Consider the following 43909-nt stretch of genomic DNA (forward strand, 5'->3'; position numbering starts at 1 on the left):
TTAGGATAAGAGGAAATGATACGATCTAATCCAATAATTATGGATTGCGAATTTATTTTTAACTTTTTTAAAATAAAGTGGATTATATTTTCTTCAATTTTTAAGATAGATTTTAAAATATGTGCATTTTCAATAGATTGTTGACTATTTTTTAATGCAATATGTTGTGCTTCTTGTATAACTTCCTGTGATTTAATCGTAAACTTATTATAATTCATATAAATGTAAAAATGAAGTTCATATTTTATAATATAAAAAAAATTTGTGATCAGCATAGTTGTAAAAACTAATTATCTCAAAATATTTATTTTCGCAATATGACAAAAAAAGAAGAGATACAATCTATTTCAGAAAGAATTCATAAAGTTTATGATATTTTAAAAATTGATAAAATAAAGGAATATATAACAAAAGAACAAGAAAATATATCAAATCCTAATTTTTGGAAAAATTCCAAAAAATCTAAAAATTTTATAAAATACATACATGATATGAAAAAATGCATAAAAGATTTTACGGAATTAAAAAACGCTTTTGAAGAATTAGAAATAATATTTTCTTTTTCAAAAGAAGAAAATATAGAAAAAGAATTTGAAATTCAATTATATAAAACTAAAAAATTACTTTCAAATATAGAATTCAAAAATATTCTTTCAGAAAAAGAAGATACTTTTAATGCTATATTACAAATCTCATCTGGAGCAGGAGGAACTGAAAGTTGTGATTGGACTTCCATGTTAATGAGAATGTATTACATGTGGGCTGAAAAAAAGAATTTTTCAGTGAAAAGAATTCATCATATATCTGGAGATATTACTGGGATTAAATCTGTTACTTTAGAGATCGATGGACTTTATGCTTTCGGATATTTGAAAGGAGAAAACGGAGTACATAGATTGATCCGTATATCTCCGTTTGATAGTAATTCAAAACGTCATACTTCTTTTTCTTCTGTATATGTTTATCCTATGATCAATGATCATATTAATGTAGATATTAAAATGTCGGATATACAATGGGAAACTTTTCGTTCTAGTGGAGCAGGAGGACAAAATGTCAATAAAGTAGAAACAGGAGTAAGATTACGTCATAATCCTACAGGAATTACTATAGAAAATACAGAATTTCGTTCTCAAACACAAAACAGGAAAAAAGCTATACAATTATTGAAATCTAGATTATTTGAAATAGAGATCATTAAAAAAAATGATAAAAAAGAAAGAATAGAATCCCAAAAAAAAAAAATAGAATGGGGTTCTCAAATTCGAAATTATATTATGCATCCTTACAAATTAGTAAAAGATTTAAGAACTGGTTATGAAACTACACAAATTCAATCTGTCATGGACGGAGAAATAGATATTTTTTTAAAACAATTTTTATATAATACAGGAAATAAAAATACAAATTAATTTTTTATATTTTATTTCAATGAAAATCCGTTATTCTGATCTTATAGATCAAACTTTTAATTTTCCCACTGAGGAATTTTCTATAAAAAATAATTTATTGGAATTTCACGGAATTCCATTAATGGATCTTATAAAAAAATATGGAACACCATTAAAATTTACATATTTACCAAAAATATCTCAAAATATACGAAAAGCCAGAAAATGGTTTGAAAAAGCTATTCATTCTAATCAGTATAATAACAAATATACTTATTGTTATTGTACAAAAAGCTCTCATTTTTCTTTTGTATTAGAAGAAGCTTTGAAAAATAATATTAGTATTGAAACTTCATATGCTTATGACATAGAAATTGTTAAAAATCTTTATAAAAAAGGAATTATTAATAAAAATACTGAAGTTGTATGTAATGGATTTAAAACAAAAAATTATATTGAAAATATATCAGAACTTATTAATAACGGTTTTTATAATACAATTCCAATATTAGATAATTCTGATGAATTAGAAAAACTGAGTTTAGTTATTAATTATCCTTTTAAATTAGGTATACGTATAGCATCGGAAGAAGAACCCAAATTTGAATTTTATACTTCTAGATTAGGAATAGGATATAAAGATATTATTATTTTTTATTTAAATAAAATAAAAAATAATCCGAAAGTAGAATTAAAAATGCTACATTTTTTTATTAATACAGGAATAAAAGATACTGCTTATTATTGGAATGAACTTTTCAAATGTTTGCATATCTATGCTAGATTAAAAAAAATAGCCCCAGAATTAGAAATTTTAAATATAGGAGGAGGGTTTCCCATTAAAACATCCATGTATTTTAAGTACGATTATGAATATATGACTAACGAAATTGTTTATCAAATAAAAAAATTTTGCAAAAAAGAAAATATTTCAGAACCCCATATTTACACAGAATTTGGGGCTTATACAGTAGGAGAAAGTGGAGGTATTTTATATCAAATACTTAATCAAAAACGTCAAAATGATAGAGAAAAATGGAACATGATAGACAGCTCCTTTATGACTACACTTCCTGATACTTGGGCAATAAGTCGTAGATTTATTATGATGGCAGTTAATCGTTGGAATGATTGTTATGAAAGAGTTTTTTTAGGAGGATTGACATGTGATAGTGATGATTATTATAATTCAGAGCAACATATGAATGCCATATATCTTCCTTGTTTTCATCAAAAAATTCCGCTTTATATTGGATTTTTCAATACTGGAGCTTATCAAGATACAATTAGTGGATATGGGGGTGTCCATCATTGTTTAATTCCCCAACCGATTCATATATTGATAGATCATGATGAAAAAGATAATTTTGTATATAAAATATTTCGTAAATCACAAAGGCCAGAAGAAGTTTTAAAAATATTAGGGTATTGAAATTAAGTTACAAAACTTTTGCGGGAATCCCGCAAAAATACGCAACACTTGATAAATCTAAAACGGTGCTTATCCCAGTCCCATATGATTATACTCAAACATGGAAAAAGGGATCTAAAAAAGGACCAAAAGCTTTTTTATCTGCATCAAAATATATAGAATTATATGATATAGAAACAAATTCTGAAGTCTATAGAAAAGGAATTTTTATTGTTCCCTCTATTATAAATTCTTCAATTTCTACAAAAAAAATGATTCAAAAAGTATATAATGAAACAAAAAAATATCTTTTTAAAGAAAAATTCATAACATTTATAGGAGGGGATCATTCTATATCAATAGGGAGTATTAGAGCTTTTGGAGAAAAATATCCCAATTTAAGTATTCTTCATATGGATGCACATACAGATTTACGTCCTATATATAAAGGGACTCCTTATAATCATGCTTGTTCTATGTATGAAGTATCCAGAAAACATCCTTTAATACAAATAGGTATACGTAGTATGGATATAGTTGAAAAAAAATATCTTCAAAAAGGAAATGTATTTTATATGCATGAAATTTATAAAAATAATTTATGGATGCAAAATGCGCTTCATAAATTATCTAATGATGTATTTATTAGTATAGACATAGATGTTTTTGATCCTAGCATAGCGCCTTCAACAGGGACTCCAGAACCCGGTGGTTTATCATGGTATACAACTTTAAAATTTTTGAAAAAAGTTTTTAAAAATAAAAATGTAATAGGATTTGATATTGTTGAACTTTTACCTAATAAAAATGAATCTTCTACAGATTTTCTAGCTGTAAAACTTTATTATAAATTACTATCATATAAACATATAAATATGAGTTAATTAATATGAATCGAAAAATTATTATAGCTATAGATGGATTTTCTTCATCTGGAAAAAGTACTTTAGCAAAAGCTATTTCTAAAAAACTAAAATATAAATATATAGATAGTGGTGCTATGTATAGAAGTGTGGCTTTATTAGCCATTCAAAAAAAAATTTTTGATAGTGATTTATGGAATACACGAAATTTTATTCCTATTTTAAAAGAGATAAGTTTAAAATTAAAATGGAATAAAAAATATAATCAAACAGATATTTTTTTAAATAAAGAAAATATTAGATCTAAAATTAGATCAGAAAAAGTAACAACGAAAGTAAGTTTAATCGCTCAAATTCCAGAAATTAGAGAAAAATTAACTCTTATGCAAAGAAATATTGGAAGAAATAAAGGAATTGTTATAGATGGAAGAGACGTAGGAAATTACGTATTTCCTAAATCAGAATTAAAAATATTTATGAAAGGATCTATAGAAATTCGTTCTTACAGAAGATATCAAGACTTAAAAAAAAAAGGAGAAGAAGTCTCTTATGAAGAAGTAAAAAAAAATCTGATTTATAGAGATATGATGGATACTTCTAGAAAGATTTCTCCACTAACAAAATCTATAGATTCTATAGAAATAGACAACACATTTATGAGCATAGAAGAACAATTAAATCTTATCTTTCAGTTAATTAATAAAAGAAAAAAATAACCATATTATCATATGAAATTATTAAATGGAAAAATAGCTATAATTACAGGAGGTTCAGGAGACATAGGACAATCTATCGTAAAAACTTTTGTAAAACATGGAGCTAATGTTATTTTTACATTTTTTTCATCAAAAAAAGAAGCAAAAAAATTAGAATTTGAATTTAAAAATTTAGTTGAAGCATATAAAATCGATCTTTCTAATTTTAATTCATCAGAAGATTTAGTACAAAAAGTGATAAAAAAATATGGGAGTATAGATATATTAGTGAACAATGCAGGGATTATAAAAGATAATTTTTTGCTTAAAATTTCTAAAAAAGACTGGGATTATGTTATTAAAACTAATTTATATTCTATATTCAATTTAACTAAACATGCTATTTATCCTATGATGAAACAAAAAAAAGGAAGTATTATTAATATGAGTTCTGTTGTAGGGATAACAGGAAATATTGGACAATCTAATTATGCAGCATCTAAAGCAGGAATTATTGGATTTACAAAATCTATAGCCAGAGAGTTAGGAAGAAAAAATATACGTTGTAATGTCATAGCTCCTGGATATATAATAACAAAAATGAATTCTCACTTTAAATCTAAAATAAAAGAAAATTGGATAAAAAACATTCCATTAAAAAGACCAGGAACACCTCAAGATATCGCTAATTCTACTTTATTTCTTGCTTCAGATTTATCAAACTATATTACCGGGACAGTATTAAATGTAAATGGAGGATTAATTTAAAATGTATTCAAGTAAAAAAATTGTACAAAGCTTAGGTGAAATTTTAAAAGCAAAATCTATATTTAATATAATTATATCTCCAGGATCTAGAAATGCCCCAATCATTATCCATTTTACTCAACATAAAAATTTTAATACTTACAGTATTGTAGATGAAAGATGTGCAGGTTTTTTTGCTTTAGGAATAGCTCAACAAATAAAAAAACCAGTGGTCATTAGTTGTACTTCTGGCTCTGCTGTTGTCAATTTATATCCTGCAATTACAGAGGCATTTTATCAGAAAATTCCACTTATTTTAGTAACTGCAGACAGACCAAAAGAAATTATCGATGTATTTGAAGGACAATCTATTTATCAGGATAATATTTTTCAAAAACATGTAGAAACTTCTATTCAATTAACAGAAGATGAATCTAAATTAGGTATATGGTATAATGACCGATTAATGAATGAATCTATAAATAAGTGTATTATTAAAAATAAGCCTGTACATATGAATATTCCATTTTCAGAACCACTTTATAATACTACAAATCATTTACAAGTAAAACCTAAAATAATAAAAATTATACCTGTTAAAAATTATATCGAAACATATAATTATAAAAAAGAACAGAATATGTGGATAAAATATGAAAAAAAAATGATCCTGTTAGGATTATATTATCCGGAAAAAAACATGGAAAAAATTTTAAGAAAACTAAGTTTAGATCCTTCTATCGTTATTTTCACAGAAACTACATCTCATGTATATGGAAAATTTTTTTTTTCAAATATAGATCAACTTATTTTTAATATGAAACCTACAAAATGGAGAAGTTTTAAACCTCATATCTTATTAACCATTGGAGTAAATATTATATCCAAAAAAATAAAATTTTTTTTAAGAAAATACCCTCCAATATATCACTGGCATATAGGTGAACATTATAAAAATTATCCAGATACTTATTATAAATTGACTACTTATTGGCCTATAAATCCAGAATCATTTTTTAAAATTTTTAATAATATATCTACTCCTACTTCAGATTATAGAAAAAAATGGGAACAATTGAGAAAAGATAGAGTGAAAAAACAAAAATTTTTTTTTAAAAAAGAAAAAAGTTTTTCAGATTTAAAAGTTCTATTTCATGTTTTCAAATCCATCCCTAATAATACTATCCTACAATTAGGTAATAGTATGATTATCAGATATTATCAACTTTTTGATAAAAAAAAATATTCTATTAAATCTTATTGTAATCGTGGAACTTCAGGAATAGATGGATGTGTTTCAACGGCTATCGGTTCTGCTATAATTATAAAAAAAACTGTAACATTAATTATTGGGGACATAAGTTTTTTTTATGATAGCAATGCTTTGTGGAATAATTATATTCCAAAAAACTTTCGTATTATACTTATTAATAATGGAGGAGGAAATATTTTTAGATTTATTTCAGAAAAAAAACTTTCCAAAAAAATATTTAATTTTTTTGAAACAAAACATATTTTTTCTGCAGAAAAAATATGCGAAATGTATCACTTAAAATATGAAAAAGTATCCGATCAATATGCTTTAAAAAATAGTTTATCATATTTTTGGAAAAAATCAAATAAACCTTTCTTATTAGAAATAAACACTCAAAAATCTAACAATGCTAAAATTTTAAAAAAATATTTATCTTATCTCTTCTAGTTTTATTTATTAGAAGATAAAATAACATCCCACAAAGCTTTAATTCTTGCAAAAACTTCTCTAAGTTGTATTTTACTATCAAAAGTAAGACTTTTAGCATTAAAACCAATAACATCTAATCCTAAACAATTTCCAATAAAAATAGCTCTCTCATTATGAAATTTTTGAGATATAATTGTAAATTTTTTTTGGTGAAAAATTTTATGAACCCTAACAATAGAATGTATTGTACTAACCCCATAGAAATCTTCATATATACAATGAGAAGGAATGCCTTTTTTAATTAATTCCTTTTTCATCATTTTTGGTTCATTATAGTTTCTTTCTCTATTATCTCCACTTACAATAATATAACGTATTTTTTTGTTATGAAAAAGAAAACAAGCCGCATCTATTCTATGCTTAAAATAAGCATTAATTCCTCCTCCATGCAAATATTTAGAAGTTCCCAAAACTACACCAAATGTATTATATGGAATATAATTAATAGAGTCATAACTCTTTCTTATTGACCACAAACTTATTCCAAGATAACAGAATATAATATAATAAATGAAATAATAAGAGAAAAGATACGTTTTATTTTTAATTAACACAATCTAAAAAGAATCATCCTCTATGACCCATTTACCTTTTTCTAAAAAAAACTCTATCTGTTTAAATTTAATATTTTTAGTTTCACCCGTAATTAAATGACGAATATTAATTCGATTGTTTCTTCCTAATTTTTTTCTATCTTTTCCTTTCATAAAAAGATTTGTTTTAAAATTATTTTTTTTTTTTGGAAAACACAAAACATCTCCTATTATAATAACGGATTTTAGTAAAAAAGAAATAATTTTTTTATTTATATCATAAACTTTTTCTTGAAACAAGTTAAAAGCGTTTTGTTTATAAACAATAAGAGGATCTTTTTGTTCAAAAACAGCATTTTGTACAGAATATCGTAAACTATCCATTTCACGTAAATGTTCTTTCCATTTTTCATCCATAAAACATAATATAGTTTTTTTTTCAAACATGGATAATAAAGATTTTCCTTTTGTATAATGGAACTCTTTTAAATCGGACACAGAAACTATATTTTGATATCCATCTGTTAAAACAATTCGTATATGATAAAATTCATGATTTTTATCTACAATATTAGATATAATAGGTTTTATATCTTGATCAATCATTTTAACCTTCTTTTTTTCATAAAAACTCATAACTTCATCATGAAGTTTATTAAGACAATCATGTTCTTTATAAGATAAAAATACATTTTCTTGTATAGGTAATTCCATACCAAAAATTTGAATAAATTCATACTCAAAATTTTTGAAATCATTGAGATATTTATTTACAGTAATCAAACCTTCTAATAAAAAATAGATCATGTTCGAAATATCTAAACTTAATTCATTTCCACATAATGCATTTCTTCGTTTTTTATAAATAAATTCTCTTTGTTTGTTAATAACATCATCATAATCTAACAAACGTTTTCGTATACTGAAATTATTATCTTCTATTTTTTTTTGTGCTTTTTCTATAGATTTTGTCAATAAAGAATGTTGTATGATATCTCCTTCTTTATGTCCAAATCTATCCATCAATTTAGAAAGTCTTTCAGAATCAATAAATAAACGAATTAAATTATCTTCTAAAGAAACATAAAATTGAGAATCCCCTGGATCTCCTTGCCGTCCTGATCTTCCTCTTAATTGATTGTCTACTCTTCTAGAGTCATGTCTTTCAGTTCCTAAAACAGCCAATCCTCCATTTTTAACAACTTCTTTTGAAAGTTTAATATCAGTTCCACGACCTGCCATATTAGTTGCTATAGTAACAGAACCAGGAAATCCTGCTTTCGCTATGATTTCCGCTTCTTTTTCATGTAATTTTGCGTTTAACACATTGTGTGGAATTTTCATAAATTTCAAAGCTCTACTTAGAAATTCTGAAACTTCAACTGAAGTAGTTCCTACAAGAATGGGACGTTTTTCATTTTTAGATAAAAAAATAATTTTTTCTATAACAGCATTATACTTTTCTCTTTTAGTTTTAAAAACAAGATCTTGCAAATCTTTTCTTTGTATTTTTTTATGAGTGGGAATTACTACTACATCTAATTTATAGATATGCCAAAATTCTCCTGATTCTGTTTCGGCTGTTCCTGTCATTCCAGATATTTTTCTATACATTCTGAAATAATTTTGTAAAGTGATTGTAGCAAAAGTTTGACTTGAAGATTCTACTTGAACATCCTCTTTTGCTTCTATAGCTTGATGTAATCCTTCAGAATAACGCCTACCTTCCATTATACGTCCAGTTTGTTCATCAACTATTTTCACTTTTCCTTCCAAAACAACATAATCCACATCTTTTTCAAATAAAGTAAAAGCTTTAAGTAATTGATTTATAGTATGAATTCTTTGTGATTTGACAGAGAAATTTTTTAAAATTTTTTCCTTTTCCTTTGTTTCTTTTTCTTTAGACAAATTTTTTTTCTCTATATCAGTTAGTTCCAGATTAACATCTGGTAAAACAAAAAAACCTATATCTTCTACATTTTGTGATAAAAATTCAATTCCTTTATCTGTTAATTCTACAGTATTATTCTTTTCATCAATAACAAAATAAAGATCTTTATCTACTTTATACATTTCTCTTCCATAATCTTTATAATATTGACTTTCAGTTTTTTGTAAAATCAAACGAATATTATTTTCACCTAAAAATTTTATTAAAGATTTTTTTTTGGGTAATCCACGATGTGCTTGAAATAATTTTAACCCACCTAATTTTTTTTCTCCTTTCTTAATCAAATTCTTTGCTACATGTAAAAAATTATTAACTATTATGTTTTGCTCTTTTACTAAAGTTTTTACTTTCCCTTTAAATAATTCAAATTCCTCTTTATTATCTTTTTTAGGATCTACAGGACCCGATATTATCAAAGGAGTACGTGCTTCATCTATCAATACAGAATCTATTTCATCTATAATAGCATAATTTAATTCTCTCTGAACTAACTCTTCTTTAGAAGAAGCCATATTATCACGTAAATAATCAAAACCAAATTCATTGTTTGTTCCATAAGTAATATCAGCTTGATAAGCTTTTTTACGCATAGACACATCAGAAGATGAATAATTATCAATACAATCAACTTTTAATCCATGAAATTCCATTAAAGGAGCCATCCAGCCTGTATCTCTTCTAGATAAATAATTGTTTACTGTAACAATATGTACCCCCCTTCCAGATAGAGAATTTAAATAAGCAGATAAAGTTGCTACAAAAGTTTTTCCTTCCCCAGTAGCCATTTCAGCTATTTTTCCCTGATGTAATACGACCCCTCCCATGAGTTGAACATCATAATGAACCATATCCCAAATTATTTTTTTTCCATATGCATCCCACTCATTTTTCCAAACGGCTTGATTCCCATTTAAATGTACATAAGACTTTATTTTTGCTAATTCTTTATCAAAAGAAGAAGATATTACGATAAGTTGTTTTTTTTCTTTGAAACGTTTAGCTGTTTCTTTAATTATAGCAAAAGCTTGAGGTAAAATATCTATTAATATGTTTTGTTCTATTTTATAACATTCTTCTTGAAGCCTTTCTATATTTGAGTATAGTTTTTCTAAAATGTTGATAGAACAAAATTTTTCTTGTATAATTCTCAATAATTTTTTTTTCTCATCATGAAATTGCTTTGTAGATCCTTGTATAAAATTTTTTAAATATTGAGTTTTATTTCTCAATCCATCATCAGATAATAAAAACACCTTTTTCTCTTCTTTTTTGATTTTCACCAAAAATTTATTAACCTCTTTAAGGTCTTTATCATTTTTATTTACTAATAATTTATTTAAAATATTTCTGATAAAACTCATTATATTAAAAAATATATATCAATCAATCATATACACAAAAAATAAACAATTTAAAGTTCATATTCGTCTCTATTCCAATAAAAATCTTCGTCATCACGTGGATAATCTGCCCATATGTCTTCTATAGATTCAAAAACTTCTCCTTCTCCATTTTCTAATTGTTGAAGATTTTCAACTACTTCTAAAGGAGCACCAGTACGAATAGCAAAATCAATCAATTCTTCCTTTGTCGCTGGCCAAGGTGCATCTTCTAAATGAGAAGCTAATTCTAAAGTCCAATACATATATTGATATTTTTAATTATTAAAAAATCAAAAAAAATAATATTTTATTTTATATATTTGATTTTCAAAAATCAATGAACTTTTTCATAAAAATTACAAGATAAAATTAGAGAATTTAAATTACAAATAAATTGCATGAAAAAGTTTCCAAAAATTGTATTTATAGGTTCAAACCATTTTTCTCTTTATGCTTTAAAAAAATTATATATAAAACAATACAATATTGTAGGAATAATTACAAGCCCTGACAATAAATTTTTTAAAAATAAAGGAAAAAAAGCATTTACTCCTGTAAAAATATACGCATTAGAAAATAATATACCCTTTTTACAACCTAAAAATCTTACAAGTTATTCTTTTTTAGAGAATCTAAAAATATGGAATGCAGATATACAAATTGTTGTTTCTTTTAGAATTTTACCTAAAGAAGTATGGAATTTTCCTAAAATGGGGTCTTTTAATTTACATGCATCTCTTCTTCCACAATATAGAGGAGCTGCTCCTATTCATTGGGCAATTATTAATGGAGAAAAAAAAACTGGATTGACAACTTTTTTCATAGAAGAAAAAATAGATTCTGGAAAAATTATTTTACAAAAAAAAATAAAAATAAGAAAAAAAGAAACAGCAGGAGAATTAGAAAAAAAATTAAAAAGAATGAGTGGTCCTATAGTAATTCAAACTTTAGAAAATATTGTGACAAACAAAATGAAACCTATTTCTCAAAATCATATTGATTCTTATTTATTAAAAAATGCTCCAAAAATATCGACAGAAGACTGTAGAATACAATGGGGTAATCCTTCTATAGAATCTATATACAATAAAATAAGAGGATTAAGTCCTTATCCTACAGCGTGGACTTTATTATTTTTCAATAATAAAAAATTTGTTAGATTTAAAATCTTTTTTGTAAAAAAAATACGGAATATCCATACTTTTCCAACTGGATCTATATTCATTATTTCATCCAATGAAATGAAAATATCTGTTAAAGAGGGGTTTATCTCTATTATCGAAGGACAAATAGAGGGAAAAAAAAGAATGTATATAAAAAATTTAATTAACGGATTGAAAATAAGAGAAAATCTCTTCGTTCGATAAAAAATTTTAATCATTTATTCTTTATATATAATATATATTTGCTGTTGCTTTAATTATAAGATTATTTTTATAGTTAACTAAAATTAAATTAATTATTCATGAATAAAACAGAATTGGTTAATTCAATAGCTGAAAAAACTGGAATAACAAAAATAAAAGCTAAAAACGTGACAGATGCATTTATAGAAACAGTAATCGAATCTCTAAAAAAAGGAGAGAAGGTTACTTTAGTCGGATTTGGGACCTTTTCTGTGGTAGAAAGACATCCCAGAAATGGAGTTAACCCTAGAACAGGAAAAAAAATACATATTCCAGGAAAAAAAGTAGCTAAATTTAAAATAGGAGCAGAATTGACAAAATTCTGACTTTAAAGAGATAAAGTTTAAAAACTTTATCTCTTTATTTTATATTATGGAGATAATCTATATAAGATCCATTTTTTTTCTTTCCCTAAAAGATAAACAAGTCTATCATGAAGTCTGTTAGGTTGCCCCTGCCAAAATTCCATTTTGTAAGGTTTTACGACATATCCTCCCCAATAAAAAGGACGTTTTATAATTTTTCTATGAAAAAAATTTTTCCATTTTTTATATTGTTTTAATAAATATTCTTTAGATGAAATTATCATGCTTTGTCTAGAAACCCAACTTCCAATTTGATTTCCTCTAGGTCTATTATGAAAATATTCATCTGATTTTTTTCTTTGAATTTTTGATGTTATTCCTTTAATAATGATTTGTCTTTCCATATTTTTCCAATAAAAAGAAATACATACTTTTGGTATATTTTGAATTGCTCTTCCTTTAATACTATAATAATTTGTATAAAAAATAAATCCGTTTTCTGAATATTCTTTTAGTAAAACTACTCTTGTTTCTGGGCCTCCATCCTCTCCTATAGTAGAAATAAACATTGCGTTGATTTCTTCATTATCTTTTTCTTTATAATAGGATTTTTCCTCTTGAAACCAATCATCAAATAACTGAAAAGGATCTCTTGGGACTTCAGATTCCAATAAAGAATCTTTTGCATAATTTTTTCTAAAATTACTCAAATCAATAGTCATAATCTTATAATATGAATATAATTAATATAAAATAAAAATATATTAACTTTATCTATTGTGATATAGATAATCTTATTATATTAAATACTAATATTGGCGTGATAGCTCAGTTGGTTAGAGCGTTGGATTCATAACCCAGAGGTCGGGGGTTCAAATCCCCCTCACGCTACTAAAAATGTATTTTCATTGTTTTCTCAATAATATAAAATAACATTATAAAAATATGTATTTTTCTGTTTTTAGTTCCTCTCTATTAAGAAAATTGCATACTTTATATAAAATTATAAATATTAATAATTTATCGAATTCAATTACTTTTGTAGTTTCGAAAAAAAATAAATTAAAAATTATATGGGGATTAGATTCAAAAAACCTAATATATACATATATTAAAATATATATTAAAAAATATACAAATGAAAAAGTGACTGTATCTATTAAATTTATGATAGATATTTTGACTACATTTTATAATGAAAAACTTCTTATAAAAAAGAAAAAAAATACACTGAATATCTATTCCAAACAAGGAATTTATGAAATCCCTATTTATTATGATTCAAATCATAGTAACATCCTTATATTTAAATCTTATTTTTTAAGAATTTCTTTATTTTCAAATATTCTTTTAAAAATATTAAAAAAAACTTTATTTGCTACTGGAGACGAAGATTTAAAACCTATATTCAATGGAGTTTTTTTTCAATTTTTTACCAATGAAGCGAATTTTGTGGCAACAGATACTTATAAATTAGTAAAATATACTATAAAAAATTTTAAAACAGATAAAAATATACAATTTATTGTTTCTCGAAAATATCTTAATATAGTTAAGGATATTCTAACATATGAGAAAAAAAATAAGATAATTTTTCTTATAATATTCAATACTAATATTATTTTTCATTTTAAAAATCATATTTTTTCATGTCAACTAATAAATGAAAAATATCCAAATTATCATTCTTTTATTCCTCATCAAAAATGTCATATCTCTCTTATTATTAATAAATTTTTATTATTAAATACTATTAAAAGAATTTCTATTTTTTCTAAAAAAAATTTTTTTATTGATTTTCATTTTAATCATAAAAAATTAAAAGTTTGTGATCAAAATACGATTGATCTTAATAATTCTATTTATGAAATAGAATGTAAAGTAATTTTTAACTATTTGAAAAATATGAAAATAGGTTTTAATTCTAAATTTTTGATTGAAACTTTGTCTTCTTTAAATGAAGATTTTGTTTATTTTGAATTATATCAGAAAATGGGAATTATAAAACCTTTATATAATAAAAAAAAAGAAGAATCTATTTTTATATTGATTATGTCTACAATAAAAATATGAAAATATCATTGAATTGGATTAAAAAATATGTATTTCCTCTTAATATAGATGAAAATGAGATATCCAAGATATTATCTGATATTGGATTAACAGTAAAAGGAATTCATAATATGGATAATGATTTTGTTTTAGACCTGGAAATTACACCTAATCGGACAGATGCGATGAGTCATTACGGAATTGCACGTGATTTATACGCGGTTTTGAAATTTCGTGGATATAAAGTCAATTTGTTAAAACCAGAAATAAATAAACAAATTATTAATTTTGGTAATAAATCCCATATTCAAATTTGTATAAAAATACATAAAAAATGTATAAGATATTCCGGTATATTAATTTCTAAAATTAAAATAGAACCGTCTCCATATTGGTTGATTTCTATATTAGAATCTATAGGAATTAAATCTGTCAATAATATAATAGATACAATACATTTTGTTATGTATGAATTAGGACAACCCATACATATTTTTGATATGGATCAAATAGAAGATGGAAAAATTATAATAAAAAATGCGGAAAAAAATACATATTTCCAATCTTCAGATAAAAAAATAATAAAACTTGATGAAGAAGATTTAGTAATTTATGATACTGTAAAACCATTATCTATAGCCGGAATAATCAATAATGTAAAATCAAATATACATATTAAAAGCAAAAATATTTTTATTGGAAGTGCTTGTTTTGATCCCATTATTATCCGGAATATTAGAAAAAAGCATTGTATAAAAACAGAAATGTCCCATTTTTTTGAAAAAGATATTGATCCTAATCAAACTGTGTATACTTTACAAAGAGTAGCTTTTCTTATAAAAGAAATAATAAAAAATAAAATAATATGCTCAGATATAATCGATTTTTATCCTAATCCTATATCTTTTTACAAAATAAAACTTCGTTATAGTAAAATACTAAATGTTATAGGAAGAAAAATATCGATAAAAAAAATTAAAAAAATTTTATCATTATTAGAAATTTTGATTCATTTTGAAAATGATAAACATTTATTGATTAGTATTCCTTCTTATAGAACAGATGTTCAAAGAGAAATAGACGTAATTGAAGAAATATTACGCATTTATGGAATTCATAAAATTCCAATATACAATAAAACAAAAATTTATACACTTCCTAAAGTTTTTTATAAAACAGAATATGAAATACAAAAAATACTTTTTGAACAATTAGTTTCTTATGGATTTCAAGAGATTATTTCTTCCACTATGATTAATGAAGAGGAATATTCTTCTTTACTCAATTCTTTTTTTTATAGAAAAAAAATTAAAGTGATTAATCCCGTGAACCAAAGTTATAAATTTATGCGCTCCAGTTTATTATTCAGTATGATAAATTGTATAGAATATAATTATAAAAATAATCGAATCGACTCCAATATTAAATTTTTTGAATTAGGAAAAATATATTTTCAACAAAATAATAAATTTTTAGAAAAAACCTACCTTGGAATAGCTATATCGAAAAAAGAAAAAACTAAATCTAAAAATTATTATTTTTTGTATTTAAAAGGAATTATTGAACAAATTTTTCAAAAAAGTGGAATATTTAATTATGTTCAAACACTTTCTAAACATCCATTGTTGGAAAATGGCGTTACTATACTATACAATCAGAAAAATTTAGTCGAATTAGGAAAATTTAAAAAAAATATTTTAAAAAAAAATGAAATATTTTATGCAGAAATTGATTGGAAATATTTAGTATCTCTTATTCAAAAACAAAAAATGATTTACATTCCATTTTCAAAATATCCTACTTCAAAAAGAGATTTATCTATATTAGTGGACAAAAGTATTTCATTTGAAAAAATAAATCAATTAATTAAAAAAAAAGAAAATCATATAATTAAAAAAATTAAAATATATGATTTATATGAAGGGATAAATTTTCCAAATTCAAAAAAATCCTACACTGTAAGTTTCCTTTTTGAAAGCCAAAAGGAAACATTGACTGATAAAATTATTAATAATTCAATGAAAGAGATTGAATTATTTTTAAAAAAACAATTAAAAGCTGAAATTAGAGAAAAATAAAATTATATCAAATAAGATAATTTTTTTAAAATTTTTTTTAATCCAGTTTCTTGTTCTATAATTTTTGATATTTCTTTTATGTAAATTCTTTTTTGTTTCATACTATCTCTCTCTCTCATGGTCACTGTATTTGTTTTTATAGTATCGTAATCTACAGTAAAACAAAATGGAGTTCCTATAGCATCTTGTCTTCGATACAATTTTCCAATGGATTCTTTTTCATCGTAAATTAATCTATAATGAATTTTTATATCATTAAATATTTTTTTTGCTATTTCTGGTAATCCATCTTTTCTAACTAATGGAAATATGGCAGCTTGAATTGGGGATAAATAATAGGGTAATTTTAATACTATACGCATTTTTCCGTTTTTTAATTTTTCCTTTTTTAAGGAAGAAGAAAATATAGCCAAAAAAAGACGATCTAATCCTAAAGATGTTTCTATAACATAAGGAATATAATTCCTTTTTGATTCAAAAATTCTTAGTTTTTTTTTTGAACATAATTCGTGGTTTTTTAAATCAAAATCCCTACGAGAATGAATTCCTTCTATTTCTTGAAATCCAAAAGGAAAATGAAATTCTATATCTGATCCATAAGTCGCATAATGAGCTAAATGATCATGATCACACAATTTATAAGATTTTTTATTATTTTCTAAATTTAATTCTAAATGCCATTTTAATCTATTTTTTTTCCAATATTCATACCATTTTATTTCTTCTTCGGGAAGAATAAAAAATTGCATCTCCATTTGTTCAAATTCCCGCATTCTAAATATAAATTTTCTTGCAATAATTTCATTTCTAAAGGATTTTCCTATTTGAGCAATTCCAAACGGAATCTTCATTCTATTAGATTTTATAACATTATGAAAATTAGAAAATATTCCTTGAGCTGTTTCAGGACGAAGATATAAATCTTTTTCATTTTTAATTTTAAACATCATATTGAAATGACGAATTTTTGTCCAATTTTTTTTTTTAAAAACGGGATCACAGATGGATAATTCATCCATTAAAACTTTGATATCTACAAAATTTTTTGTTTTCAAAGATTGATATAAACGAGATAATGTTTCATCTTTTTTTTTAGGATTATTTAAAAAATTTTTTTCTACATATTCCTGAATTAAAATTTCAGGACGATATCTTTTTTTAGAATCTTTATTATCAATTAATAATTGGTTAAATTGATCAACATGACCAGATGCATGCCAAACATCAGAATGCATAAAAATAGAAGAATCAACTCCCACTATATTTTCATGAAGTTGAGTCATTGATTTCCACCAAAATTTTTTGATATTATTTTTTAATTCCACTCCATGTGGACCATAATCATAAACTGCATTTAATCCTCCATAAATTTCACTAGAAGGAAAAATAAAACCATAAATTTTTGCGTGAGAAATTAAAAAATCAAAAAAATGATTAGATTTTTTCATATTCTTCACATAAAGATAAATACTTTTCCAAATCTAATGCAGCCATACATCCAGTACCAGCAGAAGTAATAGCTTGACGATAAATAGGATCTTGTACGTCTCCAGCAGCAAATACTCCAGGTTTACTAGTTCTAGTTTCTCCTTTTTGTACAATAATATATCCTCTTTCATCCAAATCTAATTTAGATTTAAAAATTTCTGTATTAGGAACATGACCTATTGCAAGAAATAAACCACTAATTAAAATTGTTCTATTCATTTTATTTTTTTGATTAAAAATTTTAATCCCTTCCAAAAAATTATATCCAATAATTTCTGTAACATTAGAATAAAATAAAATATCAATATTATTTTTTTTTAAAATACGCTCTTGCAGAGCTTTAGATGCTTTAAAATAACCTTTTCTTACGATTATATATACTTTTTGGCAAATTTTAGCTAAATAATTCGCTTCTTCTAAAGCCGTATCTCCACCTCCTATCACTGCTACATTTTTTTCTTTATGAAAAAAACCATCACAAGTAGCACAAGAAGAAATTCCTAATCCCATAAATTTTTTTTCTTTATTAATTCCTAAAAATTTTGGACGAGAACCTGTAGCGACAATTAATCCTCTACTTTCTAGATATTTTTTTTTATCCAAAAAAACACGATGTATCCCTCCTTTTTTATTGGATAAAATAACATGGATCACTGATTGATTTATTATTTTAGTATTAAAACGTTCTGCTTGCTTTTTACAATTATTCATTAAATCATTTCCATTAACTCCTTCATAAAATCCAAGATAATTATCCACACTAGTTGTAGTAGTCAATTGTCCTCCAGGTTGGGATCCAGTAAAAAGAATAGGATTCATATCAGCTCTTGCCGCATACACAGCAGAAGAATAACCAGCAGGACCAGATCCAATAATAATACAATCTTGTATTTTTTTTTTGAATAACATAAGAATATTTATTTTTTTAACAAAAAATTCTATACAATAAATAATATTTTAATTTTTATCATTTAATAATAATAAATTATGCATAATTTAAATTTATTTATAATAAAATATTTACATTTAAAAAAAATAAGAAATAGAATTCATATATTTTGCGTTATTAGAAAAAAATTTTATCTTTTTTCTCAAGAAGAAGTGATACGTCAATATATCATTTTTTTGTTAAAACAAGCAAAAAAGTATAAAAATTCCAACATATGGGTGGAATATCCTTTTAGGATAAATAAATTAAATAAACGATTAGATATTTTAGTTCAGTTTAACCAAAAACCGCACATATTGATTGAATGTAAACCCCCTAAAATTTCTATTACACAAAAAACTTTTGATCAAATATCCATATATAATCAAACTATCAAAGCTCCATTTTTAATGGTAAGTAATGGAATAAAAAATTTTATTTTCAAAGTTGATAAGTACAAAAAAAAATTTTTTTTTATAAAATATATTCCATAATTTATATCTACAAATTATAATGATAAAGAATGCATATAATCAATAAGATCTAATAATTTTGTAGAATAACCAACTTCATTATCGTACCACGATACTATTTTCAAAAAATTTGAATTTAACATAATGCTAGAATTTGCATCAAAAATAGAAATTCTTTGATCTCCTATAAAATCAGATGAAACAACAGCGTCTTCTGTATATCCCAATATACCTTTTAATTTAGTTTTAGAAGCATCTTTCATGCATAATTTAATTCTCTCAAAATTGGTATCTTTTTTAAGATTAACAGTAAAATCCAAAACGGAAACATTTGCCACAGGAACTCTAAAAGCCATTCCTGTTAATTTTCCATTTAAACTAGGGATAATTTTTCCTACTGCATTAGCCGCACCTGTTGATGATGGAATAATATTAACCAATGAAGATCTTCCTCCTCTCCAATCTTTATTAGAAATAGAATCAACAACTTTTTGAGTTGCAGTAGAGGCATGTATAGTTGTCATCAATCCTTGATATATTCCAAAATTATCATTTAAAACTTTAACAATTGGAGATAGACAATTTGTAGTACAGGATGCATTAGATACAATATTTTGATCTTGTCTCATATTTTCATGATTGACTCCCATAACAAACATAGGAATATCATCTTTAGGAGGAGCAGATAAAATTACTTTTTTAGCTCCTGATTTTAAATGAGCTTTAGCCAGATTTTTTGTCAAAAAAAGACCAGTAGATTCAACAACATATTCTACATTTAAATTTCCCCAATTTAGTTTTTCAGGGTCTTTTTCATTAGTAACTTTTACCCGCTTTCCATTCAATATTAGATAATTTTTATCTTCAATATGAACATTTTTTTTAAAAATACCATGAATGGAATCATATTTTAACATATAAGCTAAATACTCTATAGAGACTAAATCATTTATAGATACCACTTTCACATTATTCCTATTTAAAGCAGATAATAAAACCAGTTTTCCTATTCTTCCAATTCCATTAATTCCTATTTTTATAGACATATTTTAATAATTTTTATTATTGTCAAATTAATTTTTAACCTTCAAAAAAGTAATAAAAGTAGATGATGGAATTTCTACTTTTCCTATTTGTCGCATTTTTTTCTTTCCTTTTTTTTGTTTTTCTAAAAGTTTTCTTTTTCTAGAAATATCACCTCCATAACATTTATCCGTCACATTTTTTCTTAAAGCTTTAATAGTTTCTCTTGCTATAATTCGTCCAGATATAGAAACTTGAATAGGAATACTAAATTGATGTTTTGGAATTAAAACAGATAATTCTTGACATATTTGTTTTGCTAAAAAAAAAGCTTTTGTTTTATGAACTAAAAGAGATAAAGGTTCTATTTTTTCATGATTAATCAATACAGTAATTTTTTTTAAATCCGAATTTCTATAACCAATAAAATTATAATCAAAAGAAGCGTATCCATTAGAAATAGTTTTTAATTTATCATAAAAATCAAATACAATCTCTGATAAAGGCATTTCAAACATAATTTTAATTCTTTTTGAAGTCATATAATTATAATGACCAATCATAATTCCTCTTTTTTCAATGCATAATGATATTACATTTCCTATATAAAAATCTTTAGTTATAATAGAAACTGAAACATATGGTTCCTCTATTTTTTTTAATTTTTCTGTTTCTGGAAAATCTGAAGGATTATTGATTAAAATCTTTTGATTATTTTTCATATAAACCCTATAAGATACATTAGGAATAGTAAGTATTACGGAAATGTCATATTCACGCTCTAAACGATCTTTCACAATTTCCATATGAAGAAATCCTAAAAATCCACAATGAAAACCAAATCCTAATGCTGGAGAAGACTCAGGAATAAAAGAAAGTGCAGCATCATTTAATTGCAATTTTTCTATAGATGAACGTAATTCTTCATATTTTTCAGAATGAGTTGGATAAATGCTAGCAAAAACCATAGGTTTAAATTCTTTGAATTTTTGTATAGCTTTTTCAGCTGGTTTATGAGCATCTGTTATGGTATCTCCTACTTTTACTTCACTCGTATTTTTTATACCTGATACAACATATCCAACATCTCCTGTATTGATTTTATTCTTTGAAATACGTTTTAGCTTTAAAATCCCTATCTCATAAGCAGAATAAACTTTTCCTGTGGACATAAATCGTAATTTTTGTCCTTTTCGTATACAACCATTTTTTATTCTAAATAAGGCTTCAATTCCTCTAAATGGATTGTATAAAGAATCAAAAATAATAGCTTGTAATGGAGCTTGTGGATCTCCTTTTGGTGCAGGAATACGTGTAACTATTTGATTCAAAACATTATTAATACCTAATCCATTTTTTGCACTAACAGGAATAATATCTTCCATTTTACATCCTACCAATTCCATAATTTCTTTCATTACGTCTTCAGATATAGATTCTAATAAATCAATTTTGTTTAAAACTGGAATAATGGACAGATGATTTTTTAACGCTAAAGAAAGATTAGATATTGTTTGTGCTTGTACACTTTTCGTACAATCAACTACAAGTAAAGCTCCTTCACAAGCTGCAATAGAACGCGATACTTCATATGAAAAATCAACATGACCAGGGGTATCTATCAGATTAAGAATGTATATTTGATTATTATATTTATATTCCATTTGAACAGCGTGACTCTTGATAGTTATTCCACGTTCTTTTTCCAAATCCATATCATCCAATAGTTGATTACCTTTTCTTTCTGAAACTGTTTTTGTAAATTCCAACAAACGATCAGCTAATGTACTTTTTCCGTGATCTATATGCGCGATAATACAAAAATTACGAATATAATGAATCATGATTGATTAAGTTTTAAAATAATAAATAACCTTGAAGGGAATCGAACCCATACCATAGGAATCGGAATCCTATATTCTATCCTATTAAACTACAAGGCCATCATTACTTACTAATTAAGTATAACGATTGAACATGTTCATCGTTTTCTGTAGGCCATTTATTATAAATGAAAATATTATTTCTATACCTATATCTAATCTGGAAAAGAGATAATTCATTTCTTCCTTTTTCCAATTTCCTAATACATAAGAATCTACTTTTTTATAAAAATGATTTTTTTTAATACCAAAACGAAGACGTGTATAATGAGATGTTCCGATTTCTTTTTCTATATTTTTCAACCCATTATGTCCTCCACTTCCTCCTTTTTTTCTTAAACGAAAACTACCAAAATTTAAATAAATATCATCAGATATTACAAGAATATTTTTTAATAAAATTTTTTCTTTTATCATCCAATATTTTACAGAAATCCCGCTATTATTCATATAAGTGGTAGGTTTTAAAAAAAAAAGTAATTTTCCATTATATATGAATTTATAAATAAAACCAAATTTCTTTTTTGAAAAAGAAAAAAAATATTTTTTCGATATTTGATCTAAAATCATAAATCCTAGATTATGTCTAGTTTTTTTATATAAACATCCTGGATTTCCTAATCCAATTATCAAGAATTTTTCTATATTCTTACAATTGTATAAGTGTGAAGAACTCATCCCAATTAATGAAGGACTTCATATACGGCACTTCCTATATTATCCGGAGATTTAACGATATATATACCACTTTTTTCCATAATTTTCATTTTTTCCTGCGCAGTCTCTATTTTTTTTTCTATAATAGCTCCAGCATGCCCCATCGTTCTACCTTTTGGAGCAGTTTGTCCAGCTATAAAACCTATCACTGGTTTTTTTTTATCTATTTTTGTAATCCATTCAGAAGCCTCAATTTCTAATATACCTCCTATCTCTCCGATCATAACAATACATTCTGTTTCTGAATCATGTAAAAATAATTTCATAATTTCTTTTATACTCATTCCTACAATAGGATCTCCTCCTATACCAATAGCTGTGGAAATTCCATAACCAAATTTTACAATTTGATCTGCTGCTTCATAAGTTAGAGTTCCTGATCTAGAAATTATCCCTACATTTCCTTTTTTTTTAAATACTGAATTTGGCATTATTCCTACTTTTGACTCTTCTGGAGAAATAATACCAGGACAATTTGGCCCTATTAAATGAGATTTTTTATTCTTCAAAAAATACTTTACTTTAACCATATCTGAAACTGGAATTCCTTCTGTGATACATACAATAACTTGTATTTTCATATAAATAGATTCTAAAATAGCATCATAAGCAAAAGTTGCAGGAACAAAAATAATGCTAACATTTCCTCCTGTATGATTCACTGCTTCTTCAATAGTATTAAAAATAGGAATACCTAAATACGTTTTACCTCCTTTTCCTGGAGTGACTCCTCCGACTATAATAGTTCCATAATTTATCATTTGTTCAGTATGAAATAATCCTTCTTTCCCAGTTAATCCTTGTACAAGGACTTTAATATTTTTATCTATCAAAATACTCATAATTCTTAATTAATTATTTTATTTTCTAACTCTCTCTATATAAGATCTATTTTTAGTATTTATCTTAATAAGATCTCCGATATAGATAAAAGAAGGGACCAATAATTTAGTACCTGTTTCTAAAATAACAGTTTTATTGGTCTTATTAATAGTATCTCCTTTTTTTATATATTCTGTTTTTTTCACTTTTAAAATCACTGTAGAAGGTATTTTTAAAAATAAAAAAATTTTTTCTTTTTCACTTTTTATATGAAAAAAAATGGATATTTTCATCCCTTCTTTTAAAAATCCTATATTTATGTTTTTTATTAATTTTTCTTCTATCTGTATTTGATCATAATTATTATCATTAATAAAATGAAAAATATTTCTTTTTTTATATAAATACCTATATAAATAAGATTCTATTTGAACCTTTTTTAATTTATATTTTGCTGAAAAATTATTTTCTACAATATGTCCTGTTACTAAATTTTTTAATTTAGTCCTAATAAAGGCATATCCTTTTCCTGGTTTCACATGAAGAAAATCAATAATTTTGAATATTTCATTATTCCATTGTATATATAAACCTTTTTTTAAATTCATTGAATTTTAAAAATTTTCATAGTTTTTAACTATTTTTGCTACAACTTCTGCTTCTACTACAAGTTTATTATTCACATAACCTTTTCCTTGCATGTGAACAATGCCTCTTCTCATAGATTCTAACAAATAAACTTGAAAAATAATTATATCTCCAGGAACGATTTTGTGTTTAAATTTTACTTTATCTATTTTTAAAAAATAAGTAGAATATAATTCAGGATGACTTAATTTATTTAACACAAGTATCCCTCCAACTTGTGCAATGGCTTCTATTTGTAATACTCCTGGCATAATTGGTTCTCTGGGAAAATGTCCTATAAAAAAAGATTCATTCATTGTTACATTTTTAACTCCTACAATACTTTTTTCTGTTAAGTCTATGACTTTATCTACTAAAAGAAATGGAGGTTTATGAGGTAGAATTTTCATAATACTTTTTATATCCAAAAGAGGTTTCTTTTTTAAATTGAATTCTGGAATATCATTTTTTTTAAATGTTTGAATTTTGTTCATTAACTCCTTTAAAAATTGCATAATAATATAATTATCTGGATTATAAAAAATTAATCTACCTTTCAATTTGGTCTCCATTAAAGTTAGAAGTCCTATAATATCTAAAAGAAAATGTTTAGCTATTTCATTCAATGCTTTATTTTTATAATAAAATGTGCTACAAAAAAAATAATTCATTATTTTTTTTTGTTTTTTTTTTTCATGAAGAATACAAAACATTTTTGAATTTGCAATTTTATGGAATTGATATAGATCTTTTAAAAGAGCATTTTGTGTATAACATTTAGAATCAAAATCTATAACGGTCATAATTTCAAATTCTTTAGACGGTAAAGCTAAAATTACTCCTCCTGTTTTTTTATTTTCATAAGAAATAATTTTCGTAATTGAAAAATATTTTCTTCTTTCGTTCTGTTCTATAATTCCTACTTTTTGAATTGCTTCTACAAAAAATTTAGAAGACCCATCCATAATGGGAATTTCAATATTATCTAATTCTATGATCACATTATCTAAATCCATACCTGTTAAAGCCGCTAAAATATGTTCAACAGTATAAATTTTGAATCCATTATTCTCTAAAATAATACCTTTATCTATGCTTTCCTTTATAAAAAAAGAATAATGAGCTTTAATACAAGGTTTTTCTTTTATATCTGTTCTAATAAAAATAAATCCTGTATAAATTGGAGCTGGTTTGAATGTAATAGTTACTTTTTTTTCAGTATATAAACCAACCCCTTGTAAAGAAATTTTTCCTGCAATAGTTTTTTGCTTTTCAAGCATATAATAATAATATATATTAAAACTTCATTCCTTTTAAATTAAATGAAAAACCATATTGTTCATAAATTTTACAAAAAAATACCAGAAAAATAAAAACTTTATGTAATTTCTATTAACAAATGTGTGATTTTTATTATATCATGAGTTTTTCAAGACGTATGATTTTATTTTTTACAGGTTTTATTATTGGTATTTTAATATTACTTTTTTTTTTCTATTCCTTTCAAAAAAGATTATTGAATATAAAAAAGAAAAAAATAATAGAAAATCAAGACAAAAAATATTTTTCTGATATGAAAAAAACAAACAATTTATTTATTATAAATAAAACAATATGAAAAGAACTTATCAACCTTCGAATAGAAAAAAAGTCAATGTTCATGGATTCATGAAAAGAATGAATTCAAAAACAGGTCGTATGATTATATCTAGAAGAAGGAAAAAAGGAAGAAAAAGACTAGCAGTCTATAATTTTAAAAAATGAAATTTTTTTACAAAATTTTAAAATATTCTATATTCCCAATTTCAGGAAAACTTTTCCCCTTTTCTCCATAAAATTTTTTACCTGTAACAATAAATTCTTCATAAGAAAAAAAATTTGATAAATCTCCTATATCTACTATTTTAGTGAAAAAAGTAAGATTTTTCTTCATTAAATCAATTTTTTCAAAATTCATTAAACCTATGTCGACTAAAAATTTATTTTTATTTTTTTGTATTTGTACTTTTCTATATATTTTATCTAACAAGATATTTTTATTTTCTGGAATGGAAAAATAAGATTTATAATTTCTTTCAAGATCTTCTACTTTATTATAAGAAATAAAATAAATTCCCGCAATAATAGATAACGTACTATATTTTCTAATAATTTTTTTTTGAAAGTCTTTGGGATAATTCCCTGATTCTATTAGAATACAAGGATAGCCTAATTGTTGTAACCGATCCCCAATTGCTGTAGGATACAATTTATCAGAAAATCGACCTATTGATCCTATATCAGGTAAAATTTTATAAAGTTCTTTTGTAATAAAATTTATAATTCCCATAGATTTTTTTCTGCTTTTAGAATAAACATTTTTATTCATAGATATAGAAGGAGATAAAAAAGATAAAATAGCAGGATTAAAATTTTGATATCCAACATTATAAATGCTTCTTTGATCATGTAAATTAAATAAAATATTAGGTTTGTTTTTTTCTATTTCTTTAAATAGAATTTGTATTTCTGGAGATTGTAAACGAATAGCATCTCTATTTAAATCTACATTTATAGCATTTCTTCTTTTAAAGATTTCAGATCCATCAGGATTTAACATCGGAATAAATAAAATAGTTAAACTTTTTTTTAAAAATTGAACTAAATTACAATTGTGCTCCTTTAAAAAAAAATTAAAAATATCAAACATAGATTTTGTTCCCGTAGTTTCATTTCCATGCATTTGAGACCAAATAAGTATTTTTATTTTTCCTATCCCCCATTTAATTTTGAAAATTTTCCTTTTTTCTATAGATAATCCTATAGGAACAATAGAACATATATTTTTATACTTATTCATAACTTTCAATAAGTCAGAATATCTGAAAATTTTTGAATTACCTATCCTACTTTCTTTAAAAAATTCATAACTATGAAAGAGAGATATAATATCGAAAAAAAACATTAAAATTTAAATTTTTTTTAAAAATTATACTATTTATGATTATGATTAATAACAAAATTGTTATTATCTTTCAAAAAAATAAAAAACTTTTACTAAGTTAAAAGTTTTTTATAAAAAAATATGAAATAGAACATGTTGGAAACAACAACAAAATCATATAAGAAAAATAAAGACGAATTTTTAACATATGAAGAATTATTTTAAAATAAATTACACCGAATCGATTTTATTAATAGTAGGATTTACTGCTTTAAATTTTTTCAACATAATTCTCAGAAAATTATTGATTTCTATTAATTTACCTGAAAGCATGATATTTTCAATATCATATACTCTCCCTTTCATTTTTTTATTTTTTTTCATATCTCATCAAGCTCAAAAGAAAAATCTATTCATAGATTTATCCATGAAATTATCTCCATGGTATATTTATTTTATTATTTTTTGTATGATGTTTTGTATGATAATTATGAATGAATATATTTCTTCACTCGTTCCAAGAGAAGGGCCTATATTAGGAAATATGTATAAAGAAATTGAAGAATTTCTAAAAGAAGAAGTTAAAAATCCAATTCCCTTTTTTTCTACTACAGTATTGTTAGCACCTATATGTGAAGAAGTTCTTTTTAGAGGTATTATTTTAAATGGAATGTTAAAAAATAAGATACATCCTATTAAGGCTATTTTATTTTCTTCATTTTTATTTGGATTAACTCATATGAACCCATGGCAATTTGTAGGAGGCATCATCATTGGTAGTTTTATAGGATTTATTTATTTTATAACTTCTTCTATTATAGACTGTATATTATTACATATATTTAATAATGCTTTCGCTATATTCACTATGTTTTTTGTTATGAAAAATGAAGATACTATTCTTTCAAAAGAAGAATATATAAATATTGGATACATCTTAATAATTGCTTTAATTATAATAATTAGTGGTAGTATTTTTCTTTTAAAAAGAAAGGAAAGTATAAAAAATAAAAAAATTTAATTTTTTCTTAAAAAATATAGATCATATATATGAATTAGAAAAATTATTAAAAAATTTTTCATAATGAAAAAGTCTTCACTAACTATTTTGGGATGTCATTCTTCCATCCCTACAAATAAGTTTCATCCCACTTCTCAAGTATTGGAAATGAAAGGTTTTTTTTTCCTTATTGATTGTGGAGAGGGAACACAAGTTCAATTAAGAAAAGCAAAAATAAAATTTAATAAAATAATACACATATTCATATCTCATTTACATGGAGATCATTTTTTCGGCCTTATTGGGTTATTATCTACTTTTCATCTATTAGGAAGAGAAAAATCAGTAAGTATTTATGCTCCAAAAGGATTAAAAGAAATCATTGATGTTCATTTTAAATGGTCTTATACTAAACTTAAATATTGTATAGATCATATAGAATTATCATCAAAAAAATTAGAAAAAATAATGGAAAATGAAAAAATAGAAATTTTTTCCATTCCATTGAAACATAGAATTTACGCAAATGGGTTTCTTTTTAGAGAAAAACCTAGTAATAGAAAATTAAATATAAAAGAAATTAAAAAAATACCTGATATTCAAATAGGAGATTATCCTAATTTGAAATTAGGAAAAGATTTTAAAACAAATAATGGAAGAGTGATTCCTAATTTTCAATTAACATTTGATCCCCCAAAAATATTATCTTACGCTTTTTGTTCAGATACCTCCTTTTACTTACCTATAATTGAATACATAAAATATGTAGATTTATTATATCATGAATCAACCTTTCTAAAAACAGAAGAAAATAGAGCTATGAAGACAGGACATTCTACAGCAAATCAGGCAGCATATATAGCTAAAAGAGCTAAAGTTAAAAAATTATTGTTAGGGCACTATTCAAACCGATTTCCTAATATTAAAGAATTTGAAAAAGAAGCAAAAGAAATCTTTTTTAATGTAGAAGCATCTGAACCTCTAAAAACATATTATTTATAATATGATATCATGTTATTAATTCTTTTTAAAGAAAAAAAAGATATAATAGATCCTATTATTAAAATAATACATATAACAATAAAAAAATCTTCTATTTTCACTTTAACAGGAAAAGGTATTTTTTTTTCTATTTTAAATATTTGATATTTTTCTTGTACAAAAAAAATAATATAAGATATTAATAATCCAATGAAACAACCAAAAATAGTAATCATTAATCCCATATAAAAAAATATTACCTTAATTCTATACAAAGAAAACCCCATACTCCATAATGTAAACAGTTCTTTAATTTTATCTAATTGTAAAATACAAATAGCACTAAACAAATTAAATCCAGTAATTAGTGTTATTAATACAAATAAAAAATATACAAATATTTTTTCTGTGTTCATAACTTTATATAAAATTTTCTCTCTTTCTGTACGTGTTATTATATCAAATTTTGATCCTAATTTTTGAACTAAAATGTTTTTCATATCATGAAGATTTACTTTATCATGAACCTTAATTTCTAATGCATGAAAAACTTTTTTTTTTATTATCTTTTGAAGTTCATATAAATTACAAAATAAATATTTATTATCCATTTTATGACTAAAATAAAAAATTCCTTTTACAGAAATTTTTATTTTCATAAATAATGAAACAGAAGTATTTTTTGGATTATCAAAAATAAATATTTGTAAAGGCATATTTATTATATGATATAATAATATTGGAAAATATGAAAGTATGGAATCCCATCCTACATATATATTTAAATAATCAAATTTATTATTTTTTAAATTAATTATTTTAAATTTATCCATAACTTTTTTATATTCAGTATCCACTCCTTTTAAAAAAAAAAAATATTCATGATTCTTATAATACAAGAAAATTTTTTTTTCCATTGTCTTAGAACAAGCTATAATTCCTTGTATAGATTTTATTTTATTGATAACAGAATCATCAATAAAATAATTTTTTTCATTTGAATAGGAAATAATTATATCAGGATAATGATTTTGATAAAATTTTTTATTTAAATCTTCCAATCCAGAAAAAACAAATAAAATTGCAGACAAAGAAAATGTGGAGATACAAATAGATAAAATTGATAGAATAACAATAATATTAACAAGATTAATTTTTTTTTTAGAAAAAAAATAACGTATAGATATATAAAAAGAAGTATTCAAAATACTATTAAAATTTTATACAGCTGCACAAAAATCCAATTTAGGAATTTTTTTTACACGATATCTCAATTTTATTGAAAGTAACTTTCTATAGAAAAAAGATTTAGAACGAATATATTTCAATATTTTTTTGTCCAAAAAAGGATAAATGCTAATATATACTTTTATTAAGTTCATATCATGGGTAATACATATTTTAATCAAAGTGACTAAAAATTTATTTTGACTTTGATTAAAATAGATTTCTTTATTAAGAATTTCTGCTATTTCTATAAAAAATATTGAAGATAATTTCTCATTTTTAATCAAGTTCATTTTTTTCATAACTTCGTCAATTGAATTAAAAACTTTTTTTCTATTTAATAATATTAAATAAAAAAATTATTTAAAAATTTGTAATAGGGGAAATAATGTTGTAAACTTGTACAGTTTTCATTCTATTCTTTTTTAGGTCTCATAGCTCAGTTGGTTAGAGCACCTGACTCATAATCAGGGAGTCGCTGGTTCAAATCCAGCTGGGACCATTTGTTTTTATATTTGTAACCGGGGAGGGATTCGAACCCACAACTTACAGTTTAGGAAACTGTTGTTCTATCCTAATTGAACTACCCAGTCTTAGTATCTATAATAGAAACAATCGATTTATTTTTTCTCCCTTTTTTAAAAGAAACATAACCATTTTTTGTAGCGTATAAAGTATGATCTTTCCCCATTCCTACATTTATTCCAGGATGATGTTTCGTTCCTCGTTGACGAACTATAATATTCCCAGAATTTACATATTGATTTCCATATATTTTAATACCCAATCTTCTCCCTACTGAATCTCTACCATTTCTAGAACTTCCAGAACCTTTTTTATGAGCCATATTATTTTAATGTTTTTTTTCTAAAAAAGAAATTATTTTTATTTTTGAAAATAAAGGTCTAAATCCATTTTTTACTTTATATCCTTTTCTTCTTCGTTTTTTTAAAATAATTATTTTTTTTCCTTTTATATGTTGTAAAATTTCTATTTGGACACTTATTTTTTCTAAAAAAGGATTTCCTAAAAGAAGTTCTCCTTCTTTAAAAAATAAAAAAACTTGATTTAATAATATTTTTTTTCCTACATTTTCAGAAATGTGAGGAACATAAATATATTTATTTTCAATAAGTTTAAATTGTTTATCTTTTATATTAACAATTGCGTATATCATAAATAATTTTAATACTTTACTTTAGTAATATTTTTTTTGCTTTTAAAAGACTTTCAAATAAATAATTTATTTCTTGAAAAGTATTATATATAGAAAAACTGACACGAATCATCCCTGAAACTTTAAAAAAGTTCATAAGAGGTTGTGCACATAAATGCCCTGTTCTAACCGCAATTCCTAAACGATCTAAAATACTCCCTACATCAAAACAATGTAATTCATCTAAATTAAAGGAAATAATACCAGATTTTACTGAAATATCTATAGAATTTCCATACAATTGAATTCCATCTATTGAACTTAAACGTTTTACAGCATATATTAAAAGCTCTTTTTTGTAATATTGAATATTTGATATCCCTATTTCTTTTACAAAATCTATAGCTGCTCCCCACACGATGATCCCTTCTATATTTGGGGTCCCGGCCTCAAATTTAAACGGTAGATCTGAATAAGTCGTTTTATCAAAACTTACATTTTTAATCATTTCACCTCCAAATTGATAAGGATTTAACTTTTCTAATATTTTCTCTTTTCCATACAATATCCCAATTCCAGTAGGCCCATACATTTTATGGGCGGAAAAAACATAAAAATCAACATTTAAATCTTGTACATCTAAATCTAAATTAGATGGAACTTGAGCTCCATCGACTAAAACTAAAGCACCATATTTATGAGCCTTATCAATAATATATTTCACAGGATTAACAATCCCTAAAACATTAGATATATGACTAATAGATACTATTTTTGTTTTTTCTGAAATAAAAAATTCAAAATCTGTTAATTTTAAAAAACCATTTTCATAAATAGATATTATTTTTAATATGGCTCCTTTTTTTTTACAAAGGATTTGCCATGGAACAATATTTGAATGATGTTCAATACAAGAAATAATAATTTCATCTCCTTTTTTTACAAAAGACTCCATACTAGAAGCTATCAAATTAATTGATTCTGTAGCCCCTTTTGTAAATATAATTTCCGAAGAATGTCTTGCATGAATAAATTTTCTAATTTTATTTCTTACATTTTCTACACATAAAGTAGCTTTATGACTAAGATAATGCAATCCTCTATGAATGTTAGAATTCATAGTAGAATAATAATTTTGAGACGCTTGAATTACCTTAACTGGCTTTTGAGTTGTTGCTGCATTATCCATATAAATCAAAGGATAAGAATATATTTTTTCTTTCAAAATAGGAAATTGATTTCTAATTTCTTGTATTTTTTTTTCTGAAAACATATATTTTATTATAAATATTTATATAATTTTTCCTTCATTTTTTTGTATATAAATTTTTTTAATTCAAAAATATGAACAGAAATTAACATTTCCTCTAAAAAAGACAATAACAATAACATTTTAGCTTTTTTTTTAGGGATCCCTCTTGATTGAAGATAAAATAATTCAGATTCTTGTATATTATCTACGGTACAACCATGTGAACATTTTACATATTCGGAATAAATTTCTAATTGAGGTTTAGCATATATACACGCTTCATCAGAAAGAATCACATTCTGATTTTTTTGGAAAGCATTTATTTCTTTTATAAATTTATTTATAATTATTCTTCCATTAAAAATTCCTTTAGATTTTTCACATAAAATATTTTTGTATAATTGAAAACTATAAGCATCTGAACATAAATGATTCATCAAAGTATGATGATCTACAAATTGTTTTCCTGATAAAAGAGAAATTCCATATAAATAAGAATAAGTTTTTTCTCCGCTAGAATAAAATTTTAGGTTATTTCTTATAAAATTTCCTTGAAAAGAAAAAGTATAAACGGTACATTTACTATTCTTATTTTGTTTAAAAAATGTATTATCTATTGTAGAAGTTTCTATTAAATCATTTTGTATTTTATAGTAGTCAATTATGCTATGATTCATAGCATAAATTTCACTTACAGAATTTATAAATACTAAATGTTTCCTCAAACATTTATAATGTTCTATAATTTTAACATAGGAATGTTCTCCTACTATAATTAAGTTTCTATTATTCAACATAATTTTAGATTCTATCCCTGTAGAAATATGTAATATTTCAATAGGATTTTCTAAAATGACATTATTAGGAATATAAATGCACGCTCCATCTTTTAATAAGATTGTATTTAAAGTATAAAATGCATCATATTGATATGATAGTCTTCCATAAAAATCTTTAATTTCATTTTCTTTAAGTGATACTATGTTTGATAACATAATATTTTCTGTTTGAGCAGAAGACAGATAAGGATCATATTTCCCATCTATAAAAATTAAAACAAAAGATTTTTCTTTTTTAAGAAAAGTTAATTCTTTTATTTTTTTATATTCTGTATTTTTTATTTTTTCATGTTTAAAAATAACATTATAGTCCTGGTTAATAATTGAGTCAATATCCGTATTTTTCCATTCCTCATTCTTTACAGAAGAAGGAAATCCTTTTTTTTGGAAAAAATCAGAATGTTTTCGTTTTAAAAAAGACATATAAGAATCTACTTTTCTTTCATCAGAAGAAAATTTATTAATTAATAATGTTATTTTTTCTCTTAACTGCATTTAATTTTAAAGTTAAACAATTCTTTTATACTTTATTTTTCACTATCCAATCATATCCTTCTTGTTCTAATTTTTCAGCTAATTTTTGATTTCCTGACTGTATAATTTTTCCATTATATAGAATATGAATGATATAATCTGAAAAAATGTAATTTAACAATCTTTTATAATGAGTAATAATTAAAACAGAATTTTTATCATTTCTAAAAGCGTTAATTCCTTGAGCAACTATACGTAAAGCATCTATATCTAAACCGGAATCAACTTCATCTAAAATAGATAATAAAGGATCTAACATCATCATTTGAAATATTTCGTTACGTTTTTTTTCTCCTCCCGAAAACCCTTCATTTAAAGAACGATAGAAGAAGTTTTTTTCAATATTTAATAAAGAAGATTTTTCTTTGATCTTTAATAAAATATTTTTAGAAGACATTTTTTTTATATTCCGTCCCTCACGAATAGAATTTAATGCGGTTTTAATAAAATTAACGATTGAGACTCCTGGTATTTCTATTGGATGTTGAAAAGAAAGAAAAATTCCTAAGTGAGCCCGTTCTTCTGGGGAAAAATTTTTTAAATTTTTATTCAAAAAATAAATATTCCCTTTAGTTATTTTATATTTTTTATTTCCTGCAATTATAGAAGCAAGAGTACTTTTTCCAGAACCATTAGGTCCCATAATAACATGACTCTCTCCTGTATTGATTTTTAAACTCACTCCTCTAAGAACCTTTTGATTTTCTATAGAAGCATGTAGATTTTCTATATTTAACATAATTTTTATTATTATCCGACAGATCCTTCCAAAGAAATTTCCAAAAGTTTTTGAGCTTCTACTGCAAATTCCATAGGAAGTTTTTTTAAAACCTCATTACTAAAACCATGTACTATTAAAGAAATAGCTTTTTCTGTATCTATTCCTCTTTGTTTACAATAGAAAATTTGATCTTCTCCAATTTTTGAAGTTGTGGCTTCATGTTCGACTTTAGAAGTCGAATTATATACATGAATATATGGAAAAGTATGAGCTCCACATTTATTTCCAATTAATAAAGAATCACATTGTGAAAAATTTCGAGAATGAATTGCTTGAGAAGAAATTTTAACCAATCCTCTATAATTGTTTTGAGCTTTTCCAGCGGATATTCCTTTTGAAATAATAACACTTTTAGTATGTTTTCCTATGTGTATCATTTTAGTTCCCGTATCTGCTTGTTGAAAGTCTTTAGTTAAAGCCAAAGAATAAAATTGTCCCATAGAAAAATCTCCTTTTAGAATACAAGATGGATATTTCCAAGTAATTGAAGAACCTGTCTCTACTTGTATCCAAGATATTTTAGCTCCTTTTTCACACAAACCACGTTTTGTGACAAAATTAAAAACCCCTCCTTCCCCTTTTTTATTTCCAGGAAACCAATTTTGAACAGTTGAATATTTAATTTCAGCATTTTCTAAGGCTATAATTTCTACTACAGCAGCATGTAATTGATTTTCCTTTCTTTGTGGAGCAGTGCATCCTTCCAAATAACTAACATAGGAATCTTTATCTGCAATAATTAAGGTCCTTTCAAACTGACCTGTTTTATTTTCATTAATGCGGAAATATGTAGATAATTCCATAGGACAACGAACTCCTTTTGGGATATAACAGAAAGAACCATCTGAAAATACAGCTGAATTGAGAGCTGCATAAAAATTATCTTGTTTTGGAACAACTGACCCTAAATATTTTTTTACAATATTTGGATATTTTTTCAAAGCATCGTTCATAGAACAAAATATAATGCCTTGATCTTTTAATTTATTTTTAAATGTAGTGGCTAAAGAAACGGAATCTAGTACGATATCAGTTGCTACACCTGAAAGAGTTTTTTGTTCTTCTATAGGAATTCCTAATTTTTTAAACGTATCTATTAATTCCGGATCCACTTCTTCCAAATTATTTAAATTTATTTTTTTTTTGATAGCAGAATAATAACATATATTTTGAAAATCTGGAACCTTGTATTTTATATTTGCCCATTTTGGGGAATCCATTTTTTTCCATATATAAAAAGATTCCAATCTCCAATCCAACATCCATGTAGGTTCCTTTTTTTTTTCTGTTATTTTTCGAATAACGTCCTCATTTAAACCTACTGGAATTTTATATGATTCTATTGGAGTATAAAATCCATATTTGTATTCAGATTTAGACAAATTTTCTAGTATTTTATTATTTTTTTTCATTATGATGAAAAACTTTTTCCACAACCACAAGTATGTTTAGCATTAGGATTTTTAAAATAAAAACCTTTCCCATCCAATCCATCTGAATATTCTAAAGTTATTCCTTCTAAATAAGGAATACTATTTTTATCTACCAATATTTTCATTTCTTGGTCTTTAAAAAATTTATCTCCTTCTTGTTTTTTTTGATCAAAAGTTAATTCATAAGACATACCTGAACATCCTCCAGTTTTGACTCCAAATCTTACGAAAGAAATATCCTTAGATAGGCCTTCTTTTTTCATAAGAGAAATTAGTTTATTTTTAGCTTTTTCAGATATAAAAACCATAATATTAATATTTATAATTTTGTATCTTTCACAAGATAAAGATATTTTTTTCACAATTAACTATTCCAAATAATTTTTGTAACTCCTTTTTTTATTCCCCATTTGTTCGACATCCCAGCATTAATTTCCAAAATATATTTTATATTTATGGGAGAAGTAAAATTTCTTATTTCTATATCCTTCATAGGACTTACGTATTCATCAACAAAAACAACAGTATCAAATTGATTAATATATACAATATCTAAAGGAATTCGTAAATCTTTCATGTTTATTTGTTTATATTCTTCTTGGCTTTTCAATAAGAATAACATTCCTCTATCTTCTTTAAGAAAAGATCTATATTTTAATCCGTTTCTTTTTTCTGTATCTCTATGTGCTAATTCTACATCTATTTTTTTTATGATATAATTATTATTTTTCAAATACAGTTCTCCATCTTTAAGAAATTCTATTTCAAGTATGTTTCCAATATCTAACAATATATCAGAGGGAAAATCAATTCTTTCAGAAGATTCTATAAATAAACATAAAATCAATAAATAAAAAAAAATATTATTTTTTTTCATAATGAAAAAAAACATTTTTTAATTTTTGACCAATTAAGAAGAAAAAATCCAAACATAATAAAAGGAATGCTAAGCCATTGTCCTGTATTTATATATAAAAAGTGAATCAATTCTTCTCCTTGTGGTTCTTTCATAAATTCTAGTAAAAAACGAATAGACCAAAGTAAAATAAAAAAGATACCGGATAAAAATCCATTACAATTTTTTTTTCCGATTCTATAAAAATAGCAAAGTAATAAAAAAGTGAATAGATAACCGATAGATTCATAGATTTGTGTAGGATGTCTGGGAATTATTTCTCCATATTCTGTATCCATTTGAATAAATTTTACTGCCCATGGCAATTTTTCATTACATGGTTTTCCTATAATTTCAGAATTATAAAAATTTCCTATTCTGATGAAAACAGCAGATATAGATACGGGAATACATAATCTATCACATAACCAAATAAAAGATTTTTTCTTTAGGATTTTTTTACTATAAAATAGATTGGATAAAATAATTCCTATAGTTGCACCATGACTAGATAAACCTCTATAACCAACAAATTCATAACCTTTTATAAATCCTAATAAAAAATTATGTTTATTTTCTTTTATAGGAAGGAAGGCTTCAATCCAATGATCTGAAAAATATGAAAAATCATAAAATAAAACCTCACCAAATCTCGCTCCTATAATAGTTCCAAAAAAAGTACATATAAATAAAGGGTCCAAATATTTTTTATGTATATTATCATTTTGATAAATATATTTCATAATATACCATCCTAATGAAAAAGAAATAACAAACATTAGACTATAAATATGAATAAAAAAACCTTTCCACAAATTAAATTTGTGAATTGGATCCCAATTAATATATTCTAATGTTTTCATGATTATAAAATTTACTTAATTAATAGGATCATAACCCGATGCCCCCCAAGGATTACATTTTACAAATCTTTTTGCACTTATAAGAATAGCTTTAAAAAAATGGAATTTTTTTAATGATAAAATCATATAATTTGAACAAGTAGGTATATATCTACAATTATTTCCTATACATGGAGATATCCCTATTTGGTATAATCTGATAATTTTTATAAAAAAAATTCTTATAATTTTCATGTTGTATATATTTTATTGGTTTTTAATAAAATTTAAAGATGAACCAAATTTAAACCATTGAATTTGGTTTTCATTATAAGAATGATGAACTATTATTTCTTCTTTATATCCATTTTTATGAATTAATTCTATTTTAACATTTTTATTAGGACATATATTTTTTATATAAAAATGCAATATATCTTCTTCTTGAATTTTGTAATAGTCATCAGGATTTAAAAAAGTTAAAGCTAAAACTCCTTGTTTTTTCAGATTAGTTTCATGTATTCTGGAAAAAGATTTAACCATAACTATACGAACTCCTAAAAAACGAGGTTCCATAGCCGCATGCTCTCTTGAAGAACCTTCTCCATAATTATCCTCTCCTACAATCAAGGAGGGAATATTTTTCGACTTGTAAAATTTAGCAACATTATAAACTGTATTATAACTTCCTGTTATAATATTTTTTATTTTATTTTTTTCATGATTGAAAGTATTTATAGCCCCCATTAATAAATTTTCAGAAATTTTTTCAAGATGTCCTCTATATTTTAACCAGGGCCCAGCCATTGAAATATGATCCGTTGTACATTTTCCTTCAATTTTAATTAAAAGTCTAACATTTAAAAAATTATTTCCATCCCATGCTAAAAAAGGGGATAAAGGCTGTAACCTACTAGAATTTTTTTTTATGATCACAGATAAATTTTTTCTTTTTTCTTTTTTTGAAAAATTTTCATATCCTAATTCTTTTATATTAAAATTTTTTGTAGGAATTTCCATTGATTTAGGTTCTTCAAATTTTACATCCTCCCCTATTTCATTTTTCAATGTATCTTTTCTAGGATCAAATGTTAAATCACCAGAAAAAATTAAGGCAGTGACAATTTCTGGAGAAGCTATAAAAGCATGTGTTTTTGGATTTCCATCATTACGAGATGAAAAATTTCGATTAAAGGTATGGATGATTGTATTTTTTACGTTTTTTTTATTTTCATTTCTAATCCATTGTCCAATACAAGGACCACAAGCATTAGAAAAAATTTTAGCTCCAATATCTTTAAAACTAGATAAAAATCCTTTTTCATACATAAGAGAAAAAACTTTTTTTGAGCCTGGTGATATCATATATTCTGAATGAATTTTCAATTTTTTCTTTTTTGCTTGTTGAATTATTGATATTGCCTTTGATAAATCTTCATAAGAAGAATTTGTGCAAGACCCAATTAATCCTACCTCAATTTTAGTTGGCCAATTATTTTTAGCTGCTTCTTTCTTCATTTTAGAAATAGGAGTAGCTTTTTCTGGAGTAAAAGGACCATTAATATGTGGTTCTAAAACATTTAAATCTATTTTGATAACTTTATCATAGTAATTATATGGTTTTTTATATATTTCTGGATCCGCTTTCAAAAAATCTTTTATTTTTTCAGACATGATAGATACCTCATTTCTTCCATTTTTATTCAAAAAATCTTTCATGTTATCATCATAAGGAAATAAGGATGCTGTAGCACCTATTTCTGCTCCCATATTACATATAGTAGCTTTTCCAACACAAGAAATACTCTCAATTCCATCTCCAAAATATTCAATAATATGATTTGTTGCTCCTGAAACTCCAATTATACCAGACAATTTTAATATCACATCCTTAGGAGAAGTCCACCCATTAATTTTCCCTATTAAATTTACTCCAATGATTTTAGGAAATTTCAATTCTAAAAATGATCCTGACATAACTTCAGCAGCTTCAGATCCTCCAATTCCTACTCCTAACATCCCTAATCCTCCAGCATTAGGAGTATGAGAATCTGTTCCGATAATAAAACCTCCAGGAAATGCATAATTCTCTAGAATAACCTGATGTATAATACCGGATCCAGGCCCCCAAAAATCTATGCCATATTTATGAGATGCAGATCTCAAAAAATTATATACTTCTTCATTTCTTTCTATAGCATTTTTTAAATCTAAATATGATCCATCTTTAGCAGATATAAGATGATCACAATGAACAGAAGTTGGGACAACCGTTTTATATTTTTTAGTTTGCATGAATTGAAGTAATGTCATTTGAGCTGTAGCATCTTGCATGACAATACGATCTGGAATAAAATTGATGTAACATGAATCTCTAAATTTTTGAATATCAAAATTATATGCTTGTCTTTCTTTTATTTTACTCCATAAATGAGAGTACAAAATTTTTTCCGAATAAGTCATAGGATGATTTATAACATTTCGAATTTTGTCAATTCTATACAAAAAATTTGTATAAAAATCTCGAATCATATCAAGATCAAAAATCATAAAATTATTATTTTAAAAATAATATACATAAATTATGTTTCGTTTAAAAAAACACTTACTTCCTTGTAGAAGTCTGTAGGATTGTCTATATGAATCCAATGATTAGATTTTTTTATAGTACAAATTCTATATTTAGGAAATAACTTACGTATAGAATAATGGTCTTTATGAAGAAGATAATTCGAATATTCTCCTCGTAAAAATAGTGTAGGGCCATGATATAAACCATTTTTTATTTCTTTATGAATTAAAGAATCATAATTTTTTTCAATATTTAATAAAGAAAAAGAAAAACATAATTTTCCATTTTTTTGTCTTTTAGTACACTTAGAAAAAAATGACCTGACTTTCATATCATCTATCCAGATTTTTAAAAAAAAATCAAGATCTTTTCTGCTTTTAATGATATTGAAATCTACTTTTTTTAAAATATAGATTAGTTTTTTTTGATTAATATCAATGTAAGCTTTAGGGCTAATATCCACAATTATCACTTTTTGTGGAATAATAGGATATTTAATAGAAAATTTCATAACTGCCCTTCCTCCCATAGAATGTCCTAATAATATAGGATGATTTAATTCATAAAAACAAATATATTTTAATATATCTGTTGATATGATATCATAATTCATTTTATCTGAAATAAAACTATTTCCATGATTCCTAATGTCTAATAAATGAACTTGATAAGTTTTTTCAAATTTTTTAGCAAAAGAAATCCAATTTTTTCCATTTCCAAACAAACCATGAAAAACTAAAATAGGAGGACCAGATCCATAAATTTTAGAATTTAATATCATTTTAATACTTTATGAATTTTTTTTAAATAACTTTGTATTGTATTTTCTAATCCCATATATATAGATTCGTTAATTAAAGCATGTCCAATTGATACCTCTGATATATAGGGGATTTTTTTTATTAAAAAAGAAATATTATCCAAATTTAAATCATGTCCAGCATTAATTAACATATGATTATCAACAGCAATTTTTGCTGTATCAACATATATATCAATACAATTCCATTTTTTATCTTCATATCCTATAGCAAAATAGCCTGTATATAATTCTATCCTATCTGCTCCTGTTTTAGCTGCATATGGGACTAATTCAGGTTTTGGATCTAAAAAAATGGAAGTACGAATTCCATAATCTTTTAATTTTTTAATTTTATCTGTCAAAAAATCTTGATACAAGAAAGTATTCCATCCAGAATTTGATGTTATTACATCTTCAGAATCAGGAACTAAAGTTACTTGTGAAGGCTTAACATCTAATACTAAATTCATAAATTTTTCAGTAGGATTTCCCTCTATGTTCAATTCTGTTGTAATAACAGAACTTATATCATAAACATCCTTATATGTAATATGTCTTTCATCAGGACGTGGATGAATAGTTATTCCTTGACATCCAAATTTTTGAACATCTATTGCGACCTGCAAAACATTAGGAATATTCCCACATCTTGCATTTCTTAATGTAGCTATTTTATTAATATTTACACTTAAGTTTACCATTTTTTTAAAACTTCTTTTTTCGTTACTTGTGTAACTTCTAAATCAAATTCTTTGGATGCTGTTAATAAATGATCAAAAACGCTAGCTTGTATTTGTTCATATTTGATAGATTCAGAAGTATTCGTGAAACAATATAATTCTACAGGTAAACCATAAGGAGTAGGTTCTAAATGTCTTACCATCAAAGTTTCTGATTGTGATATTTTTGGATGTTGAGATAAATATTCTAATGCATATTGACGAAAAAGACCAATATTTGTTAATCTTCTTCCATTAATATTTATACTTATATCAATATTTTTTTTTTTGTTGAAAATATCTATTTTTTTTTGTTTTTGTTGTATATAATTTTTTATTAAATAAATATGTTGAAATTTTTTTAATTCATCAGAATTACAAAAATGGAAAGATTGTATATTAAACAATATAGATCTCTTAATTCTACGTATGTTTTTTTGACGCATAAATTCAAAATTAGTAACGGCAGTAGAAATTAAATCATAAGTAGGGACGCTAGTAATAGTTTTATCAAAATTTTCTATTTTCGCAGATGTTAAATTTATTTCAATAACTGTTCCTTCTATATTATATTTAGGAATTCTGATCCAATCCCCTACTTTTATCATTTTTGTGGATGCCATTTGAATTCCTGATACAAATCCTAATATTGTATCTCTGAATACCAATATCACAAAAGCAGTTATAGCTCCTAAACTTGTAAGGATAGTAATAAGATCATTTTTAGTAAGAATAGCAATAATAACTAAAATGCAAAATATAATGGATATAATTTTCAGTAATTGTGAAAAAGAACGAACTGCTATTGTTTGATGATTATTTTCACTTGTAGCTATTCTCATAATGGAATTTACAACCCGAATTAAAAATTGTAAAACAATCAAAACGAATAATATATCAAATATTTTTTCTATATAAATGATAATTGTATGATAGTTTTTAAAAAACGGTTTAATTAATATTAAACCAATTGATAATGGGAAAAAATGTGCTAAACTATCAAAAACTTTATTTTCATATAAAATATTATCCCAAACAAAATGAGTAGAATTCACTATTCTTCTACCTATAAGACGAACTCCTCTATTAAAAATAAATTCCAAAATTATTAGAAAAATAGTAAAAAATAACATTTTACCTATTATAACAAGAGTTATAGTCCCCCATTTTTTGAGATCTAAATTATGTAGAAAATCATAAATTTCTTGGATTTGAAAAATAATTGTTCCTACTTTTTCTATAAAAATTTTATAACACATGAGTCGAAATTCTTATCAAGAATAAAATAGAATATTTCACTATATTTTGAGTTATTATTAATAAATATTTAAAATTTTATTTTTTATGTTTTGTAGATTGAATAATATAATAGATATTGAGTTTGTTTAGAAAGATAAAAATTTCGACTCAATTTTTTAAAATTTTATACTT

45 protein-coding genes and 4 tRNA genes (1 of these 49 running past the window's edge) are annotated in these 43909 nt (G+C 24.4%); 17 read left to right on the plus strand and 32 right to left on the minus strand.

Annotated elements, in window-relative coordinates; genetic code table 11:
- Positions 1–218: the beginning of an ATP-dependent chaperone ClpB gene (gene clpB / locus H0H62_RS02825; RefSeq protein ID WP_185860680.1), read on the minus strand. It extends 2383 nt beyond the left edge of the window; only the first 218 of its 2601 coding nucleotides appear in the window; its start codon is at positions 216–218; its stop codon lies off the left edge, out of view.
- Between the two features lie 99 nt (positions 219–317).
- Here clpB and prfB point away from each other — a divergent pair, with 99 nt between their 5' ends.
- Genes prfB through menD form a run of 6 tightly spaced genes read left to right on the plus strand, consistent with a single transcriptional unit; the run spans position 318 to position 6809 of the window.
- A complete protein-coding gene (prfB, locus tag H0H62_RS02830) occupies positions 318–1412 on the plus strand; it encodes a peptide chain release factor 2 (RefSeq protein WP_185860681.1) in 1095 nt (364 codons plus the stop codon).
- A 19-nt stretch (positions 1413–1431) separates the two neighbouring features.
- Entirely contained in the window at positions 1432–2823 is a 1392-nt protein-coding gene (locus H0H62_RS02835; RefSeq protein WP_185860682.1) for a type III PLP-dependent enzyme domain-containing protein, read from the plus strand.
- Complete coding sequence (gene speB, locus H0H62_RS02840) at positions 2820–3686, plus strand: agmatinase (RefSeq protein ID WP_185860683.1); 867 nt, start codon at positions 2820–2822, stop codon at positions 3684–3686. The genes H0H62_RS02835 and speB overlap by 4 nt, the downstream gene beginning before the upstream one ends.
- A 5-nt stretch (positions 3687–3691) precedes the next feature.
- A complete protein-coding gene (gene cmk, locus H0H62_RS02845) occupies positions 3692–4381 on the plus strand; it encodes a (d)CMP kinase (protein ID WP_185860684.1) in 690 nt (229 codons plus the stop codon).
- Between the two features lie 12 nt (positions 4382–4393).
- Positions 4394–5128: a 3-oxoacyl-[acyl-carrier-protein] reductase gene (gene fabG, locus H0H62_RS02850; RefSeq protein ID WP_185860685.1), complete on the plus strand. Its 735-nt coding sequence runs from the start codon at positions 4394–4396 to the stop codon at positions 5126–5128.
- 1 nt (position 5129) lies between these two features.
- Positions 5130–6809 carry a 2-succinyl-5-enolpyruvyl-6-hydroxy-3-cyclohexene-1-carboxylic-acid synthase gene (menD, locus tag H0H62_RS02855; protein WP_185860686.1) on the plus strand — a complete coding sequence of 560 codons (1680 nt, stop codon included), beginning with the start codon at positions 5130–5132 and terminating at the stop codon, positions 6807–6809.
- 2 nt (positions 6810–6811) lie between these two features.
- Here menD and H0H62_RS02860 read toward each other — a convergent pair whose 3' ends face one another.
- From H0H62_RS02860 to H0H62_RS02870, 3 genes are all read right to left on the minus strand, one after another.
- Entirely contained in the window at positions 6812–7327 is a 516-nt protein-coding gene (locus tag H0H62_RS02860) for a SanA/YdcF family protein (RefSeq protein ID WP_238784127.1), read from the minus strand.
- An 81-nt stretch (positions 7328–7408) separates the two neighbouring features.
- The gene (secA, locus tag H0H62_RS02865) at positions 7409–10699 is read right to left on the minus strand and encodes a preprotein translocase subunit SecA (RefSeq protein WP_185860687.1); all 3291 of its coding nucleotides are present in this window, start codon (positions 10697–10699) and stop codon (positions 7409–7411) included.
- Between the two features lie 50 nt (positions 10700–10749).
- Positions 10750–10983 (minus strand): DUF2795 domain-containing protein, encoded by a 234-nt coding sequence (locus H0H62_RS02870; RefSeq protein ID WP_012821710.1) that lies wholly within the window; start codon positions 10981–10983, stop codon positions 10750–10752.
- Positions 10984–11118: 135 nt separating this feature from the next.
- Between H0H62_RS02870 and fmt the strand changes: the two genes are divergently transcribed.
- Both fmt and H0H62_RS02880 read left to right on the plus strand, forming a co-directional pair.
- Complete coding sequence (gene fmt, locus H0H62_RS02875; RefSeq protein ID WP_185860688.1) at positions 11119–12087, plus strand: methionyl-tRNA formyltransferase; 969 nt, start codon at positions 11119–11121, stop codon at positions 12085–12087.
- 98 nt (positions 12088–12185) lie between these two features.
- The gene (locus tag H0H62_RS02880; protein ID WP_185860689.1) at positions 12186–12452 is read left to right on the plus strand and encodes an HU family DNA-binding protein; all 267 of its coding nucleotides are present in this window, start codon (positions 12186–12188) and stop codon (positions 12450–12452) included.
- A gap of 44 nt (positions 12453–12496) precedes the next feature.
- On the opposite strand, the gene pdxH is transcribed toward H0H62_RS02880, so the two are convergent.
- Complete coding sequence (gene pdxH, locus H0H62_RS02885) at positions 12497–13153, minus strand: pyridoxamine 5'-phosphate oxidase (protein ID WP_185860690.1); 657 nt, start codon at positions 13151–13153, stop codon at positions 12497–12499.
- A 95-nt stretch (positions 13154–13248) separates the two neighbouring features.
- Here pdxH and H0H62_RS02890 point away from each other — a divergent pair.
- The 3 genes from H0H62_RS02890 (at position 13249) to pheT (ending at position 16561) form a co-directional block, all read left to right on the plus strand.
- Positions 13249–13322, plus strand: a tRNA-Met gene (locus tag H0H62_RS02890).
- A gap of 54 nt (positions 13323–13376) precedes the next feature.
- The gene (locus H0H62_RS02895) at positions 13377–14504 is read left to right on the plus strand and encodes a DNA polymerase III subunit beta (protein WP_185860691.1); all 1128 of its coding nucleotides are present in this window, start codon (positions 13377–13379) and stop codon (positions 14502–14504) included.
- Complete coding sequence (gene pheT / locus H0H62_RS02900; protein WP_185860692.1) at positions 14501–16561, plus strand: phenylalanine--tRNA ligase subunit beta; 2061 nt, start codon at positions 14501–14503, stop codon at positions 16559–16561. The genes H0H62_RS02895 and pheT overlap by 4 nt, the downstream gene beginning before the upstream one ends.
- 2 nt (positions 16562–16563) lie before the next feature.
- On the opposite strand, the gene H0H62_RS02905 is transcribed toward pheT, so the two are convergent.
- Together H0H62_RS02905 and trxB are read right to left on the minus strand one after the other, a co-directional pair.
- Positions 16564–18009 carry a glycine--tRNA ligase gene (locus tag H0H62_RS02905; protein ID WP_185860693.1) on the minus strand — a complete coding sequence of 482 codons (1446 nt, stop codon included), beginning with the start codon at positions 18007–18009 and terminating at the stop codon, positions 16564–16566.
- Entirely contained in the window at positions 17996–18958 is a 963-nt protein-coding gene (gene trxB / locus H0H62_RS02910) for a thioredoxin-disulfide reductase (RefSeq protein WP_185860694.1), read from the minus strand. The genes H0H62_RS02905 and trxB overlap by 14 nt, the downstream gene beginning before the upstream one ends.
- Positions 18959–19036: 78 nt before the next feature.
- Between trxB and H0H62_RS02915 the strand changes: the two genes are divergently transcribed.
- The gene (locus tag H0H62_RS02915) at positions 19037–19471 is read left to right on the plus strand and encodes a type I restriction enzyme HsdR N-terminal domain-containing protein (protein ID WP_185860695.1); all 435 of its coding nucleotides are present in this window, start codon (positions 19037–19039) and stop codon (positions 19469–19471) included.
- A 14-nt stretch (positions 19472–19485) separates the two neighbouring features.
- On the opposite strand, the gene gap is transcribed toward H0H62_RS02915, so the two are convergent.
- The 7 genes from gap to fabZ all read right to left on the minus strand — a co-directional run bounded on the left by gap (position 19486) and on the right by fabZ (position 25802).
- Positions 19486–20496: a type I glyceraldehyde-3-phosphate dehydrogenase gene (gap, locus tag H0H62_RS02920; protein ID WP_185860696.1), complete on the minus strand. Its 1011-nt coding sequence runs from the start codon at positions 20494–20496 to the stop codon at positions 19486–19488.
- Between the two features lie 27 nt (positions 20497–20523).
- Positions 20524–22314, minus strand: a complete 1791-nt coding sequence (lepA, locus tag H0H62_RS02925; RefSeq protein ID WP_185861017.1) for a translation elongation factor 4 — start codon at positions 22312–22314, stop codon at positions 20524–20526.
- A gap of 29 nt (positions 22315–22343) precedes the next feature.
- Positions 22344–22416, minus strand: a tRNA-Arg gene (locus H0H62_RS02930).
- A 15-nt stretch (positions 22417–22431) separates the two neighbouring features.
- Positions 22432–23034, minus strand: coding sequence for an aminoacyl-tRNA hydrolase (gene pth / locus H0H62_RS02935; RefSeq protein ID WP_185860697.1), 603 nt, complete (start codon positions 23032–23034; stop codon positions 22432–22434).
- A 5-nt stretch (positions 23035–23039) separates the two neighbouring features.
- On the minus strand, positions 23040–23915 hold the full coding sequence (gene sucD, locus H0H62_RS02940; RefSeq protein WP_185860698.1) for a succinate--CoA ligase subunit alpha: 876 nt from the start codon (positions 23913–23915) through the stop codon (positions 23040–23042).
- Between the two features lie 18 nt (positions 23916–23933).
- Entirely contained in the window at positions 23934–24503 is a 570-nt protein-coding gene (locus H0H62_RS02945) for an elongation factor P (RefSeq protein WP_185860699.1), read from the minus strand.
- A gap of 6 nt (positions 24504–24509) precedes the next feature.
- Positions 24510–25802 carry a 3-hydroxyacyl-ACP dehydratase FabZ gene (gene fabZ, locus H0H62_RS02950; protein ID WP_185860700.1) on the minus strand — a complete coding sequence of 431 codons (1293 nt, stop codon included), beginning with the start codon at positions 25800–25802 and terminating at the stop codon, positions 24510–24512.
- A 140-nt stretch (positions 25803–25942) separates the two neighbouring features.
- Here fabZ and H0H62_RS02955 point away from each other — a divergent pair, with 140 nt between their 5' ends.
- Together H0H62_RS02955 and rpmH are read left to right on the plus strand one after the other, a co-directional pair.
- On the plus strand, positions 25943–26140 hold the full coding sequence (locus H0H62_RS02955; protein WP_185860701.1) for a hypothetical protein: 198 nt from the start codon (positions 25943–25945) through the stop codon (positions 26138–26140).
- Positions 26137–26286, plus strand: a complete 150-nt coding sequence (gene rpmH / locus H0H62_RS02960) for a 50S ribosomal protein L34 (protein WP_185860702.1) — start codon at positions 26137–26139, stop codon at positions 26284–26286. The genes H0H62_RS02955 and rpmH overlap by 4 nt, the downstream gene beginning before the upstream one ends.
- Before the next feature lie 7 nt (positions 26287–26293).
- On the opposite strand, the gene H0H62_RS02965 is transcribed toward rpmH, so the two are convergent.
- Positions 26294–27361: a M14 family zinc carboxypeptidase gene (locus H0H62_RS02965; RefSeq protein ID WP_317168394.1), complete on the minus strand. Its 1068-nt coding sequence runs from the start codon at positions 27359–27361 to the stop codon at positions 26294–26296.
- 292 nt (positions 27362–27653) lie between these two features.
- Here H0H62_RS02965 and H0H62_RS02970 point away from each other — a divergent pair, with 292 nt between their 5' ends.
- On the plus strand, positions 27654–28466 hold the full coding sequence (locus tag H0H62_RS02970) for a CPBP family intramembrane glutamic endopeptidase (RefSeq protein ID WP_185860704.1): 813 nt from the start codon (positions 27654–27656) through the stop codon (positions 28464–28466).
- A 63-nt stretch (positions 28467–28529) separates the two neighbouring features.
- On the plus strand, positions 28530–29447 hold the full coding sequence (locus tag H0H62_RS02975; RefSeq protein ID WP_185860705.1) for a ribonuclease Z: 918 nt from the start codon (positions 28530–28532) through the stop codon (positions 29445–29447).
- Here the strand turns inward: H0H62_RS02975 and H0H62_RS02980 are convergent.
- Together H0H62_RS02980 and H0H62_RS02985 are read right to left on the minus strand one after the other, a co-directional pair.
- Positions 29438–30631, minus strand: a complete 1194-nt coding sequence (locus H0H62_RS02980; protein ID WP_185860706.1) for an ABC transporter permease — start codon at positions 30629–30631, stop codon at positions 29438–29440. The genes H0H62_RS02975 and H0H62_RS02980 overlap by 10 nt on opposite strands.
- Before the next feature lie 15 nt (positions 30632–30646).
- Positions 30647–30955: a ribosome-binding factor A gene (locus H0H62_RS02985; RefSeq protein WP_185860707.1), complete on the minus strand. Its 309-nt coding sequence runs from the start codon at positions 30953–30955 to the stop codon at positions 30647–30649.
- A 126-nt stretch (positions 30956–31081) separates the two neighbouring features.
- On the opposite strand from H0H62_RS02985, the gene H0H62_RS02990 reads away from it, so the two are divergent.
- Positions 31082–31155: transfer RNA gene (locus tag H0H62_RS02990), tRNA-Ile, on the plus strand.
- 16 nt (positions 31156–31171) lie between these two features.
- On the opposite strand, the gene H0H62_RS02995 is transcribed toward H0H62_RS02990, so the two are convergent.
- The 15 genes from H0H62_RS02995 to H0H62_RS03065 form a co-directional block, all read right to left on the minus strand.
- Positions 31172–31246: transfer RNA gene (locus H0H62_RS02995), tRNA-Arg, on the minus strand.
- Entirely contained in the window at positions 31237–31500 is a 264-nt protein-coding gene (gene rpmA, locus H0H62_RS03000; protein ID WP_185860708.1) for a 50S ribosomal protein L27, read from the minus strand. Before rpmA ends, H0H62_RS02995 begins: the two co-directional genes overlap by 10 nt.
- A gap of 6 nt (positions 31501–31506) precedes the next feature.
- On the minus strand, positions 31507–31830 hold the full coding sequence (rplU, locus tag H0H62_RS03005) for a 50S ribosomal protein L21 (RefSeq protein ID WP_185860709.1): 324 nt from the start codon (positions 31828–31830) through the stop codon (positions 31507–31509).
- A gap of 16 nt (positions 31831–31846) precedes the next feature.
- Positions 31847–33082, minus strand: coding sequence for an aminotransferase class V-fold PLP-dependent enzyme (locus tag H0H62_RS03010; protein ID WP_185860710.1), 1236 nt, complete (start codon positions 33080–33082; stop codon positions 31847–31849).
- An 8-nt stretch (positions 33083–33090) separates the two neighbouring features.
- On the minus strand, positions 33091–34395 hold the full coding sequence (locus tag H0H62_RS03015) for a SufB/SufD family protein (protein ID WP_185860711.1): 1305 nt from the start codon (positions 34393–34395) through the stop codon (positions 33091–33093).
- 25 nt (positions 34396–34420) lie between these two features.
- Positions 34421–35173 carry a Fe-S cluster assembly ATPase SufC gene (gene sufC / locus H0H62_RS03020; RefSeq protein WP_185860712.1) on the minus strand — a complete coding sequence of 251 codons (753 nt, stop codon included), beginning with the start codon at positions 35171–35173 and terminating at the stop codon, positions 34421–34423.
- A gap of 11 nt (positions 35174–35184) precedes the next feature.
- Positions 35185–36627 (minus strand): Fe-S cluster assembly protein SufB, encoded by a 1443-nt coding sequence (gene sufB, locus H0H62_RS03025; protein WP_185860713.1) that lies wholly within the window; start codon positions 36625–36627, stop codon positions 35185–35187.
- Entirely contained in the window at positions 36627–36956 is a 330-nt protein-coding gene (locus tag H0H62_RS03030; RefSeq protein WP_185861018.1) for a HesB/IscA family protein, read from the minus strand. The genes sufB and H0H62_RS03030 overlap by 1 nt, the downstream gene beginning before the upstream one ends.
- Before the next feature lie 56 nt (positions 36957–37012).
- Entirely contained in the window at positions 37013–37525 is a 513-nt protein-coding gene (locus tag H0H62_RS03035; protein ID WP_185860714.1) for a DUF192 domain-containing protein, read from the minus strand.
- A complete protein-coding gene (gene lgt / locus H0H62_RS03040; protein ID WP_185860715.1) occupies positions 37522–38406 on the minus strand; it encodes a prolipoprotein diacylglyceryl transferase in 885 nt (294 codons plus the stop codon). The genes H0H62_RS03035 and lgt overlap by 4 nt, the downstream gene beginning before the upstream one ends.
- Positions 38407–38421: 15 nt before the next feature.
- Positions 38422–38640 carry a membrane protein insertion efficiency factor YidD gene (gene yidD / locus H0H62_RS03045; RefSeq protein ID WP_185860716.1) on the minus strand — a complete coding sequence of 73 codons (219 nt, stop codon included), beginning with the start codon at positions 38638–38640 and terminating at the stop codon, positions 38422–38424.
- A 12-nt stretch (positions 38641–38652) separates the two neighbouring features.
- Complete coding sequence (locus H0H62_RS03050) at positions 38653–40935, minus strand: aconitate hydratase (protein WP_185860717.1); 2283 nt, start codon at positions 40933–40935, stop codon at positions 38653–38655.
- Between the two features lie 32 nt (positions 40936–40967).
- Positions 40968–41738: an alpha/beta fold hydrolase gene (locus H0H62_RS03055; protein WP_185860718.1), complete on the minus strand. Its 771-nt coding sequence runs from the start codon at positions 41736–41738 to the stop codon at positions 40968–40970.
- Positions 41735–42460 (minus strand): pyridoxine 5'-phosphate synthase, encoded by a 726-nt coding sequence (locus tag H0H62_RS03060; protein ID WP_185860719.1) that lies wholly within the window; start codon positions 42458–42460, stop codon positions 41735–41737. Before H0H62_RS03060 ends, H0H62_RS03055 begins: the two co-directional genes overlap by 4 nt.
- Positions 42454–43737 carry a mechanosensitive ion channel family protein gene (locus tag H0H62_RS03065; RefSeq protein ID WP_185860720.1) on the minus strand — a complete coding sequence of 428 codons (1284 nt, stop codon included), beginning with the start codon at positions 43735–43737 and terminating at the stop codon, positions 42454–42456. Before H0H62_RS03065 ends, H0H62_RS03060 begins: the two co-directional genes overlap by 7 nt.
- Between the last annotated feature and the right edge of the window lie 172 nt (positions 43738–43909).

This window comes from Blattabacterium cuenoti (assembly GCF_014251695.1).
Taxonomy (GTDB): Bacteria; Bacteroidota; Bacteroidia; order Flavobacteriales; family Blattabacteriaceae; genus Blattabacterium; species Blattabacterium cuenoti_T.

Excerpts from the sequence above, each read along its gene's own strand:
- sufC (WP_185860712.1), bottom strand. The coding sequence starts at position 35,173 with ATGTTAAATATAGAAAATCTACATGCTTCTATAGAAAATCAAAAGGTT.
- H0H62_RS02945 (WP_185860699.1), bottom strand. The coding sequence starts at position 24,503 with ATGAATTTAAAAAAAGGTTTATATATACAATGGAATAATGAAATATTC.
- H0H62_RS03065 (WP_185860720.1), bottom strand. The coding sequence starts at position 43,737 with ATGTGTTATAAAATTTTTATAGAAAAAGTAGGAACAATTATTTTTCAA.
- menD (WP_185860686.1), top strand. The coding sequence starts at position 5,130 with ATGTATTCAAGTAAAAAAATTGTACAAAGCTTAGGTGAAATTTTAAAA.
- sufB (WP_185860713.1), bottom strand. The coding sequence starts at position 36,627 with ATGAAAAAAAATAATAAAATACTAGAAAATTTGTCTAAATCTGAATAC.
- H0H62_RS03010 (WP_185860710.1), bottom strand. The coding sequence starts at position 33,082 with ATGTTTTCAGAAAAAAAAATACAAGAAATTAGAAATCAATTTCCTATT.
- H0H62_RS02895 (WP_185860691.1), top strand. The coding sequence starts at position 13,377 with ATGTATTTTTCTGTTTTTAGTTCCTCTCTATTAAGAAAATTGCATACT.
- H0H62_RS03030 (WP_185861018.1), bottom strand. The coding sequence starts at position 36,956 with ATGGTTTTTATATCTGAAAAAGCTAAAAATAAACTAATTTCTCTTATG.
- rplU (WP_185860709.1), bottom strand. The coding sequence starts at position 31,830 with ATGATATACGCAATTGTTAATATAAAAGATAAACAATTTAAACTTATT.
- H0H62_RS02975 (WP_185860705.1), top strand. The coding sequence starts at position 28,530 with ATGAAAAAGTCTTCACTAACTATTTTGGGATGTCATTCTTCCATCCCT.
- lgt (WP_185860715.1), bottom strand. The coding sequence starts at position 38,406 with ATGAAAACATTAGAATATATTAATTGGGATCCAATTCACAAATTTAAT.
- fabG (WP_185860685.1), top strand. The coding sequence starts at position 4,394 with ATGAAATTATTAAATGGAAAAATAGCTATAATTACAGGAGGTTCAGGA.
- H0H62_RS02870 (WP_012821710.1), bottom strand. The coding sequence starts at position 10,983 with ATGTATTGGACTTTAGAATTAGCTTCTCATTTAGAAGATGCACCTTGG.
- pth (WP_185860697.1), bottom strand. The coding sequence starts at position 23,034 with ATGAGTTCTTCACACTTATACAATTGTAAGAATATAGAAAAATTCTTG.
- H0H62_RS02985 (WP_185860707.1), bottom strand. The coding sequence starts at position 30,955 with ATGAAAAAAATGAACTTGATTAAAAATGAGAAATTATCTTCAATATTT.
- H0H62_RS02970 (WP_185860704.1), top strand. The coding sequence starts at position 27,654 with ATGAAGAATTATTTTAAAATAAATTACACCGAATCGATTTTATTAATA.
- cmk (WP_185860684.1), top strand. The coding sequence starts at position 3,692 with ATGAATCGAAAAATTATTATAGCTATAGATGGATTTTCTTCATCTGGA.
- fabZ (WP_185860700.1), bottom strand. The coding sequence starts at position 25,802 with ATGCTTGAAAAGCAAAAAACTATTGCAGGAAAAATTTCTTTACAAGGG.
- H0H62_RS03055 (WP_185860718.1), bottom strand. The coding sequence starts at position 41,738 with ATGATATTAAATTCTAAAATTTATGGATCTGGTCCTCCTATTTTAGTT.
- H0H62_RS02835 (WP_185860682.1), top strand. The coding sequence starts at position 1,432 with ATGAAAATCCGTTATTCTGATCTTATAGATCAAACTTTTAATTTTCCC.
- pheT (WP_185860692.1), top strand. The coding sequence starts at position 14,501 with ATGAAAATATCATTGAATTGGATTAAAAAATATGTATTTCCTCTTAAT.
- H0H62_RS02965 (WP_317168394.1), bottom strand. The coding sequence starts at position 27,361 with ATGAATAAGTATAAAAATATATGTTCTATTGTTCCTATAGGATTATCT.
- gap (WP_185860696.1), bottom strand. The coding sequence starts at position 20,496 with ATGTCTATAAAAATAGGAATTAATGGAATTGGAAGAATAGGAAAACTG.
- pdxH (WP_185860690.1), bottom strand. The coding sequence starts at position 13,153 with ATGACTATTGATTTGAGTAATTTTAGAAAAAATTATGCAAAAGATTCT.
- yidD (WP_185860716.1), bottom strand. The coding sequence starts at position 38,640 with ATGAAAATTATAAGAATTTTTTTTATAAAAATTATCAGATTATACCAA.
- fmt (WP_185860688.1), top strand. The coding sequence starts at position 11,119 with ATGAAAAAGTTTCCAAAAATTGTATTTATAGGTTCAAACCATTTTTCT.
- rpmA (WP_185860708.1), bottom strand. The coding sequence starts at position 31,500 with ATGGCTCATAAAAAAGGTTCTGGAAGTTCTAGAAATGGTAGAGATTCA.
- rpmH (WP_185860702.1), top strand. The coding sequence starts at position 26,137 with ATGAAAAGAACTTATCAACCTTCGAATAGAAAAAAAGTCAATGTTCAT.
- sucD (WP_185860698.1), bottom strand. The coding sequence starts at position 23,915 with ATGAGTATTTTGATAGATAAAAATATTAAAGTCCTTGTACAAGGATTA.
- prfB (WP_185860681.1), top strand. The coding sequence starts at position 318 with ATGACAAAAAAAGAAGAGATACAATCTATTTCAGAAAGAATTCATAAA.
- H0H62_RS03060 (WP_185860719.1), bottom strand. The coding sequence starts at position 42,460 with ATGGTAAACTTAAGTGTAAATATTAATAAAATAGCTACATTAAGAAAT.
- H0H62_RS02905 (WP_185860693.1), bottom strand. The coding sequence starts at position 18,009 with ATGAAAAAATCTAATCATTTTTTTGATTTTTTAATTTCTCACGCAAAA.
- H0H62_RS02955 (WP_185860701.1), top strand. The coding sequence starts at position 25,943 with ATGAGTTTTTCAAGACGTATGATTTTATTTTTTACAGGTTTTATTATT.
- secA (WP_185860687.1), bottom strand. The coding sequence starts at position 10,699 with ATGAGTTTTATCAGAAATATTTTAAATAAATTATTAGTAAATAAAAAT.
- H0H62_RS02915 (WP_185860695.1), top strand. The coding sequence starts at position 19,037 with ATGCATAATTTAAATTTATTTATAATAAAATATTTACATTTAAAAAAA.
- H0H62_RS02880 (WP_185860689.1), top strand. The coding sequence starts at position 12,186 with ATGAATAAAACAGAATTGGTTAATTCAATAGCTGAAAAAACTGGAATA.
- trxB (WP_185860694.1), bottom strand. The coding sequence starts at position 18,958 with ATGTTATTCAAAAAAAAAATACAAGATTGTATTATTATTGGATCTGGT.
- H0H62_RS03035 (WP_185860714.1), bottom strand. The coding sequence starts at position 37,525 with ATGAAAAAAAATAATATTTTTTTTTATTTATTGATTTTATGTTTATTT.
- H0H62_RS03015 (WP_185860711.1), bottom strand. The coding sequence starts at position 34,395 with ATGCAGTTAAGAGAAAAAATAACATTATTAATTAATAAATTTTCTTCT.
- H0H62_RS03050 (WP_185860717.1), bottom strand. The coding sequence starts at position 40,935 with ATGATTTTTGATCTTGATATGATTCGAGATTTTTATACAAATTTTTTG.